Below are 57,671 nucleotides of genomic sequence, written 5' to 3' on the forward strand. Positions count from 1 at the left end.
CCGCCCGGTCCACCGCGGCCAGGTGCACCTCGGGGATCCCCGGCGGCAGCGCCGTGCCGAGCGCATCGCGCAGCAGACCGGCGTCCTCGACCGCCGCGAGATGCTCCGCCCCGGCGATCCGCACCGTGAGCACGCGGCGGGACTGCTCGAGCTCGGCGCGGGCCGCGTCGAGATCGAGGCCGTCCACGGCACGCTCGGCGATTCGCGCGGGGGTGAGCGGGCCCAGACGGCGCAGCGCGTCGGCGATCTGCTCGGGCCCGCGCAGCGCCCGCTCCTCGGTCAGTCCCTGCAGGCGCTGCTCGACCTCGGCGATCACCTCGGCATCCAGCAGCTCGCGCAGGCTCACCGTGCCCAGCAGCTCGGCCAGCAGCGACTGGTCCAACGCGAGGGCGGCGGTGCGGCGCTCGGCCAGCGGCGCATCGGTGTCGTACAGGAACTGCGCCATGTAGCCGAACAGCAGCGAGCGCGCGAAGGGAGAAGGCGAGGGGGTCTCGACCTCGCGCACCTGCAGGCGACGCCGCCTGACCTGCCCCATCAGCTCGACCAGGGCCGGCAGGTCGTAGACGTCCTGCAGGCACTCCCGCGCCGCCTCGAGCATGATCGGGAAGTCCGGATGCGGCCTGGCCACCTCGAGCAGGTGCGCGGCGCGCTGGCGCTGCTGCCACAGCGGCGCCCGCTGGTTCGGGTCGCGCCGCGGCAGCAGCAGCGCCCGGGCCGCGCACTCCCGGAACCTCGCGGCGAACAGAGCGGAGGAGCCGACGAGACGACGCACCTCCTCCTCGATCTCCTCGGGCGTGAACAGGAACAGGTCCGCGCCGGGCGGCTGCTCGCCGTGCGGGATGCGCAGCACGATCCCGTCGTCCCCGGCCATCACCTGGCCGTCCAGGCCGTAGCGCTCCTCGACCCGGGCGCCGACGGCGAGCGCCCACGGCCCCGTGATCCGCTGCCCGGCCGCGCAGTGCAGCACCACCCGCCAGTCCCCGAGTTCGTCGAGGAAGCGCTCGACGACGAGCTGGTCCGGGCCGGGCACCGCGCCGGTTGTCTGCTGCTGCTCGTCGAGCAGGTCGAGCAGCACGGTGCGCGCGTTCTCGTCCAGGCCGAGCCCCGTCAGCTGCTCGTCGGCCTCGGGGCGGGGGAGTGCGGCGAGCTCGGACTGCGCGGCGGAGATCGCCCGGCCGAGGCTCGCGGGCCGCCCGTCCCCGTCGCCATGCCAGAAGGGGATCCGGCCGCTGAGCCCGACGGCGGGGGAGACCAGCACGTGCGCGGCGGTGATCTCTTCGATCCGCCAGGAGCTCGTGCCCAGCGTGATGACGTCTCCGCGGCGAGACTCGTAGACCATCTCCTCATCCAGCTCCCCGACGCGCTTCGGCTGGGAGTCCTCGGATCCCGCGGCGAGGAACACCGGGAACAGGCCCCGGTCGGGGATGGTGCCGCCGCTGGTGACCGCCAGACGCTGCGCTCCGGGCCGGGCGGTGAGGATCCCGGCTTCGCGGTCATGCACCAGGCGCGGACGCAGCTCGGAGAACGCTGTCGAGGGGTAGCGGCCCGCGAGCAGGTCGATCGTCTGGTCGAAGGCGCTGCGTGGCAGCGCCCGGTACGGGTGCGCAGAGCGGACCAGCTCGAACCAGTCCTCGACCTCGAGATCCTCCATCGCGGCGGCAGAGACGGTGTGCTAGGCCAGCACATCCAGGGCGTTCCTCGGCACGACGAGCGGTTCGATCCGTCCCGCGAGCGCCTCCTGCACCGCAACCGTGCTGACGAGCACGTCACCGGCGTGCAGCGGATGCAGGGTGCCGTGGGAGGTCGCGCCCACATCGTGCCCCGCTCGGCCTACGCGCTGCAGCAGGGAGGAGACCGAGAACGGTGCGGCGACCTGCAGCACCAGATCCACCGCCCCCATATCGATGCCCAGCTCGAGCGAGCTGGTGGCCACCACGCACCGCAGCTGTCCTGCCTTCAGCTGCTCCTCGATCCCGGCCCGCACCTCCTTGGACATCGAGCCGTAATGGGCGCGGGCGATATCGGGAACCTCCGGCGGTGCCGTCTCATCAGCGCTGCCACCGTCCCTATCGGCCCCTGCCGCGGCGATGCGCCGGGCGTTCAGGCGGTTCAGCCGCCCGGTCAGCCGCTCCGCCTGCGAGCGGGAGTTCGTGAACACGATCGTGGTGCGGTGGGCGAGGACCTGCTCCAGAATCGACCGCACCACATGCGGCCAGATCGTTCCGGCCACGTCCTCGTCCTCGGCGGCGTCCGCGGGCGGTTCGATCGCTTGCAGATCCGCCACCGGCATGCTCACCCGCAGGTCCCAGGACTTCGCCGACGGCGGGCGGATGATGCTCACTGTGCGTCCGGGACGGTTTCCGGTGAGGAAGTCTGCGACCTCCTGCACCGGCTCCACCGTGGCCGACAGTCCGATGCGCTGCGCCGGCGCCACGAGCATGGCATCCAACCGCGCGAGTGACAGCGCCAGATGCACTCCACGCTTGCTGCCCGCCACCGCGTGGACCTCATCGACGATGACCGTGTCCACCCCGGTGAGGGTCTCGCGCACCTGGGAGGTGAGCATCAGGAACAGCGACTCCGGCGTGGTGATGAGAATGTCCGGAGGATGCGCGGCGAGCCGTCGGCGCTCTGCAGGTGGCGTGTCGCCGGTGCGCACGCCGACGCTGACGGGTGTGTGCGGCTGTTCGAGCCGTTCGGCGGTGCGGGTGGTCCCGACCAGCGGTGAGGTCAGGTTGCGCTCCACATCCACGCCGAGGGCTTTGAGCGGCGAGATGTACAGCACCCGGGTGCCTGCCCGGGATCGACCTGTTGGTCCGCGCCGCCTCGAATCGCTCGCCAGGCGGTCGATCGCTACGAGGAAGGCCGCGAGCGTCTTGCCCGAGCCGGTGGGGGCGACGACGAGGGTGTCCTCGCCGCGGCCGATCGCTTCCCAGGCCGCGGACTGCGCTGGCGTCGGCGCGGCGAAGGACTCCGCGAACCACGTGCGCGTGGCCGGGGAGAACAGGGCGGGCAGGGCCCCATCGGCGGACGTCATCGGATCATCGTCCCACCCGCGGCTGACACGCCACCACCACAGTGCCCCCGGTGTTCGCCGCCAGCACAGGCGGCCCCGCTGCAGAATCTGACATGGCAGGATGGATCACACGGCGCGGTCCACACCCCTGGTCGCGCACCCACCTCATGAAGGGATGATCCACATGGCGGAGTACACGCTTCCCGATCTGGACTACGACTACGGAGCCCTGGATCCCTCGATCTCCGGCAAGATCATGGAGCTGCACCACTCCAAGCATCACGCCACCTACGTCAAGGGCGCCAACACCGCCCTTGAGAAGCTCGCCGCCGCGCGTGAGGCCGGCGACTTCGGCACCGTGAACCAGTTCTCCAAGGACCTGGCTTTCAACCTCGGTGGCCACACCAACCACTCCATCTTCTGGAAGAACCTCTCCCCGGAGGGTGGCGACAAGCCCACCGGTGAGCTGGCCGCCGCGATCGACGAGTACTTCGGTTCCTTCGACAAGTTCCGCGAGCACTTCACCGCCGCCGCCCTGGGCATCCAGGGCTCCGGCTGGGCGATCCTCGCCTACGAGCCCGTCGGCGGGAACCTCGTCATCGAGCAGTTCTACGACCAGCAGAACGGCATCCCGGTCGCTACCGTGCCGCTGTTCCAGCTGGACATGTGGGAGCACGCCTTCTACCTCGACTACCAGAACGTCAAGGCGGACTACGTCAAGGCGATCTGGAACATCGTGAACTGGGCGGATGTGCAGGCTCGCTTCGAGAACGCCCGCAAGAACGCGACCGGCCTGGTGGTCCCCACCGCCTGACCCGCGTTCGCGCACCGCACAGACGGCCGGCCCCGCCACGGGGTCGGCCGTTGTGCTGTGCGGAGACTGCGAGGGTGCGCACGCGGTGCGGATGGTGCACGGGCGCATCGACCTTTCCTCCACAACGGCCCGTTATCCACATTTTCGGCCCCGCGCTGGTCCAGACACTCGGTGATCGCGACGCTGGGAGGCATCGGCACGGAGCCGAGACCGGGATGGACCCGGAACAGAGGAAGGACCAGGACATGAAGGACATCCACACCGTTGTGCGCGGCAATGCCACCGAGGGTGCGAGCAGTCGCAAGAGCGTGGACGGCAAACCGTCCGCCTCGGTGCGCGTGGCTGTGACCAGCTCCTATCGAGACCCCGAGAGCGGTGACTGGGTGGACCGCGACACCGAGTACCTCACCGTCTTCTGCCGTGGGCAGCTGGCCACCAACGTCGCAGGCTGCGTGCGCAAGGGCGATGCGCTGATGATCAGCGGCCGCCTGTACACCTCGCAGTGGACCGACCAGGACGGCAAGGACCGCTTCTCGCTGACCATGCAGGCGGAGGCGATCGGCCACGACCTCAACGCCGGTACCGTCGGCCCCTTCCTGCGGCCGGCCCGTGACCGGGACGTGCCCGATATGCACCCCACCACCCAGCGGCCCATCGATTCCGACGATGAGCCGACAGCCGACCCCGAGACCGGGGAGATCGCGGGCTCTGAGCAGACGGAGAGGGAGCTGGTCGACGCACCGTTCTGATGCCTCACCGCACGGACAGCGCGCGGATCGACGCGGGCGGTGCGCGGATCGCTCCGCACACCGGCCGATGGGCAGCGTCAGCCGCGCTCGCGCAAAGTATGCAGCAGCGCGGACGTGATCTCCGGCAGCAGCGCGGCGCCGAGGACATACCCGTCCTCGTCGCCGCGGTGCAGCGCCGACCAGGTGGTGCCATCGGCCAGGGCCGCGACGACCACCCGCAGCGGTGCGTCAGAGGATCTCAGCGGTGCGTCAGAAGAGCGTGGGGCGCGGCGCCCGGCATCGGTGGGGGAGGTGCTCGCCACGTTCCAGCTCTGCGGCGCCAGATCGCAGGTGATCGCACCGCCCGCAGTGAGGTCTGGCCAATCGGCGCTTTCCAGGACGGCCAGCGGGTCCGCGCCGGCGGGAGCATCGATCTCCAGGTCGATGGGTGTCAGGTGCAGCGCATCGGGTGCGTCGGTGCCCTGCTCGCCGATGCCCAGCAACGCCGCGATCCCCGGGGAGGAGGCCAGCAGCTCTGCGGAGCGGGCCAGCGCGAACAGATGCGGCGCAGCCAGTGGCTGTCCACCCACATGCCGTGCCACCTCGAGCACTGCTGCGGCGAGCGCAGCGGTGGGGGCGTCCAGCGGATCATCGGCGGAAGTCGTCATCGTATCGAGAGGTTCCTTGCAGATTCGCCTGACAGAATGGATAGGCCGTCGCACTGCGCGGTGGCACCACACTGTACCCGGCGCCGAGGCACCGGCCCTGCGCAGACGCAGGGCCAGCGACGGCGCCCACCCCGAGGCACCTGAGGTTTTCCGTGAGTTTCTCCGCCCCCTTCGGCGACATGCCCCGGCCGCGTCCCCGACCGGCATCCTCCCCGAGCTCGAAGGACTCGCGGAAGATCTCGCCGCTGGCGATCACTCTCGGCGTGCTCGCCCTGGCTGTGGTGCTGCTCGTGATCGCCTCCGAGGTGTGGACCAAGTACCTGTGGACCGAGCAGCTGGGCTACACCGATGTGCTGCTCACCCGCTGGATCACCCAGGCGGTGCTGTTCGTGATCGGCGTGGTGCTGTTCGCGGTGCCGCTGTTCATCAGCCTGCGCCTGGCCTATACCAAGCGCCCCATCTACCCTCCGGTGACCCGTGAACAGGAGGCTCTCGAGCAGTTCCGCGCCGCCGTGGATCCGCTGCGCAAAGGCCTGACCTACGGGGCACCCGTCGTGATCGGTGCCTTCGGGGGCCTGGCCCTGTCCCGCGCCTGGGAGCTCGTCCAGCTGTTCCTGCACCCGCAGTCCTTCGGACAGAGCGACCCGATCTTCGGCAACGACATCTCCTTCTACGTCTTCCAGCTGCCGCTGATCGACCTGCTGATCTCCTTCGGGCAGTTCGTGCTGCTGGTCGCGATCGTCGGTGCGCTCGTCGGGCACTTCGTGTACGGCGGTGTCGCCTGGGGGCAGGAGAGCGGACTGCACGTGACCAAGACCGCGCGGCGCCACCTGGGTGTGCTCGCTGCGATCTACGTGCTGCTGCTGGGCGCCGGTCACTGGTTCCAGCGCTACGACCTGCTCACCGCCTCGCACCCGCGCTTCGAGGGCGCCTCGTACACCGACCACAACGCGATCCTGCCCGCCCAGACCATCCTCGCGATCGCCTCGATCTTCGTCGCAGCCCTGTTCGTGGTCTGGATCTTGCAGGACAACTGGAAGATCCCTGCGATCGGTGCGGGCCTGATGATCCTGTCCACCATCGTGGTGGGCACCGCCTACCCGGCGCTGATCCAGCAGTTCAAGGTCCAGCCCAACGAGCGCGCGCTCGAGCAGCCGTACATCCAGAACAACATCGACGCCACCCGCACCGCCTTCAATCTCGATGACGTGAACGTCAGGCCCTACACCGCTTCCACTGAAGCGGAGACCGGGGCGCTGCGCGCCGATGCATCCACCACCGCGCAGATCCGCCTGATGGACCCGAACGTCATCTCGCCCACCTTCGAGCAGCGTGAGGCCAACCGCCGCTATTGGGGCTTCGACGAGCTGCTGAGCGTGGACCGCTACGAGATCGATGGCGAGCTGCAGGACACCGTGATCGGTGTGCGCGAGCTGCGGCCGGACAAATTCGGCCTGGCCGACCGCTCCTGGGTGGATCAGCACATCATCTACACGCACGGCTACGGCACCGCCGCCTCCTACGGCAACCGTCGCAACGCCGACGGCGAACCCGCCTTCCTGCAGTCCGGCGTGCCCGGCAGTGGAGCGCTGGGCGAGTACGAGGAGCGCATCTACTTCGGCCGCCACTCCCCGGACTACTCGATCGTCGGCGCCCCCGCGGGTGCGGAGCCCGAAGAATTCGACTACCAGCGCGGCAGCACCGAAGACGAAGAGGGCGGCGACCAGGTCTACAACACCTTCCAGGGTGACGGCGGGCCGTCCGTCGGCAGCTTCTTCAACAAGCTGCTGTTCGCCATCAAGTTCCGTGACCCCAACATCGTGATCTCCAACTACCTCAACGAGGAGTCGCAGATCCTGTACGACCGCGACCCGCAGCGTCGCGTGCGGGAGGTCGCGCCGTTCCTGTCGCTGGACTCCCAGATGTACCCGGCCGTCGTGGACGGGGAGCTGGTGTGGGTGGTGGACGGCTACACGACCACGACCGAATATCCCTACGCCCAGTCCGTGGACCTGGACCAGACGGTCAACGACTCCCAGACCAACCCCAACGAGACCGCCGCCAACCGCGTGCGCTCCGCCAACTACATGCGCAACTCCGTCAAGGCCACGGTGAACGCCTTTGACGGCTCGGTGACGCTGTACACCTGGGATACCGAGGATCCGATCCTCAAGGCCTGGGGCGAGGTGTTCCCCGGTGCGCTGCGTCCGGCGGAGGACATCAGCAGCGAGCTCATGAGCCATCTGCGCTACCCGGCCGATTACTTCAAGGCGCAGCGGCAAATCCTGTCGACCTACCACGTCACCGGCGCGGATGACTTCTTCACCCAGCAGGACTTCTGGCAGGTCTCCCCGGATCCGACGGTGCCGGCGCCCACCAACTCCGATGGCACGGCCGGTCAGCAGCCGCCCCAGCCGCCGATGTACCTGACCATGCAGATGCCTGATGCGGACTCCCCGCGGTTCATGCTGTCGTCGAGCTTCATCCCCTCCGAGGGGCAGAACGTGCTCACCGGCTATCTGGCCGTGGACTCCGAGACCGGCAGCACCGAGGGCAACCCGGCGGACAGCTACGGCGAGATGACGCTGCTGGTGCTGCCGACCTCGAACCCGGTCAACGGGCCTGGCCAGGTGCAGGCGACCTTCAACGCCGAGCCCAACGTGTCCAAGGCGCTGAACCTGCTGAAGTCCGGCAACTCCGAGGTCATCAACGGCAACCTGCTGACCCTGCCCGTGGGCGGTGGGCTGCTGTACGTCCAGCCTGTCTACCTGCAGTCCTCGCAGACCGGCGGCGGTACGCAGTACCCGCTGCTACAGATGGTGCTGGTCTCCTTCGGCGAGAAGATCGGCTTCGCCCCGACCCTGGATGAGGCACTCGACCTCGTCTTCGGCGGCGACTCCGGCGCAGCCGCGGGTGATGCCGAGGTCTCCGATTCCACCGCTCCCTCCGGCACTGCCGGCACCCAGACGGGTGACGGTGACGTCGAGGAGGGGAGTGAGAAGCCGGCCGATGAGGGCGGTGAGAGTGAGAAGCCTGCCCCGGCCCCCGGCGGTGACGCGAACGAGCGGCTCAACCAGGCTCTCGTCGATATGGACCAGGCCGTCGAAGACTCCGAGAAGGCCATGCAGGAGAACGACTGGCAGAAGTACGGCGAGGCGCAGGAGCGTCTACAGGACGCTCTGCAGCGTGCCATCGAGGCCCATGAGGAGCTGGGCGGCACCGGGACCCCCGAGCCCTCCGACGGCGGCGACGGCTGACGCGGGCGTCGACCCGTTGATGCGCGGCGTGCGGATGCGGCCGACACTCCATGCAGGTGAACGGGCCGTGAACGTGCGATGGCACACGTTCGGCGGGGTTCGCCTGGACTCTTCGCTGAGCCCGTGCCTACAGTGGTCGATGTCGCCGCGGGGTGGAGCAGTTCGGTAGCTCGCCGGGCTCATAACCCGGAGGTCGTAGGTTCAAATCCTGCCCCCGCTACGAGAAAGGGCCCCTCGCCAGCAGAAACGCTGGGGAGGGGCCCTTAGTTTTACCCCGACGCGTCGGACCTATCCTCAGAACTATCCGCAGTTCCCGTGGAAGCCAGGGCTGCCGCCGTGGTCTCCATCGGCTTGGGCTGAGTGCTTCGGACCGTCTATCCCCGTCTCGAGGGGGCTGTAGGCCCTACGGTCTGCACCGAGACCGAGGCGGATCCGACCGCTGAGGGAGGGGAGTTCGCCTGTCGCACACTGATGCCAACCTCGACTTCGTGACAACAGAAATCTCGATACCCGCTCCTCGCGACCCCTGGCTTGTCCACGGACCTGACGGCTGGGCCGAAGCGATGCTGGTTCCGTGCTCGTGCGCCGGAGCCCACCACATGGTTGGCTGGTACACCTGCCCCTGCGGTGGCGGCCCACTCGAAGGCGGGCCCCACACCTGGGAGTGTCTCTCTTGCGGCGTCAGCCGCCACATCGGATGCAGACTCCTGTCTGGCGGAGTTGTGGACAGGGACCGCCGCTGGGAGGTGGACATCAGCGCGTCCACCACGGCGATCTCGCGGCCCCTGCAGCTGCTGGCACCCATCGGCGCGGACAGCCAGGAACCGGTCTCCTTTCCGCTATTCATCCTGCGTGACTTCGAGTTCCTGCGGCTGAACGGCACCGAGTTCCACGTCGTCGTGGACTCTCAGAGCATCGAGCTGGCGCCGTTCCCGGTGCCGCTGCCGATGCAGGGCCAGCGGCGGTCCTTCTCGAAATACAGCGAGCACGCGGACCTCATGGTGGTCTTCCCCGCAGGAATCGACCAGCTCCCGCGCATCGCCATTGCCGAGGGCACGGATGTCCATCGCGAAGGCCCGACCACGTAACTCTTCGCCGGTGACGCCCTCGAACGCATCGCCGTGGGAAAGACCGAAGTGGTCTTCGACCCGCCATCGGATGTGGCGCGCAGCAGCGAGGGCAGGGCCTGGATCACCACGTACCCCGAGCACGGCCAGCTCAGCCTCACCTACCGGGTGCAGGCCGATGAGCAGCGCTCGCTGCTCGAGATCGATATCGCTGATGTGGAGGTCCCGCAGCAGTACGGACTGATCTATCACCTGGTGGTCAATCGCTTCACGACGTTCGGCACCTGGCCGGAGAAGTACAGCTACCGCGCCGAGATCGACCTTCAGACCGGCGCGAACGCGGCTGCCTGGCACAATGCCTCCGCCGATGCCACCGGATCGGACGCCACCGAGTGAACGCGCTGTGCCACCGAGTGAACGCGCTGCGGCGGCGCATCACAGCGCGTTCAGGAACTCCTCAATGCTGCGCCGGTACAGCTCCGCATCGTCCCGGTGGATCTGCGCATGCTCAGCCTCCTCAGAGGTCACCAGCTGCTTATCCGCATGGGGCACAGCATCGTAGAGCGTCTGCCCCATCGGCGGGGGAGTGACCTCATCGGCCATCGTGCGCAGCACCAGCGTCGGCCGCGACGTCTTCGTGAGCCACGGCGCGACCTCCGCCTCGCCCAGCCACCAGCCGTGCTCAATCCGGTTCATGACCGTGCCGACGGCCATCATGTAGCCCACCGGGATCCCCTGCTCGGCCTGGACCTCCTGCAGCACCTGCTCGATGAACACGCGCCCGTCGGCGACCGGGCAGTCCAGGATCAGCGCATCGATCCGCGACTCATCCCGCCCCAGGGCGATCCCGGCAGATGCCCCGCCGTAGGACTCGCCCCACAGCACCAGCAGCTGCCCCTCCTCCAGCCCCTCATCCACCTGCGTGACCACGTAGAGGATGTCGTAGGACTCGAGCACCCCGAAGGAGTTGGTGGGCGCCGTGTTGTCCCCGGAGTTGCGCTGGTCCAGGGCTGCCACATCGAAACCAGCCTCGAGGAACATCTGGGCCGGGCGCATCACCGTCTCCTTCGTACCGCCCATGCCGTGGACCATCACCACCGTCCCGCGCGCGGGCTGGTCGGTGCGCAGCTCGAGCACCGAGATCGTGTGGTCGAACCGGGTGGAGGAAACCTCGCTGCGGGTGAGCTCATAGGTCTGTGCCAGGCGGTCCACCTCCGGCAGGAACGGTTCACGGTTCGCGAGCGTCTCCTCCCGCGTCATGTTCTGCGCGGCGCCCTGGGCCACCAGGTGACCCATATACCCCGAGAAACCGACCACGGCGAGCAGCACCAGGATCGCCGTCCCCACGCCGATGCGGGCCAGCACCCGGCGCCATCGCCGCAGGGGCCGGCCAGTGGATCTCGCCCTCGCCGTCATGACCGCAGCGTACTGGACGATCACCCGTCTGAGCAGGGCTGACGTCCCGACAGCGCCCCGCCAGTGACCCTCTGGCGCCCAGTGGGGACCGTGAGCCGGAGCGGTTTACCGCAGCGGTGCGCTGACGTCCACCGAGAGAAAACCCCGCCGGAACCTCACCGCATCCAGCACCAGCACATCCCCGGGCCGGCCCGGATTGCGCAGATGCACATGCCCGGACCGCGGATCCGCTCCCACCACGGCGAACACATGATTGCGGGGGAGCGGGCCGACGGGGCTCGCCACCGAGGGGCTGAACGGATGCGTAGAGGCGAGGATCGCTCGATGCTCGCCGCGCCAGCTGATGATCTCCTGCGCCGAGGGCAGGCGCAGCATGGAGCGCACCCGCTGCCCGGTCAGCACCTCCAGCCCGAACCGGCCGAAGCCGGACTGCAGGAAGCGGTAGCCGCCGGCCACATGCTGCGCGATGGCCTTCTCGAGCGCTCCCACCCAGCCGGGGTTCGCGCCATCCCGTCGGCCGTGCAGCCAGCGTCCCTGCTCATCGACCGGATACCGGCGTTCAACCCGGATCGGTTCCGCGACGGTCGGCAGCTGCACGAGCACGCCCCCATCGGCGTCCTCCTCGAGCATCGCCCGCAGACGCTCCGGGGCGGTCTCATGGATCGCAAGCATCGCGGCCATCACCCAGCAGTCCCCGACCTGCCCCTGACGGGGCCGACGCAGCACCGCGGGCGCGAGCGGTCCGGTATCCGCCCGCAGACGCACGGCACGCGCCCGCCCGATGGGGGCGAGCGCGTGCAGGGTGCGGCGCCAGGTCCGCACGCGGGGACGGTCCACGCTCATCGCGCTGGGCTCCTCACAGCCATCGCCCCCGGTGCGTGCAGTCGGTCAGTGCTGCTCGGCCGGGACGATCTTCTGGCCGGTGCGCTCCATGACCTTCGCGAACCAGTCCTGGGTGACGTCGAAGGACTTGTGACCGGCGATGCGCTCGAACTCGATCGCGCGCAGCACATTGCCATTGCCCTCGTCGTGGCCGATCACGCCGGAACCACCCTCGAGGGACACCTGCACCGCCAGGTCCGTCATGGACTTGATGAGTCGCAGATCCTCCGGGTTCGCCTTCGCGGAGCGGGAGAAGTATCCGGACTTCTGCACCATGACCTTCTCTGCGCCAAGCTTCTCAGCGAACTGCCCCGCGAACCACTGTCCGGGGTTGATGGTGTCGATCTTGACGTGGCCGAAGGGATCCTTGGGGACCTCCTCACCGCGGGCTTCCATCTCGGCGACGATCTCCGGGATCCCCGCGCCCTCGGACAGGAAGATGTTCACGCAGCCGACCTCGTCCATGACCTTCTTCAGACGCTCGGCCTCGGCATCGATATCGAGCTTCAGCTCCGGCAGGAACACGGCGTGGAGGTCCCACCGCTCGGCGCGGTGGCCGATCCCCGGCAGCCACTCCTGCTGAGCGTGCCACTGCTGGTAGTACTCGGCCGCCTGCGCGGTGAGGTAGCCGCACGCCCGGCCCATGACTTCGTGGACGATCAGCATCCGCGGGTTCGAGCCGTGCTCAGCGATGATGTTTTGCGCGAAGACGCTCGTCTGCTCCGCGGCGGACATCGCCCCCAGGGACTGGCGGATCGGCACGATGTCGTTGTCGATCGTCTTGGGCAGACCCACCACATGCAGGTCGTAGTCGTTCTCGTGCAGGTACTTCGCCAGATCCGCGGCGGTGGTGTTGGTGTCATCGCCACCGATAGTGTGCAGCACGTCCACGCCGTCGGCCTTGAGGCGGTCCGCGGCGACCTCCAGGGCGTTCTGCCCCTCCTGGATCAGGCCGCGCTCGACGAGGTCCTTGGTGTTGGTGAGCTTCACGCGCGAATTGCCGATGGGGGAGCCGCCGTAGTTGTGCAGCAGGCCCGCCTTGGCGCGCACCTCGTCATCCACCACGATCTTCTCGCCGGACAGCAGGCCCCAGTAGCCGTGCCTGTAGGCGATGATCTCCACGTCCGGCACCAGCTCGGTGTAGCGCTCGATGAGGCCGCCGACGGCGGAGGACAGGCACGGGGCATAGCCACCGGCGGTCAGCAGGGCGACGCGCTTGACGGTCATCAGGATGGGATCCCTTCACGATGGGGTTTCGGTCGCGTCGAGTCTAGCGATCCCCACCTGGGCGTCGCCGAGGCGCTCAGTCCCGACCGCGCAGTGCCTCCAGCACGTCCTCATGCAGCAGGGAGTTGGTGGCCAGCGCATTGCCGCCGAACGGGCCGTCCTCGCCCTCGAGCGAGGTGAAACGCCCTCCGGCCTCGGTGACGATTGGGGCCAGCGCCGCCATGTCGTGGAGGTTGAGCTCCGGCTCGCAGGCCACATCCACGGCGCCCTCCGCCACGAGCATGTAGGACCAGAAGTCGCCGTAGGCGCGGGTGCGCCAGAACCGCTGCATGAGGTTCAGCATCTGCGGCAGCTGCTCGCGGTCCGCCCAGCCGTGCAGGGAGGAGTAGGACAGCGAGGCCTCCTCGAGGGTGGAGACCTGGGAGACGTGCAGTCGGGTCGCGCTGCTCAGTCGCGAGCCGGTCCAGGCGCCGCCCTCTTCCGCCGCCCACCAGCGCCGGTTCAGCGCTGGCGCGGAGACCAGCCCCACGACGGTTCGCCCCTCCTCGACAAGGCCGATGAGTGTGGCCCACACCGGCACGCCCCGCACGAAGTTGGCGGTCCCGTCGATGGGGTCGATGATCCACTGGCGGGCTGCGCTGCCGGTGGTGCCGAACTCCTCGCCGATCACCTGGTCCCGTGAGCGGGAGCGCTGCAGCTGGGAGCGGATCATCTGCTCGGCGGCACGGTCGGCATCGGTGACCTCGGTCAGGTCCGGTTTGGTGGAGACCTCGAGATCCTGGGCCTTGAAGCGGCTCATGGTGTGCTGATCCACAGCATCGGCGAGCACATGGGCAAGGCGCAGGTCATCGGCGAAACGAGAGGGCATGACCCCTACAGTAGGCGCTCGCGGGTCGTGTCGGCGGGTACCACGCCCGGCGCGCCTGCGCCGCATAGGTCGACATGCTCTGCAGCCCCCGACGGCTCGCAGCCCCGTCACCCCGCAGGCTCGCACAGCTCGCAGGTTCACGCGTCCTAGAGGCTCACACGTCCCAGGGGTCGTTCGCGCGCAGCACCGTGGCCAGGCGCCGATACGACTCCAGCCGCGCGGACCCCGCGCTGCCGGCCTCCCCGGCGGCCACCAGCTCATCCAGCGCGCAATCCGGGCCATCCGCCAGATGCGTGCAGCCGCGCGGACACTGCTCCGCCAGCGGCGCCAGATCCGCGAAGGCTTCCAGCAGATCCTCGGGATCCACATGCCCCAGCCCGAAGGAGCGCACCCCCGGGGTGTCGATCACCCAGCCGCCGCCGGGCAGCTGCATCGCCAGAGCCGATGAGGAGGTGTGCCGTCCCCGGCCCGTGACGTCGTTGACCTGACCCGTGGCGCGATCCGCGCCGGGCACCAGGGCGTTCAGCAGCGTGGACTTGCCCACCCCGGAATGGCCGATGAGCACGCTCACCCGCCCGGTCAGGTGCTCGCGCAGCTGATCGAGGCCCGCGATCTGCTCCGTGCCATCGGCGGTGATCACGCGGCGGGTCTGCACGTGCTCCAATCCCATGGGGGCATAGGAGGACAGGAACGGCTCAGGGTCGCGCAGATCCGTCTTGGTCAGCACCAGCAGCGCCTCGATGCCCGAGACGGATGCTGCCACCAGGCAGCGGTCGATCATGCCGCCGCGCGGCTCGGGGGCGGCCACGGCCGTCACCAGGACCATGAGGTCCACATTCGCGACCAGCGGCCGTTCCGTCGCATCGTCGTCATCGGCGCTGCGACGCAGGAAGGAGGAGCGCTCTGCGATCCGCACGATCCGTGCCAGGCTGCCGTCGCGCCCCGAGGTGTCGCCCACCAGGCCCACGAGGTCGCCGGGGACGATGGGGGAGCGGCCCAGCTCACGGGCGCGCATCGCGGTGACCGCCCGCTCCTGCTCGGTGCCGGCGTCCACGATCGTGCGCCAGCGGCCCCGGTCCACGGAGATCACCCGCGCAGTGATCGCATCCTCATGCCGAGGGCGGTCCTTGGTGCGCGGACGGGAACCGCGACGATTCGGGCGGATGCGCACATCCGATTCGTCGTAGTCCCGCAGCGGACGCCTCACGCCGACTCCACCCCATCATCGGGGGCCGCTTCGGGATGCAGCATCGACAGCCACATCCCCACGAAGTCCGGGAGGGTCTTCTGCGTGGTGCCCACATCGACGATCTGCATCCCGGGCACGCGCAGACCGATGATCGCCCCGGCGGTGGCCATGCGGTGATCCTCATAGGTCTCGAACACGCTGCCGCGCAGCGGACCGGGCACGATCTCCAGCCCGTCGGGAAGCTCCCGGGTCTGCGCCCCCACCTTCGTCAGCTCGGTGGCCAGGGCCTTCAGACGATCCGTCTCGTGTCCGCGCAGATGCGCCACCCCCGTCAGGCGGGAGGGGGAGTCCGCCAGGGCGCACAGCGCCGCGATGGTGGGGACCAGCTCGCCGACGGCCGACATGTCGGCGTCGATCCCGCGGATCGTGCCGGTGCCGCGCACGCACAGCTCGTCATCTTCTCGCAACACCTCGGCGCCCATCCGCGTGAGCAGCTCGCGGTAGGAGTCCCCGGGCTGGGTGGTGGATTCGGGCCAGTCGGCGATTGCGATGGTCCCGCCGGTGACCACGGCCGCGGCGAGGAACGCCCCCGCATTGGACAGGTCCGGTTCGATCGTCACCTGCCCGCCGCTGATCGGCCCGCGGGCCACGCGCCAGGTGTGTCGGCCCTGGTCATCGCGGCCGTGCTCGACCTGCACGCCCGCGGTGCGCAGCGTCTCCACGGTCATCTCCACATGCGGCAGCGAGGGCAGGGTCTCACCCACGTGCACGAGCTCCACATCCTGCTCCGCCCGCGCCGCGACCAGCAGCACATTGGAGAGGAACTGGCTGGACTCGGAGGCGTCCACCTCGATCCGGCCCCCGGGCAGCCGCCCGGTGCCGTGCACCGTGATCGGGAGATGACCGGCCTCACCGTGCTCGGTGACCTGGGTGCCCTGCTGCCGCAGCACCGAGATCACCGCGTGCATGGGGCGTACGAGCGCGGCATCATCCCCGGTGATGTGCACCTGCCCGCGATGCAACGCCGCCAGCAGCGACACGAAACGCATCACCGTGCCGGCGAGGCCCGTATGGATCTCCACCGGCGCGGCATCCTCGCCCGACCCCGGCTCGGGCATCGGCTCGACGTGCAGCGCACCGTCGCGGACGGACAGATGCACTCCCAGCCGCTCCAGGGCATCCCGCATCAACCGGGTGTCGCGGGAGGCCAGGGCACCCCGCAGACAGCTGGGCCCATCGGCCACGGCCGCCAACAGCATCCAGCGGGCCGTGAGCGACTTCGACCCCGGAACCCGCACCAGGGCGTCGACCGGCTGGTCGGCGACCGGTGCGTTCCACAGCACCTCCGACGGCACGGCGCTCAGCCGCGCTGGGCGGCCAGCTGCTTCTGGGCGTTGCCGACGGCGCCCTTGGCCTTCTTCTCGAGGTCGCGCTGGGTCTTGGCGGCCTTCTTCTGGGACCGCTCGATGAACTGTTCCGCGCGGTAGCCCAGCGACGGCTTGCCGTCGTGATCCACCGCCGCGAGCAGCACGCCGCCCAGCAGGCCGGCGTCGGTGAGGATCGACTGGATCTCCCCGGTCAGATCCTCGCCCCGCAGCTCCCACACGCGCTTGCGGCCGGCCCAACCCACCGACGTGGTGGCCAGCAGCGTGACCGCCGCCAGGCGCGGGCAGCGGTTCGTGGCGTACATCAGGCCAGCACCCGCGGCGACCACCCCGGTCGCCCGCACGATGGTGCGCATATCCAGGAACGACGGCACCTGCGAGACCCCGGCGAGAGACTTGTCCGCGGCCTCGAAGGCCTGCGGGAACACGTCGATCTGCCGCTCGGGATGCAGGGCGGTGCGCACGCCCTCGAAGACGAAGGGGGCGGCGAGCAGGGGACGGGCGATGCGTCGGACCAGAGCCATGATGTCCTCACGTTCTTGATGATGGGGGCACTGCCGGTGACCGGGAGCGATCCTGGTCACCGCGCACCAGACTACCGCCCAGGGAATGATCCGCGCCCCCGGCACGTTGAACTGGTCGGCGGAGCACGCGATACACGCGATACGAGCCTCGACGCGAGCTGCCGTATCGAGGCGCGCATCGCGCGGGCCCGCCCGGATCATCCCGCCCGGGACCGATCCGTCTCGAGCTCCTCAGGAGTCGCCCATGGCCGCAGCCGTGCTGGAGCGTGAGCCGTCCTGTCCGGATGCCCCGATGAGCCGCGGTGCCGTAGATTCATCGGTGATGAGCACCGATCACACCACCCTCGCCACCGAGGATCCGCTGCGGGCCGACGCAGCAGCGGAGCGCGACGTCGCCGATTTCGACTTCGAGGCCGAGGCCCTCAGCCACCTCGATTCCCTCTACGGCGGCGCCCTGCGGATGACCCGCAATCCGCACGATGCCGAGGACCTCGTGCAGGAGACCTTCGTGAAGGCCTTCCGCGCCCAGGACCGCTTCACGCCGGGGACGAACATGCGCGCCTGGCTGTACCGCATCATGACCAACACCTACATCTCCGCGTACCGCAAGAAGGAGCGCCGCCCCAAGGAGTCCTGGACGGACACGGTGGAGGATTGGCAGCTCGCGGAGGTCGCCGGGCACACCAGTCGGGGGCTGCGCTCGGCGGAGAATGAGGCGCTGGACCACCTGCCGGACACCGCCGTCAAGGAGGCGCTGGGCGAGCTGCGCGAGGACTACCGGATGACGGTGTACCTCGCCGATGTGGAGGGCTTCGCCTACAAGGAGATCGCGGAGATCATGGACACTCCCATCGGGACCGTCATGTCCCGCCTCCACCGCGGCAGGCGCCAGCTGCGCGAGAAGCTCGCCGACTACGCGCGCTCGAGCGGCTTCCTGCGCGAAGCCCCCGATGGGGCAGGGACCGTTGAGACCGACGCGACAGCAGCGACCACCACGACCACCACGGACGCAACGGAGGAGGAGCGATGAGCACGAACCAGGATGCCCCCGCCGGCGACGCCGGGCGTGACCTCCGCTTCGGTCTCCATGAAGCACTGGATGGCGAGCTGCCCCACGAGACCGTGGAGCGCATGCGCCGCCACACCGCGGACTGCCCCGAATGCGCCGAGGAATGGGAGCAGCTGCAGCTGCTCAAGGAGCTGGTGCGACGCAGCTGCGCAGACCGAGCTCCCTCCGGGCTGCGCGACCGCATCGTCCTGCAGTGCCGCAGTGTCACCGTCACGCGCACCGGGGCCGATGGCACCTCCGTGACCGTCACCCGCACCACCACGCGCCGCAGCGGCCCCGCCCGCTGACCGTGCACGCATGACAAGCGGCCCCTCCCAGATGGGAGGGGCCGCTTGTCATGGGCCGGTGCGTCGCACGCGGCGACCACGGTCAGCTGTTGGGGCGCTTACCGCGGTTCGCGCTGTTCTTGCGACGTGCCTTGCGCTTGCGGCCTCGCTTGCTCATCACGCTCTCCTTCCTTCGCCCGGGTAACCCGGCAATTGTGCCACAGGAGCATGCCCGCATCATGGTCCGCAGCAGGGCCGACGGTCTGCTCGTCACCGAGCTCACACAGCAGTGGGGCGGGTGGTGTGCTGCTCAGGCGGAGGTCCCCAGCCACGCCCCGAAACCACCGTGCAGCACCAGCCAGGCCATCAGCCCGTAGCCGGTCTGCCCCGGATGGTCCCCGGCAGAGCGCGCCAGGTCGCCCTCCCACTGCTCATGGCCGGTCAGCCCGCCGACGGTGTCCACATAGGGGATGCGGCGCCGCGAGCACACATCCTCGAAGGCCCCGGACAGATCTTGGATCCCGGCGCTCAGCCCCGGATCCCGGCTCGGTGCAGGGCCCACCACGAAGGCGGGGATGCGCAGCCGCTCCAGGCCGTCGAGGACCTTGGCGAGGTTCAGGCGCGAGCGGGCCAGGGATACCCCGGCGGCGACATCGGCGCGCCCCATCCCGAGCACCACCCGGTGCTCGATGCTGCCATCGGCCTGTCCGTCCCGGGAGAAGCGGCGCTCCACATCGGCGCTCCACCGCTCGGCGAGTTCCGCGGAGGTCTCCTCCGGCAGCGCCGCGGAGAACACGTCGATGCGGCTGCTGGTGCCCTGCTCACTGGCCACGGCACGGCCCAACCAGCCAAGGGCCCGGGCATCGCCCACACCCGCGAGCAGCTCATCGCCCAGGGCGATGACGCGGATGCGGGATTCCTGGGCCGGGGTGGACGACGTGGGCTGTGACTGCACCGGAACCTCCTGGGCCGGGGATGGGAAGGGCCAACTCTAGACGCGCACGCGGCCCCGGGGCGAACCGGGGCCGCGGCCAGGTCAGTCCGCGAAGGCCTCCTCGAGCAGCGCCTCCTGCTCCTGCTTGTGCGCCTGGTTCGAGCCGGTCGCCGGTGAGGCGGAGGCCGGACGGGCCACCACGTGCAGGGTGCGGCCGACCTGCAGGATGAAGTTCATCGCCATGAAGCTCCAGGCGCCCTGGTTGCGCGGCTCCTCCTGGACCCAGGTCAGCGGCACGTCGCCGTAGGTCTCGAGCACCTGCTGCAGTTGCTCGGTGGGCAGCGGGTACAGCTGCTCGACGCGCACGATCGCGGTATCGGTGATGCCGAGCTTCTCGCGGCGCGCCACCAGATCCCAATACACCTTCCCGGAGGTCAGCAGCACGCGGCGGACATCCTTCGGATCCACCGTGGTATCGGGCAGCACCGGCTCGAAGTGACCGCTCGTGAAGTCCTCGACGGAGCTGACCGCCGCCTTGTTGCGCAGCATCGACTTCGGGGTGAAGACGATCAGCGGCTTGCGCGGCTCGGACAGTGCCTGCCGGCGCAGCAGGTGGAAGTAGCTCGCCGGGGTGGAGGGCATCGCGACGCGCATGTTGTCTTCCGCGCACAGCTGCAGGAAGCGCTCGATGCGGGCGGAGGAGTGGTCCGGCCCCTGGCCCTCGTAGCCGTGCGGCAGCAGCAGCACCACACCGGAGCGCTGGCCCCACTTCTGCTCCGAGGCGGAGATGAACTCGTCGATGATGGTCTGCGCGCCGTTGACGAAGTCGCCGAACTGCGCCTCCCACAGCACGAGCGAGTCGGTGCTCTCCACCGAGTAGCCGTACTCGAAGCCGAGCGCCCCGAACTCCGAGAGTGAGGAGTCGTAGACGTTGAACCGTGCCTGGCCCTCACTGAGGTAGGACAGCGGCGTCCACGTATCGCCGTTCTCGTGGTCGATCAGCACGCTGTGACGCTGCACGAAGGTGCCGCGGCGCGAGTCCTGACCGGCCAGGCGCACGCGCCTGCCCTCCATGAGCAGCGAACCGAAGGCCAGCAGCTCGCCGAAGGCCCAGTCGATATTGCCCTCGGTGGCCATCTGCTCACGGCGCGCCAGAACCTGGGCGAGCTTCGGATGGACGGAGAAGCCCTCGGGAGCCTCGCCGTGCGCGGCGCCGATGCGCTGCAGCACCGCGGCATCCACAGCCGTGGAGACCTCGCGCTGACCGCCCTCGCCCTGCTGGGACTCGGGCAGCTCGAGACCCTGCACGCTCTGCCGCGAGTCCTGCTCGCCCGCCCCCTCGCGAGTGGAGGCGAAGGCCTCATCCAGGTGCTCCTGGAAGTTACGCACCAGCCCCTCGGTCTCCTCCTCGGTGAGGTCGCCGCGCTCGATCAGCGCCTCCATGTACAGCTTGCGGGTGGAGGGCTTGTCGTTGATCAGGCGGTACATCTCCGGCTGGGTCATCGACGGGTCATCGCCCTCGTTGTGGCCGCGGCGGCGGTAGCAGACCATGTCGATCACGACGTCGCGGTGGAACTTCTGGCGGAACCTGAAGGCGATCTCCGCCACCCGCACGCAGGCCTCGGGATCATCGCCGTTGACGTGGAAGATCGGCAGCTGCGTCGACTTCGCGACGTCCGTGGAGTAGAAGGACGAGCGCGAGGAATCCGGCAACGTGGTGAAGCCGATCTGGTTGTTGATGATCACGTGGATCGTGCCGCCGGTGCGGTAGCCGCGCAGCTCCGAGAGGTTCAACGTCTCGGTGACCACACCCTGGCCGGCGAAAGCGGCATCGCCGTGCAGCAGCACCGGCAGCACCGGGAACTCCTCCGGCCGCTCCAGGCGATCCTGCTTGGCGCGGGTAATGCCCTCAAGCACCGGGTTCACAGCCTCCAGGTGCGAGGGGTTCGCCGCCAGGTACACCTTCGTGCTCGCGCCGTCGCGCGAGGTGTAGGTGCCCTCGGTGCCCAGGTGGTACTTCACATCCCCCGAGCCGAGCTTCTGACCGTAATTGCCCTCGAACTCCTGGAAGATCTGGCCGTAGCTCTTCCCGGCCAGGTTCGACAGCACGTTCAGACGCCCGCGATGGGACATCCCGATCGCGACCTCGTCCAAGCCCTCCCGGGCGGCTCCGGCGAGCACCGCATCGAGCATCGGGATCACGGACTCGCCGCCCTCGAGGGAGAAGCGCTTCTGGCCCACGAACTTCGTCTGCAGGAAGGTCTCGAAAGCCTCCGCGGCGTTGAGCCGATCCATGATGTGGGTCAGCTCGTCCTTGGAGAACGCGGTGCGCGGCGTCTCCATCTGCTCCTGGATCCAGGCGCGCTCCTCCGGATCGGAGATGTGCATGTACTCCACGCCGATGGTGCGGCAGTACGCATCGCGCAGATGCCCGAGGATCTCCCGCAGGGTCAGCTCCTCGTGACCGCCCAGGCCCCGCGTGGGAAAGGAGCGGTCCAGGTCCCACAGGGTCAGCCCGTAGGTCTCCACATCCAGGTCCGGGTGCGTGCGCACCCGGTACTGCAGCGGATCGGTGTCGGCCATCAGATGCCCGCGCACGCGGAAGGCGTGCATCAGGTCCATCACGCGGGCCAGACGCTCGGATTCGGTGTGCTCGAAGGGGTTGTCCGGCACCCAGCGCACCGGCTGGTACGGCAGGCGCAGGGAGGCGAAGACCCGGTCGTAGAACCCGTCCTTGCCCAGCAGCTTGTCACCCATCGCCTTGAGGAACTCGCCGGAGGCGGCGCCCTGGATGATGCGGTGGTCGTAGGTAGAGGTCAGGGTCATGACCTTGGAGACCGCGAGCTCGGCGAGGGTGGCGGGGCTCGCGCCCTGGAACTGCGCGGGGTAGTCCATCGCACCCACACCCACGATCACGCCCTGGCCCTTCATGAGGCGGGGAATGGAGTGGACGGTGCCGATACCGCCGGGGTTGGTCAGCGACACGGTGGTGTGCGCGAAATCGTCCATCGTCAGCTTGCCGGCCCGGGCCTTCTTGACGACCTCCTCATAGGCGCGCCAGAAGCCGTGGAAGTCAAAGCGCTGCGCCGCCTTGATGTTCGGCACCACCAGCCCGCGCGAGCCGTCCGGGCGAGGCATGTCGATCGCGAGACCGAAGTTGATGTCCTCGCGCTCCAGGAGCAGGGGCTTGCCCTTCTCATCGACGTCGAAGCCGTTGTTCATGTCCCGGATCTCGGTGATCGCCTCGATCATCGCCCAACCGATCAGGTGGGTGAAGGAGACCTTGCCCAGGCGCTTGCGCTTGAGGTGGTTGTTGATGACCATCCGGTTGTCGAACAGCAGCTTCACCGGCACGTCGCGCACCGAGGTGGCGGTGGGCACGGTGAGGGACTCATCCATGTTGCGCACCACGGCGGCGGCGGGGCCGCGCAGCTTCTGCGGCGTGGGCTCACGCAGCTCCACGGCGGGGATCTGCGCCGTGGTGGTGGGCACCTTCGCCGGGCGGTCCGAGGTGGTGGACACCGACGGCTCCGCCTTAGGGGTCGGCTTCGCGGCGGGCTTCTGCGCCGTCGCAGACTTCTGCGGTGCCGGTGCCGACTTCTCCTTTCGCGGCTCCTCCTGGGAGGCCGAGGCCTTCTGCGGCGTCTGCTCCGGCTTAGCCTGCGGGGCGTCCTCGTTCACGGCAGCGTCTTCCTTCGCGGGATCGGGGGTGCCGGCACTCTTGCCGGAGGAGTTATCGACGGCGGGGGTCGCATCATCGCTCGGCCCACTGTCGGCGAAGTACTCCGCCCAGCTCGGATCGACGCTCGAGGGATCCTGTCGCCACTGGTCGCGGAGCGCGTCCACGAGCCACTGATTCGGGCCGAACTCCGCGTGCTCGGAGTCCTGTGTCTGCTGTGACACTCTGAGATCGCCAGCCTTCTCACGGTCGGGTGATACGGATGAGGTCAGCCTATCCCCACTGCAGGCCCGGCGGGCGCTCCGTGAACGGGACCAAAGGCCCGCAGATTCGTGGGAGACATCACGTCAGGCGGTCACCCTCGCGTCCCTGCCGCATCGGAAGGACAACGCGGATGAGGGAGGAGCGTCCATCGTGGGCGGCCTCGGCCCGCGGGTCATCGGCGACGTCGATCGTCCCGCCATGCAGACCCACTGCCCAGCGCGCGATCGCCAGGCCCAGACCCGTGCCGCCCGAGGAATCCGGGGAGCCGCCCCGCTGGAAACGTTCGAACACCCGCGCGCGATCCTCCCGCGCGATCCCCGGGCCTTCGTCATGCACGTCGATGCGCACCCCGGCGCCCTCCTGCGCGGACGCGGCGCAGACGTGGATGCGGCCGCCGACGGGGGAGTGGCGGGCGGCGTTCTCCAGCAGGTTGTGGATCACCTGGTGGAGTCGCGCAGCATCGGCCTCGACCGTGAGGTCCGGCGGCTCCACCTCGACGATCCAGCGCACATCCCGTCCGCCAGCGGCGAGAGAGGCTGCGTCCACGACTTCGTGCAGGAACGGGGTCAGCTCCACGATCTCCAGATCCAGCTCGATCACCCCCGCATCCAAGCGGGAGAGGTCCAGCAGGTGGTCCACGAGCTGGGAGAGACGCTCCGTTTCGGTCAGGGCCACTTCGAGCGCTGCCGGATCCGGCTCGGTCACCCCGTCCACCAGGTTCTCCAGCTGCGCGCGCAGCCCCGCGACCGGGGTGCGCAGCTCATGGGACACATTGGCCACCAGCTCCCGACGGGTGCGGTCGGTCTGCTCCAGCTCCGCGGCCATGGTGGAGAACGCCGCGGCCAGCTGGCCCACTTCGTCACGGCTGGTGGCACGAACATCGCGGCTGTAGTCCCCGCGGGCCATGGCCCGGGCCGCTGAGGTCATCTCCCGCAGCGGGGAGGTCATCCCGCGCGCCAGCACCTGGGTGGAGACCAGTGCGAGGACCACCACCAGGGGCAGAGCCAGAAGGGGGGCGACTCCGGCGCGGATCGAGATCTGGGTCAGCAGGGCGGCGACCGTCACGCTCACAGCCACGAGCACCCCGAGCTTGACCTTGAAGGAGCGCAGGCGGTCCAGCGGTCGCAGATCCAGCCGATCGGGAACGCGACTGCGCGGTGCGGGCACGGAGCCGCTCACGAGTCCTCGGGCTCGTCCGCGGGCACCTCAAGTGCGTAGCCCACACCGTGGACGGTGCGCACCAGATCGGCGCCGAGCTTGCGGCGCAGCGCCTTGACGTGGGAGTCCACGGTGCGGGTGCCGGTGGCATCCACCCAGTCCCAGACATCGGCCAGCAGCTGCTCCCGGGTCAGGACCGTACCGGGGGTGCTCGCCAGGCACAGCAGCAGATCGAACTCGGTGGGCGTCAGATGCGCCGGGACGCCCCCGCGCATCACCCGTCGGCCCGCCCGGTCGATCACCAGGTCGCCGATCTGCAGCGCCATCTGCGGTTCCGGCCCGGGAGCGGCCGGGGCGCTCGTGCGACGCACCCGGCGCAGCAGCGCCTTGAGCCGGGCGACGAGCTCGCGCATCGAGAAGGGCTTGGTCATGTAGTCATCGGCCCCCACGCCGAGGCCCACGAGCATGTCGGTCTCATCGTCCCGGGCGGTCAGCATGAGCACCGGGACTGGGTCCTCGGCCTGGATCCGACGGCATACCTCAAGCCCGTCGAAACCGGGGAGCATGACATCCAGGACCACGACGTCGGGCCGATGCTCGGACACGGTGCGCACACCCGAGGGGCCATCGAGCGCGGTGGCCACATCCCAGCCCTCGGCTGTCAGGCGATCGGCGATGGCCCGGGTGATTGTGGGCTCATCCTCGATGACCACTACGCGCACGGGGGCCGGGGACGAGGAGCTGTGCTGCTCTGTGCTCGACATGGCGCCACTGTAATGCGGACCCTGCGGGACCGCCTGTGAGAGGCGGCGCGAGCGGGGATGCGAGTGCGTCCGATGTGACCCAGTCCCCATCTGGACGCGTCGTTCGTCAAGTCTCGGCCAGTGCCGGGCCCGGTCGGCAAAAACTTGGCAATGAGCGGGTTGACCAGGACGTTGTTCATGAATTTCCGGCGTACGTTGGATCGCGTTGTTCGGCGACGCGTCCTTCCCTGTCCGGCGTCGCGACCGGACGAACGTCATTGCAAGGAAACCGCCGTCGAAGCAGGAAGAGGTTGCCCCGTGGCCAATCACCGCGCCGAAGGTCGCGCCGCCGTGCGCAAGCCCCGCTCCGTGGGGGGCACCCACCGTGATTCCTGCGTCCCCGGTGGCGCCGTGAAGGTCGGTGTCGTCGGCGTTCTGGCCACCGCGACCATCGCCGCGCCGTTGGCTGCCGCTGCCGCCGGCATCGAGGACTCCGCCCCGCTTCCCGCGCCGATGGCCCAGCAGGCCCCGCAGGTCGCCCCGCAGGACGCCGCGCCCGTCTCCATTCCGACCGCCGCCAAGGCTGACGCTGAGGTGCGCGATACGGACTCCGCTGCCAGCCGCTCCGAGGAGCGCACCTCCCCGGCGGAGGAGAAGGAGACGTCCGAGGACGCCGCGCAGGAGCAGGAGGCTGAAAACACCGGCATCACCGTCGAGGTCGAGGAGCCCGAGCCCGTCGTCGAGCCCGCGGCCGAAGCCGCCGAGAACGGCGAGGGCACCGCTGACGCCAGCACCGCTCCGGCCGCCACCTCCGGGACCGTCCGCCCCGTGCCCGGCCCCATCACCTCCGGCTACGGCTACCGCATCCACCCCATCCTCGGCTACTCCAAGATGCACGAGGGCGTGGACTTCTCCGCCGGGTGCGGCACCCCCGTGCGCTCCGTCCGGGCCGGCACAGTCGTGGCCGTCGAGTACAACGGCGCCTCCGGCAACCGTGTGAAGGTCGACCACGGCAATGGTGAGATCTCCGGCTACTACCATCTCTCCGGCTTCGCCACCTCGGTGGGCGCGACCGTGCAGGCCGGGGACGTCGTCGGCTACGTCGGCTCCACCGGGCGCTCCACCGGCTGCCACCTGCACTTCGCGAAGATGGACGCCAACGGAAACTACTCCAACCCGATGTCCTTCCTGCAGTGACCGCTCCCATCGTCCTGGGAGTCGAATCCTCCTGCGACGAGACCGGCTTCGGGATCGTCTCCGAGGGCCGACTGCTGGGCCAGGGTCTCGCCTCGAGCGCTGCCCGGCACGCTGAGTTCGGCGGTGTCGTCCCCGAGATCGCTGCTCGCGCGCACCTCGATGTGGCGGTGCCCACCCTGCAGGTCGCCCTGGCCGATGCGGGCGTCGAGCTGCGCGACATCACCCACGTCGCCGCGACCTCCGGGCCGGGCCTGGCGACCGCCGTGCACGTCGGCCTCGCGGCGGCGAAGTCCATCGCCTGGTCGCTGGACGTCCCGCTGTACGGGGTGCACCATCTGGCGGGCCATGCCGCTGCCGATGTCCTCGAGCACGGTCCGTTGCCTGAACGCAGCATCGTTCTCATCGTCTCCGGCGGTCACACCTCGATCCTCGCCGTCGGTGACCTCGTGCGTGATCCCATCGAGCACCTGGGCGACACCCTTGATGACGCTGCGGGGGAGGCCTTCGACAAGGTGGCGCGTCTGCTGGGGCTCGGCTATCCGGGCGGCCCGGTGATCTCCCGCGCCGCCGCCGACGGAGATCCCACCTCCTTCAGCTTCCCGCGGGCGATGCTGCGCCCCCAGGATGCCCCGTACACCTTCTCCTTCTCCGGGCTCAAGACCGCGGTGGCCCGCACCGTGGAGACCCTTGAGCGGGCCGGCGAGAGCGTGCCGGTCGCGGACATCGCCGCCTCCTTCGAACAGGCGGTCGTCGATGTGCTGGTCACCAAGGCGCTGCGGGCCGTGCAGGACCAGGGCCTGGACACCCTGATCATCGTCGGCGGGGTGGCCGCGAATGCGCGGCTGCGCGCGCAGGCCCAGGAGCACTGCGACGCCCTGGGGATCGACCTGCGCATTCCGCCGCCGCGCCTGTGCACCGACAACGGCGCGATGATCGCGGCCGTCGGGGACCTGCTGGTCCATGCGGGCGCTGAGCCCAGCGGCTTGGGGATCGCCGCGGATCCCTCCGCGCTGCTGCACGGCGCGCAGCTGCCGCTGCCGCGGTGAGGTCGCTTACATCCCGCGCCGCACCCGGGCCAGGACCGGCCAGGGCGGCGCGGTGTTGCTAGTCTTATCCGGTCAGCCCCTGTAGCTCAGTGGATAGAGCGTCTGCCTCCGGAGCAGAAGGTCGTAGGTTCGAATCCTGTCGGGGGCGCTGATGGAACAACAGGTCAGCCCCGGTTTTTGCCGGAGCTGACCTGTTTCAGGTTCTGTGCGGGGGTGCCGCGACGCGCTCAGCCGCGCTCGCTGCGCAGGGTCAGCAGACGCTCGAGCACATCGCGTGCCGCCTCGGTGTCCGCCACGCGCAGCGCGGCCGCGGTATCGCCCTCGCCCACCTTGATGCCCAGGTCCTGCTCGCCCAGGCGTGCGAAGACGCTCTCATCGGTGACGTCGTCACCCAGGTAGAGCCATGCATCGGCCGCGCTGGCCCGCGCGAGGGTCTCCACGGCGGCGCCCTTGGAGGTGTGCACCACGGCGAACTCCACGACCTCCTTGCCCGGTGTCACCGTGACCTCCGGCAGGCTGAAGCCGTATTCGAGCGCGGCGTCAGTGGCGTTCAGCCCGCCGCGGCCCTTCGCATTGCGGGTGTGCAGCACCGCGGCGGTGGGCTTGCGCTCCACCTCGGTGCCCGGATGCGCCCGCGCGATCCGCTCCAGATGCGCGGTGACCTGCTCCAGCAGCTCCGCCTTCGCGTCATTCATCGCCAGCGCGGACTGGTCCAGCACCTCTGCCTGCATCCACGGCGGCAGCGCCCCCACCTCCGCCCCATGGGATCCGACGAGCACCACGGAGCTGGGCATGTGGGTGTGCGAGTCCAGATCGGCGAGGGCCCGACCGGACACCAACGCCACCGCGACCGAGGGCAGTCCCGCGAGCTCCCGCAGAGCGGTGAGGCTGCGCTGCTCGGGCTGGACCGCATCGCGGTCGGACACGATCGGGGCGATCACCCCGTCGAAGTCCGAGGCGATCAGCAGGCGCGGAATCCGCGCGAATGCCGCGAGAGACTGCTCGATCTGCTCCGGGCTGCTCAGCTCATCGCCGCTCAGGCGGATCACGGCGGGCCCCTGCTCCTCGGGCCGGCCCGCCTCCTCCAGACGGGACAGGAAGTCATGCGCCCAGGACTGCACATCGTGCTCCATCACCTGGTGGCGCAGGGAGCGCATCGCCCCCTCCTGCTCATCCTCGGGCATCGCCAGCGCCTTGAGGATCGCCGCCTTGAGCTCATCGATGTCATGCGGGTTCACAAGCACCGCGGCCCGCAGCTCATCGGCCGCACCGGCGAACTCGGACAGCACCAGCACGCCCCGCAGATCCGGGCGGGAGGCCACGTACTCCTTCGCCACGAGGTTCATGCCGTCCCGCAGCGCGGTCACGAGCACCACATCGGCGGCCATGAACAGAGCGGTCATATCCCGCCGGTCGAAGGAATGATGCTGATAGGACACGGCCGGGCGCCCGATCGGCGCATGTTCGCCGTTGATGCGCCCCACCGTCAGCTCCACCTCATCGCGCAGCTGCCGGTAGGCCTCCACCCGCTCCCGAGAGGGCGTCGCCACCTGGATCATCACGGTGTCCTGCGGGTCGATCGAGCCGTCGTTGAGTAGCTCGCCCCAGGCCTTGAGGCGATGCCGGATGCCCTTGGTGTAGTCCAGACGATCCACGCCCAGCACCACCTTCTTCGGATCGCCCATGTCGCGGCGCAGCTGAGCGGCGCGCTCGCGGATCTGGGGATCCTCGGTGAGGGCGGAGACCGCGGCGGAGTCGATCGAGATCGGGAAGGTCTGCACGAGCACCTCCCGCATCGGCGCTGCGCCCAGCCCCGGCACCGAGATCGTCATTCCATCCACGTGGTAGCCCAGCAGACGCCGCACCGCAGCCACGAAGTTCAGCGAATCGCTCTCGCGCTGGAAGCCGATGAGGTCCGCCCCCAGCAGGCCGCGCAGAATCGCATTGCGCTTGGGCAGCTGGCTGAACAGCTCCACCGGGGGGAAGGGGATGTGGTTGAAGAAGCCGATGCGCACATCGGAGCGCTCATCCCGGATCATCCGCGGCACCAGCTGCAGCTGGTAGTCGTGCACCCAGATGGTCCCGCCCTGCGCGGTGACCGCCGCGGCCGAGCGGGCGAAGCGCTGATTGGCGCTCAGATAGGCGTCCCACCAGGTGCGATGGAACTCCGGATCCACGATGACATCGTGGTAGAGCGGCCACAGGGTCGCATTGGAGAAACCCTCGTAGTAGCGCTCCACCTCCTCCTGCTCGAGGCGCACCGGGAACAGGCTCATCCCATCGGCCTCGAAGGGCTCGGGGGCGTCGCCGGGCGACCCGGCCCAGCCCACCCAGGCACCGGAGTCCACGGTGCGCATGACCGACTCCATCGCGGTGACCAGACCGCCGGGGCTGGTGACCCATTCGGTGGCGCCATCGGGCAGGGTGCGGGCATCCACCGGCAGCCGGTTGGCGACGACGACGAGCTCGTGATGAGGGGCGCGGGCGGGCTGGTCTGACACCGGGGTCTCCTTCGCAAGACAGTGGGGAGGGCGGAGGTGACCGGCGCCGACGGGGATCTGCCGGGCGGCACCCACGCCGTGGTATCGACCCTACCAAGTGGGATCCCTCACGCTCGCGCGCGCAGGGTGCGAAAAGCCGCGCATGCTGCAGGTTCGCCTCATGGACCGAGCGGACGTCCAGCGCGGGTGACGCCTAGGCTTTCAGGGCGCCGCGCCGCCGCGCGGTGCTGCCCGCACATCCAGGAGTGAGAATGCGCGCCCACGAGGCCGGAGCCCTGCACGGCAACGATGCCGCCCCCACCTGGCTGCCCTATCCCGCCGATGTCAACGCGCTGCTGGACGGACTGTGGTCGACCACGTGCCGCCGCCGCGCGGACGGTGCGCTGGAGGTCGGCGGGGTGGATGTTCACCGCATCGCCGAGGAGGTGGGCACCCCCGCCTTCGTGCTCGACGAGGAGGACTTCCGCGCCCGCGCCCGGCGCTTCCGGGACGCATTCGCGGATGCCTTCGCGCCGCTCGCCGGAGCGGACACCTATTACGCGGGCAAGGCGTTTTTGTGCACCGAGGTGGCGCGCTGGGTCCACGCCGACGGGCTGGGCCTGGACGTGTGCACCGGCGGAGAACTCGCCGTGGCGCTGCGCGGCGGAATGCCCGCCGAACGCATCGCCCTGCACGGCAACAACAAGTCCGATGTCGAGATCCGTCGGGCCCTCGAAGCGGGCGTGGGCCGCATCGTCATCGACTCCCTCCCGGAGATCGAGCAGGTGAACTCCCTGGCCGCGGAGCTCGGGTGCCGCGCCCCCGTGATGCTGCGCGTCACCACCGGCGTGGAGGCGCATACCCATGCCTTCATCGCCACCGCCCACGAGGACCAGAAGTTCGGCCTCTCCGTCACCGGAGGCATCGCGTTCGAGGCCGTGCGGCGCACCCTCGCCGCACAGCACCTGGACCTGGTGGGCCTGCACTCCCATATCGGCTCGCAGATCTTCGACGTCGGCGGCTTCGAGATCGCCGCCCGCCGGGTCCTCCAGCTCACCGCCCAGGTGCGCGATGAGCTGGGGCATGAGGTGACGAGCCTGGACCTCGGCGGCGGCTTCGGCGTCATGTACAACACCCAGCACACCCCCGCCACCCCGGAGGTGCTCGCCACCGGCATCGCCCGGATCATCGGCACCCAGTGCGCCGCGCTCGGGCTCACCGTCCCGCACCTGTCCTTCGAGCCGGGACGGGCGATCGCCGGTCCGTCCACGCAGACGCTGTACACCGTCGGCACCGTCAAGGACGTGCGCCTGGGCGGTCCGCATCACCGCGTCTACGTCTCCGTGGACGGCGGCATGAGCGACAACATCCGCACCGCCCTGTACGACGCCGACTACTCGGTGCTGCTGACCTCCCGGGTCTCCGACGTCGAACCGGAGGTGGTGCGGGTGGTGGGCAAGCACTGCGAGAGCGGCGACATCGTCGTCAAGGACGAGTACCTGCCCGGCGATATCCAGCGCGGTGACCTCATCTCCGTGCCCGTCACCGGCGCGTACTGCTACTCCCTGTCCTCCACCTACAACCATGTCCCGCGCCCGCCCGTCATCGCCGTCAAGGACGGCACCATCCGCACCCTGATCCGCCGCGAGACCGAGGAGGACCTGCTGGGCCTGGACATGGGCTGAGCATCCCGCCGCTGCGCACCCGTGCCCGGCGTCACGCACGTTCACGCAGGGACACGATGCGGCGAGCGGCTCGGTTAGAGTGCCAGAGCCCGCCCATCGGCCCTGGGGAAGGACCTTTTCACCGATGACATCGCATGCCCCGATGACCCCCCGCGACTCCAGCGACCCCGCGCCCACCGCGGACGCGGCGACCCCGCCTCTGGAGCAGCTGCCGACCCTGCGCGTGGCCGTGCTCGGTGCCGGCACCGTCGGCAGCGAAGTGCTGCGCCTGATCCAGCAGCAGGGCGAGGACCTCGCCCAGCGCATCGGCGGCCGCCTCGAGGTGATCGGCGTGGCCGTGCGCGATCTCGAGCGCGACCGCGGCGAGCACGTGCCCACCGAGCTGCTGACCGCCGATGCCTCCTCCCTGGTGCGCGAGGCGGACCTCGTGGTGGAGCTGATGGGCGGGATCGAGCCCGCCCGCAGCCTGCTGCTGGAGGCTATGGCCCACGGCGCCTCCGTGGTCACCGCGAATAAGGCCCTGCTGGCGCAGGACGGCGCTGAGCTGTACGAGGCAGCCGATGAGCACGGCGTGGACCTCTACTTCGAGGCCGCCGTGGCCGGGGCGATCCCGCTCGTGCGCCCGGTGCGTGAGTCCCTCGCGGGCGACCGCATCCAGCGCGTGCTCGGCATCGTCAACGGCACCACGAACTACATCCTCGACGCCATGACCCGCACTGGCGCGAGTTTCGAGGATGCCCTCGCAACCGCCCAGGAGCTGGGGTACGCCGAAGCGGATCCCACCGCCGATGTGCAGGGCCACGACGCGGCCGCCAAAGCCTCGATCCTCGCCTCCCTCGCCTTCCACACCCGGGTGCGGGCGGCCGATGTGCACTGCGAGGGCATCACCGCGGTGACCGCGCAGGACATCATTGCCGCCGAGCGCATGGGCCGGGTCATCAAGCTGCTGTCCATCGTGGAGCGCATCGAGGAGGAGGCGGGTGAGCGGGTCTCCGCGCGCGTCTACCCGGCGCTGATCCCCGAGAACCACCCGCTGGCCTCCGTCTCCGAGGCCTTCAATGCGGTGTTCATCGAGGCCGATGCGGCCGGCTCCCTCATGTTCTACGGGCAGGGCGCGGGCGGCTCGCCCACCGCCTCCGCTGTGCTCGGGGACCTCGTCTCTGTCGCCCGTGCCCGCGTGCGCGGGGGTGTGGGGCCGCGCGAGTCCCGCTACGCCGGGCTGGACGTGGTGCCGCTGACGGAGCTGAGGAGCGCCTTCTACCTGTCCCTGACCGTGGAGGATCGTCCCGGCGTGCTCGCCGAGATCGCCGGTACGCTCTCCGAGTACGGCATCTCCATCTCCACCATCCACCAGGAGCCGCTGGGGGCGCAGGAGGAAGGACGCGGGGCCAGCGCCCACATCGGCATCAGCACCCATCGGGCGCTCGAATTGGCGATGGACGCGGCCCTGGACCGCTTCTCCACCTCCGCCGCCGTGCTCTCGATCGACTCCATCCTCCGCATCGAAGGAGACTGACCCGATGGCCCACCCGTGGCGCGGCGTCCTCGCCGAGTACCGCGATCACCTGCCCTTCGCCTCGGATGTCGAGCTGCTGACCCTGGGGGAGGGCGGGACGCCGCTGGTGCACGCCCGCGCCCTGTCCGAGGCCGTCGGCGCCGAGGTGCACGTGAAGGTCGAGGGGATGAACCCCACCGGCTCCTTCAAGGACCGCGGCATGGTCTCGGCGATGACGCAGGCCAAGGCCGACGGTGCGACCGCCGTCGTGTGCGCCTCCACCGGCAACACCTCTGCCTCTGCCGCCGCCTACGCCACCGCGGCGGGGCTGACCTGCGCGGTGCTGCTGCCGCAGGGCAAGATCGCGGCCGGGAAGCTCGCCCAGGCTGTGGTGCACGGTGCCACGCTGATCCAGGTGGACGGCAATTTCGATGACTGCCTGGAGATCGCCCGCAAGCTCGATGCGGAGCATCCCATCGAGCTGGTCAATTCCGTGAACCCCTACCGACTGCAGGGTCAGAAGACCGCGGCTTTCGAGGTGTGCGACGCCCTGGGGGCGGCCCCGGACATCCACGTGCTGCCGGTGGGCAACGCCGGGAACATCTCCGCCTACTGGATGGGCTACCGCGAGTACCGCGAGGCCGGTGTGACGCAGGCTCTGCCGCGCATGTGGGGTTTTCAGGCCGCCGGTGCCGCGCCGTTCGTGGCCGGGCATTCCATCACCGACCCGGAGACCGTCGCCACCGCGATCCGCATCGGCGCCCCCGCCTCCTGGAACCTCGCCGTCGCCGCCCGTGATGACTCCGGCGGCCTGATCGACGCGGTCAGCGATGAGCAGATCCTCGCCGCGCAGAAGCGGCTCGCCGCGGAGGATGGCATCTTCGTAGAGCCCGCCTCCGCGGCCGGCGTGGCCGGGCTGCTGCAGCAGGCCGAGCGGGGCCTGGTTCCCGCCGGCGCCCGGATCGCCGTGACCGTGACCGGCAACGGGCTGAAGGACATCGACACCGCGCTGACCCAGCACGACCTCACCCCGGTGGTGATCGAGCCGGATATCGCCGCGGCAGCGGAGGCCATCGGGCTGTGAGGATCCAGCGCACCACAGCGGCAGTTCGCGTCCCCGCCACGTCCGCGAACCTCGGCCCCGGCTACGACGCCCTGGGCCTGGCCCTGGATCTGTGCGATGAGCTGCAGCTGGAGGCCACCACCGGCGGTGTCGAGATCACTGTCAGCGGGGAGGGTGCGGACTCTGTCCCGACAGGGGAGGAGCACCTGGTGGTGCGCGCCCTGCGGCGCGGCCTCGACCACGCCGGCGCTCCCCAGGTGGGGCTGCGCCTGCGCGCGGTGAACCGCATCCCTCACGGACGGGGCCTCGGCTCGAGCGCCGCTGCGACGGTGGCCGGGCTGCTGTTGGCCCGCGGCCTGATCGCCGACCCCGAGGCGCTCGATGACCAGACCGTGCTGCAGCTGGCCACCGAGTTCGAGGGGCATCCTGACAATGCCGCCCCGGCCCTGCTGGGCGGGGTGGTGCTGTCCTGGATGCACGGCGAGCTGGCTCGGGCGGCTGCGCTGCAGGTGGCCGATGGCGCGGTGAATCCCGTGGTCCTGCTGCCGCGAACCACCCTGTCCACGCAGGCGGCACGCAGCCTGCTGCCCGAGACGGTGCCGCATGCCGATGCAGCGTTCACCGCGGCGCGCGCAGCGCTGCTGGTGCATGCGCTCGCCGGTGCTCCTCAGCTGCTGCTCGAGGCCACAGAAGAGCGGCTGCATCAGGAGCAGCGCGCCCCGGGTATGCCCGAGAGCGTGGACCTGATGCGGATCCTGCGGCAGGAAGGGCATGCAGCGGTCATCTCCGGGGCAGGCCCCTCGGTGCTGGTCCTGACCGGCCAGCGGGCCGAGGTGGCCGCACTGGTGCGACGCGCGGTGGCCGATCCCGCCGTGTGGCGGATCGCCCAGGTGCCGCTGCGTCGGCAGGCCGCAGGTCCTGTGGTAGGTTGAGCCTGCGTCTCGGTGGTATCGCCCTGACGGCGACCCCCACAGCTCCCTCGCAGGGAAGTTCTGTGCGCGGTTCGTCCCGAGCGATGTGATCGCCCACCAGCGCCCCGCGTGATCCGACGCCCGCCCTCGTGGCGGCCCTCCGATCCCGCGCCGCCGCCGACGCACCCCGAAGCATTCCGGCAGAGCCGTCGCCCGTGCCCCGCACTGTGCGGCACGACGAGGGGGCGACCTGCCCGGCCGTGGCCGCTGCGGACCAGGAGGTCCCAGCAGGTTCCGGCCCCCAGACCGATACGGAACCGGCCAGACCGGTCCGACAGGAAGGAACCCTGGTGAACGACACCACCTCCGGCGCGGATCTCGCGGCGAAGAAGCTTCCCGAGCTGCAGGCCATGGCTGTTGAGCGAGGGATCAAGGGCGCCCGTCGGCTCCGCAAGGGCGAGCTGATCGAGGTGCTGAGCGGCGGGAGCGCCCCGTCCGCGGCCCCGCGCCAGAAGGCCGCTGCGGCGCAGGAGTCCCCCTCGCAGAGCGATGCCGCGCCGCGGACGTCTGCTCCGAAGCAGGATTCGTCGGCCCCGTCTGCGGAGGCGGCGCCCTCGCTCGGCATCGAGCTGCCCGAGCGCAGCGGCGGCGGGCAGCAGGAGCAGACCCGCAGCCGCCGTGAGCGCACCCCGCGCGAGGATGGCCAGGAGCGACAGGGCCGCGGGCAGGACGATGAGCGCGAGAGCACGGACCGCCAGAACGGCGGCGGCCAGGATCGTCAGGACCGTGGTGGCCAGGTTCGCGGCAGCCAGGATGATCGTCGGGACCGGGGGGACCGCTCCGGCCGTGGCCGGGGCGATCAGGGCGAGGGCCGCCAGGCCGGCGCCCCGCGTCGTCGCCTGGAGGACATCGAGCTGCCCGACCGTTCCGGCGGTGACCAGTCCTCCTCCCAGCGCGGTCAGGGCGGCGGTTCCGGCCAGGGCTCCGACGGTGATGATGAGGAGCGCCGTGGCCGCTCCCGCAATCGCAATCGCTCGCGCGACCGCAAGCGGCGCGGGCGCGGCGGCCAGGGCGGTGACCAGCACCAGGGCGGCCAGAACCAGGGCGGCGACGATGAGGTCCGCGAGGGCGATGAGCTGATGGCCATCGCCGGGATCCTCGACATCCGCGACAACAACGCCTACGTGCGCACCACCGGTTACCTGCCGGGCCCGAGCGACGTGTTCGTGACCATGAACCAGGTCAAGCGGCACGGCCTGCGCAAGGGCGATGCGATCACCGGCCAGGTCAAGGCCCCCGGGGAGGGGGAGGAGCGCCACGTCGAGCAGCACCACTCCGGCGGCGGCCGCGGCCGCAACCGCCGCGGCAAGGGCGGCAACCAGAACAAGTATGCGGCCCTGGTCCAGGTGGACACCGTCAACGGCATGACTCCCGAGCGGGCCCGCCAGCGCGTGGACTTCGGCAAGCTCACCCCGCTGTACCCCGAGGAGCGCCTGCGTCTGGAGCACTCCGGCTCGCCGTTCGCGCCGCGCGTGATCGACCTCGTCTCGCCGATCGGCAAGGGCCAGCGCGGCCTGATCGTCGCCCCGCCCAAGGCGGGCAAGACGATCATCATGCAGCAGATCGCCAACGCCATCACCACGAACAACCCCGAGGTCCACCTCATGGTCGTGCTCGTCGACGAGCGCCCCGAGGAGGTCACGGACATGCAGCGCACGGTCAAGGGGGAGGTCATCGCCTCGACTTTCGACCGCCCTGCGAGCGATCACACGATCGTCGCGGAGCTCGCGATCGAGCGCGCCAAGCGCCTGGTCGAGATGGGCCGGGACGTGGTGGTCCTGCTGGACTCCCTGACCCGTCTCTCGCGCGCCTACAACCTTGCCGCCCCCGCCAGCGGCCGCATTCTCTCCGGCGGTGTGGACGCCTCGGCGCTGTACCCGCCCAAGCGGTTCTTCGGCGCCGCGCGCAACATCGAGCACGGCGGCTCCCTGACCATCCTCGCCTCCGCCCTGGTGGAGACCGGCTCGAAGATGGACGAGGTGATCTTCGAGGAGTTCAAGGGCACCGGCAACATGGAGCTGCGCCTCTCGCGCAACCTCGCCGACAAGCGCATCTTCCCGGCCGTGGACGTCAATGCTTCCGGCACCCGCCGCGAGGAGGTCCTCATGGGCAAGGAGGAGCTGGCGATCATGTGGAAGCTGCGCCGTGTGCTCGGCTCGCTCGAGCAGCAGCAGGCCCTCGAGCTGCTGCTGGAGCGGATCAAGAAGACGCAGTCCAACTCCGAGTTCCTCATGATGGTCGCGAAGAACACGCCCAGCGTCGGCTCGCATTCGCGCAGCAACGACTGAGACCTCGCGTTGTCAACGCGCTGATCAGCATGGATCGCCCCACCATCATCGATGTCGCCCGCCGGGCCGGCGTCTCCCGCCAGACCGTCTCGCGGGCGATGAACGATCAGCCGGGCATCAGCGCGGCCACCCGGGAGAAGGTCCTGGCTGTCGCCCAGGAGCTGCGATACCGGCCCAGCCGTTTCGGCCGCGGACTGGTGGAGAAGGGCCCGGTCACCGTCGGGCTCGTGCTCTCAGACCTGTCCAACGCCTACTTCGCGGATCTCGGCGCCGCGGTGGTGCGCGCCTGCGCCCCACGCGGCTGGAGCGTCGTGATGGTCGAGGCGGATCAGTCGCCGCACCCTGAGCGGGTGGCCTCCGAGCTCGCTCGGCGCGTCGATGCCCTGGTGGGCTACGGCCTGGTGGACGGTGATATCAGCGGCGGGACCGGTATGCCCGTGGTGCAGCTGGATGACAGCGGCCGTGCGCCCGAGCGCTACGCCCTGGTGCGGCTGGACATCGCCGGAGCCGCCGAGGGTCTGGCCGCGCACCTGCGTGCAGTAGGGGTGCGACGGCCCGCGGTGGTGGATCTCGACGGGCCGGATATGAGCCCCCGGGCGCAGGCTTTCAGCGCCGCCCTCGCCTCGCTGCACAGCGAGGGCGAGGTGCCGGTGCACGCCGCGCCGCTCCGCGGGGATCACGATTCACTGATCAGCACGCTGCTGGCCGATGGGACCGATGCGATCATCGCCTTCAACGATGACCTGGGGGTGCACCTGCTGCGCTCACTGCGCCTGCGCGATGTTCCGGTGCCGCACAGCATGCGCCTGGTGGGCATGGACGGCCTGGAGGTCGGCAGCCTGGTGAGCCCGGAGCTGACCACCCTCGCCGTGGACCGCGAGGAGGTGGCCCGGCAGTGCGTCGACCTCGTGGCCGGAATGCTCGAGGGCACGATTCCGTTGACCGGTCCGGCGGCGATCCGCACCGTTCCCTACACCCTGCAGGTGCGCGAGAGCGCCTGAGGGCCGCACCACCCCCCCCGTCAGCACCGTCAGCAGGTCATGAACCTGCCCGGGGTGGCGCATACCGCATCGCAGAGGTCTCGCCCCGGCCGGATCGTCGTGGCAGACTGGGACGTCGGTTCTGGTTCACGGCGCCCGCCGGGCGCCGACCCAGCGACCGAGAGCTAGGAGACATCATGAAGGCCGAGATCCACCCCGCATACGTCGAGACCCAGGTGACCTGCACCTGCGGCAACTCGTTCACCACCCGCAGCACCAAGACCGACGGCGCCATCAACACCGAGGTCTGCTCCGAGTGCCACCCCTTCTACACCGGCAAGCAGAAGATCCTGGACACCGGCGGCCGCGTGGCCCGTTTCCAGGCCCGCTACGGCAAGAAGAAGAACTGACCCACGGCCTCCGACGCCGGTGCGCGCCCTTTCACGGCGGGCACCGGCGTTGTCGTATGTGGATGGGGTCGTGTGTGGATGAGTGAGGATCAGGTGCAGGCTGTCCCTGGCCGACGGGGACGGTGCGGCGGCGGAAGGAATCGGGTGCGGTGAGCAGGACCAGCAGCAGTGAGGCGGATCTCGCGCCGCTGCGGGCGGAGCATGCGCACCTTCAGGAGCAGATGGCCGATCCGGCGTTGCACTCCGACCCCGCCCGTGCCCGCCGCACCGGCCGCCGCTACGCCGAGCTGCAGACCATCCTCGGTGCCGCAGACGCCCTCGAGTCCACGCGCGCGGATCTGGTGACCGCCGCGGAGCTCGCCGAGCTCGATCCCGCTGACCCCGAACTCACCGCCGAGACCGCTCAGCTGCGCGAGCGCGAGCAGGCCCAGCGCGACCGGCTCGAGGACCTGCTGGCCCCGCGTGATGCCGACGATGCCCGTGATGTGCTCCTGGAGATCCGGGCCGGCGCCGGCGGGGAGGAATCCGCACTGTTCGCCGCCGAGATGCTGCGCATGTATCGGACCTTCGCAGAAACGCGGGGCTGGCGAGTGGAGGTGCTGACCAGCTCCCCGTCGGACCTGGGCGGCCTGAAGGACGTCACCGTTGCGATCAGCGCGAAGAACCCCGCCGATCCCGGGCAGGGCGTGTACGCCCACCTCAAGCATGAGGCCGGGGTGCATCGCGTCCAGCGGGTGCCCGTCACTGAATCCGCCGGGCGCATCCACACCTCCGCCGTGGGCGTGCTGGTGCTGCCGGAAGCCGATGAGACCGATGAGGCCGAGCTGCTCGCCGCGGAGCTCGCCCCACAGAACCTGCGCATCGACGTGTTCCGCTCGTCCGGGCCCGGCGGACAGAGCGTGAACACCACCGACTCCGCCGTGCGCATCACCCATCTGCCCACCGGACTGGTGGTCTCCTGCCAGGACCAGAAGAGCCAGCTGCAGAACCGTGAACAGGCGCTGCGGATCCTGCGAAGTCGTCTGCTGGACGCCCGCCGCGCCGCCCAGGAGGCGGAGTCCTCGGCCACCCGCCGTTCCCAGGTGCGCACCGTGGACCGCTCCGAGCGGATCCGCACCTACAACTTCCCCGAGTCCCGGGTGGCCGATCACCGCACCGGCTTCAAAGCCTCGAACCTGCCGCAGGTCCTCGCCGGGGATCTCACGGACCTGATCGACTCCTGCCGCAGCGCCGAGCGCGAGGAGCGCCTGCGCCAGGCAGCCCAGGATGTGGGAGGCGAGGGGGCATGAGCTCGCACTCGGTCCGTGAGTGTCTGCGTCATGCCCTCGCCGATGCCACGCAGCGTCTCGGCGCCGCCGGCGTGCCCTCGCCGAGCACCGACGCGCGAGCGCTGCTGCAGGCCGCCGCCGGGACAGAGCGACCGCTCGTGCTGCTCGACGCCCTGCCGGAAGACTTCACGGTGCGCTGTGAGGAGCTGCTGGCGCGCCGCGCGGCGCGCGAGCCGCTGCAGCTGGTGCTGGGCTCCGCCCCGTTCCGCCGTCTGCGGCTGGAGATCCGCCCCGGCGTCTTCATCCCCCGGCCGGAGACAGAACTGGCCCTGGACCTGCTGTCCCAGCACTGTGAGGGGGAATGCCGAAGCGTGGTGGATCTGTGCGCGGGCAGCGGCGCGCTCGGTGCGGCCGTTCTCGATGAGCTGCCCGAGGCGCAGGTCCGCGCCGTCGAGATCGACCCAGCGGCCGCCGACCTCGCACAGCGGAACCTCGAGGCCGCAGGACCCGGACGCGGGCAGGTGCTCACCGCCGATATCGCCGCGCCGCCGACGCAGCTGCTCGCCGCAGCGCCCGTGGACGCGGTGCTCGCCAACCCCCCGTACATCCCCGCCGCGGCGGTGCCGCGCGACCCCGAGGTGCTCGCGCATGATCCGCATCGCGCCCTGTTCGGCGGGGGAGAGGACGGGCTCGAGGTACCCGGGGCCGTGATCGACCTGGCCGCGCGCCTGCTGCGCCCGGGAGGTCTGCTGATCATGGAGCACGCCGATGTGCAGGGCGCCGCAACCCGCGAGCTCGCCACCGCTCACGGCGGCTTCACCGCGGTGCGCACCGCACAGGACCTCACCGGGCGCGACCGCTTCCTGCTCGCGCGCCGCGCCGAGATAGAGAGCACCAGCGAGGATGAGAGACTGAACCTGTGAGCGTGCACGACACCCAGAATCCCGAGACCCGTGAGGACTCTCTGAACGCCGCCGTGGACGCGGTGCGCGCGGGAGACCTCATCGTCCTGCCCACCGACACGGTGTACGGCATCGGCGCCGATGCCTTCTCGCCACGCGCCGTCGAGGACCTGCTCGATGCCAAGGGGCGCGGTCGCCAGAACCCGCCGCCAGTGCTGATCGGCGACCACGCCGTGCTCATGGCGCTGGCCACCGACCTACCGGACTACGTCGAGGACCTCGCCGAGGCCCTCTGGCCCGGCGCCCTGACCCTCATCCTCACCGCGCAACCGTCCCTCACCTGGGATCTGGGGGAAACCCGCGGCACGGTCGCTCTGCGCATGCCCGATGACGAGACCGCCCTGGAGCTGCTGCGCCGCACCGGGCCGCTGGCCGTCTCGAGCGCCAACCGCCACGGCAAGCCCGCCGCGCAGTCCGTGCTCGATGCCGCCACGCAGCTGGGCGACACGGTGGCCGTGTATCTCGACGGCGGCACGGTCCCCCTTGGCGGGAGCTCCACCATCCTGGATACGACCGTCACTCCGGCCGAGATCGTCCGGGAGGGCGCGGTCAGCAAGGAGCAGATCATCGAGGCGGTGGGCGATATCTTCACCGCACCGCCGAGCTCCGAGGAGCAGAGCGACGCCACAGAGCACAGCGACGCCGCGGAGGAGAGTGACACCGCAGAGGAGTCCTCTCAGGCGCGGACGGATGCCGAGGCGGCGGACGGCACGGATTCTGCGGACACTGCTGACACTGCGGACGGCGCCGACACCGCTGACGCAGCCGATACCGCGGACATCGCTGACACCGCGGACACCGCGGAGGCGGCGCCCGCTGCCGATGTCGCTGATCCGGCCCAGAACGCCGACCCCGTCCAAAACGCCGACCCTGCCCAGGTCGCCGACCCTGCCCAGGACGCCGACCCTGCCCAGGACGCCGAAGCGTCGGGGAGCACCGCGGAGGCACCGAACGTCGCGGAGCACCCCGCGACCAAGGACACCGCGCCTGCGGCCGGAGCCCTGGAGCTCCCCTCCGAGGCAGAGACCCAGGACACCCGACCCGAGGGGTCGGGGAGCACAGCCGGGTGAGGGTCTACCTCTTCATCCTCCTGGTCGCCGCGGCCGTCACCTACCTGCTGACCCCGGCCGTGCGCCTGGTGGCACGGCGTGCCGGAGCGATGACGGCGGTGCGGGAGCGGGATGTCCACGACACGGTGACCCCACGGCTGGGCGGGGTGGCGATGTTCGTCGGGATCGTCGCGGCCCTGCTCGTCGCGGGCAACGTCCCGTTTCTCGAAGGTCTGTTCCGAGACAGTCGCCAGCCCTGGGCGGTGCTCGCCGCCGCCGGAGTGGTCTGCCTGCTCGGAGCGGCCGATGACAAATGGGACCTGGACTGGGTGACCAAGCTGGCCGGCCAGGTGCTCGCCGCCCTGCTGCTGGCCTGGCAGGGCGTGAGCCTGGTGACCCTGCCGATCGGCGGGGTCACCGTGCTCTCCGGCCGCAGCGCACTGATCCTCACAGTCCTGGTCGTGGTGGTCGCGATGAACGCCGTGAACTTCGTGGACGGACTGGACGGACTGGCCGCCGGGGTCATGGCCATCGGCGGCACCGCTTTCTTCCTCTACGCCTATACCCTCACCCGCTCGGCCTCCACCACCGACTACTCCTCCCTGGCCGCGCTGCTGACCGCCGTCATGATCGGGGCGTGTGTGGGATTCCTGCCCCATAACCTCACGCGTGCCCGCATCTTCATGGGCGACTCCGGCTCGATGCTGCTGGGTCTGCTGCTGGCCGCCAGCACCATCGCTGTGACCGGCCAGGTGGACCCCGCGCGTCTGTCCGGCGCGGACATGCTCGGACAGTTCCTGCCGATCCTGTTGCCCATCGGCGTGATGATCGTTCCGTTCCTCGACTTCGGCCTGGCGGTCATACGCCGCATCGGCTCCGGACGCTCACCCTTCCACGCCGACAAAGCCCACCTGCACCACCGGCTGCTGCGCCTCGGGCACTCCAAGCGCGGTGCGGTGATCATCATGTACGTCTGGACCGTCGTGATCTCCGTCGGCCTGCTGCTGCCCCTTGTGCTGCCGATGCGCACCGTCCTCGTGCTGTGGACCGGCAGCCTGCTGCTGGCGGTGCTCATGACCCTCGATCCAATGCGGTGGCGCAGACCACATCACCAGAAGGAGCCCGCTGATGACCGCCTCTGACCCCGCCCCGGCCCACACGCTGACCGCCGGGGACCGCGGCATGCGCCGCGCCACCCTGCTGGGCCTCGTCGTCGCCGTCGTCCTGGCGCTCGCGATGGTGGTGCTCGCCGCCGCGATCGCCGAACGACCGGCAGTGCTCGGCGCCCTCATCGGCGCCGCCCTGACCGTCGTGGTCGTCGCCCCCACCGCGGTCACCGGCTATCTCGCGCCACGGCTCAGCCCCGTGACAATGGCCGTGACGGTTCTCGCATCCTGGATCCTCAAGATGGTCATCGTGGTGGTCGTGCTGCTCATGCTGCGCGACGTCGAAAGCGTCTCCATCGTCTGGGTGGGGCTCACCCTGCTGGTGGGAGCGCTGATGGGCGTGGTCATCGAGACGGTGCTGCTGGCCCGCGTGCGGAGGCCCCTGGACGTGGAGCCGGACCCACGGCCGGAGTGATGCACCTCGCAGCCCTGGTGAGGACCTTCGGAGGCCCGGAAGAAGGGGCGCACTCTGTTATGGTTATCCGGGCGTCAGGCGCAGTCACCACTGCCTCTCCGGAGGGGTGGAGCGCAGGCGCCGACCACCGGATCCCACCGCCGGGAGACCGCCTGACATCAGGTGGTGCACCAGTCCCCGCGGCGCGGTGGCCACGATGTGAAGGACAGGCCCTGCCACGATGGCAGACAGATTGAGCACGGGAGATCGACCTGAACACCGCCGACCTTGCCGCTCCGCTCCGCGCCGATGACGGAGCGCCCTTTCACATCCCCACCATCGACGAGTTCTTCCCGGACGCGATCCTCTTCGCCGGCACCCCCTTCGAGTTCAACCGCATCCAGCTGGTGCGGCTGATCATCCTGGCGGCCACGCTCATCTTCCTGTGCATCGTCGCCTCGCGGGCGCGCCTGGTCCCCGGTCGCACCCAGAGCATCGTCGAGCTGCTGTTCGACTTCGTGAACACCAACATCGTGGTGGCGGTGCTGGGGGAGCGGGACGGCAAGCGCTTCGCTCCCTGGCTGATCTCCACCTTCGTGCTGATCCTGGTGATGAACCTCGGGTTCATGGTGCCCGGGCTGAACATGTCCGGCACCGCCGTGATCGGCTTCCCCCTGCTGCTGGCCCTGGCGACGTTCGTGATCTACATGGTCGCGGGCATCAAGGCGCATGGTCTGGGGGGCTACCTCAAGCACGCCACCGCCCCGCCCGGCGTGCCGAAGATCGTGTACCTGCTGCTGGTGCCGATCGAGGCGATCCAGGTCTTCGTGGTCCGCTGGGCCTCGCTGACCATCCGTCTGCTGGCCAACATGGTGGGCGGCCACATGATCATCGTGGTGCTCATCGGACTGACTCACTTCCTGGTGGTCTCCCTGAGCCTGCTGACCATCGCCTCGCCCTTCGCCGCGGGCCTCAGCCTGCTGGTGTTCGCCTTCAAGATCTTCGTGGCGGGCCTGCAGGCATTCATCTTCACCATCCTGTCGGCCGTCTACATCCAGATGGCCGTCTCCGACGAGCACTGACCCGCACGACCTCCAGCTCGCTGGACCCCTGAACTGCCGTCCGCCCGGTCGGCCCAACGAAAGGAAACCCCCGTGGACCCGATGCTCCTGACCGCCATCGAGGGCAACATCGCCTCCGTCGGCTTCGGCCTCGCCGCCCTCGGCCCCGGTATCGGCCTGGGCATCCTCGTCGGCAAGACCGCCGAGGCGCAGGCCCGCCAGCCCGAGATGCGCTCGCAGCTGCAGACCACGATGCTGATCGGCGCCGGCTTCGTCGAGTTCCTCGCCCTGCTGGCGATCGTCTTCGGCTTCGTCCTCGCGTTCATCTGAGGGTCAGCCCATGATCCTCAGCGAAGGAGCCACCCCCGGCTGGCAGCTGTTCGTTCCGCTGCCGGCGGAGATCATCTGGTCGGCGATCTTCATCGCCATCTTCGCCGCGGTCTTCATCCGTTTCGTCCTGCCCCGCATGAATGCGGTGCTCGATGAGCGCTCCGAGAAGATCGAGGGCGGGATCCGGCGTGCCGAAGAGGCACAGGCCCAGGCCGACCAGCTCAAGGCGGATCAGGAGCAGCAGCTCTCCGACGCCCGTCGCGAGGCCGCAGCGATCCGTGACCAGGCCCGGCAGGACGCCGAGCGCATCGTGGAGGAGGCGCGGGGACGCGCCGCCCAGGAGGCCGAGCGCGTCCTGGCCACCGGTCGCCAGCAGCTGGAGGCCGAGCGCATCGCCGCGTCCACCCAGCTGCGCGGTGAGGTCGGTTCGCTCGCGAGCGACCTGGCCTCCCGGATCGTCGGGGAGTCCCTCACCGACGACGAGCGTTCGCGCCGTGTGATCGACCGCTTCCTGGACGACCTCGAGTCGTCCCAGGCCGCCACCCGATAAGGAATCGAGATGCGAGGAACCTCCTCCACCTCCTTCGGTGAGGTGCTTCAGCACGCCCAGGGCGCGTTCGCGTCCGAGGGCGTTCAGCTGGGTGCCATCGCCGAGGAGCTGTTCGCGGTGGCTGATGCCATCGACTCCAGCAACCAGCTGGTCCGCCTGCTGTCCGACGCCGGCCGCCCCGGCGAGGTCAAGGAGCAGGCGGTCCGAACCCTCCTGGGCAGCAAGGTCAGCGCACTCGCGCTCGACCTGACAGTGCAGGTGGTGCGTCGGCGCTGGTCCGAGCAGGAGGACATCCTCGACGCTCTCGAGCTGCTGGGGGTTGCCGCGTACCTCGAGCAGGCACGCCGCGAGGACCGCTTGAGCGCCGTGGAGAGCCAGCTGGTCCAGGTTTCGCGGATGATCGATTCCACGCCGGAGTTGACCACCGCGCTGGACGGGTTGCGTGAGCGGCCTGCCGAGCGCAGCGCCCTGGTGACGGACCTGCTGCGCTCCCGCACCCAGGAGCTGACGGCGGCGATCGCGGCCCGTGCCGTGGGGCGTCGCAGCGACACCAAGCCCGCCCGTCGGGTTGAGGAGTTCGCGCGCTTCGCCGCCGAGCAGCGTCGCCGCTCGGTGGCCCAGGTTGCCAGCGCGGTGCCCCTGACCGACACCCAGCAGGCTCGGCTGGCGAGCCTGCTGGCCGGCATCTACGGCCGCGAGATCCAGATCGACCTGCAGGTGGATCCCACCGTCGTGGGCGGTATGCGGATCCAGGTCGGAGACGATCTCTACGACGCCACCGTCCTGGCGCGCCTGGCCAAGGCCCGCCAGCAGCTGGTGGCCTGACCCGCCCGACGCCACGGCGTCCCCCGAACCCGCACAGCGCCCCCACCACGGGGAGACCGAGAGGAACAACGAGCAGCGATGGCCGAGCTCACGATCAGCCCGGAGGAGATCCGGAACGCCCTGGACACCGCGGTGTCCACCTACCAGGCAGGCAGCACCGAGCGCGAGGAGGTGGGTCGCGTCGTCACCGCGGCCGACGGCATCGCGCACGTCGAGGGCCTGCCCAATGTGATGGCCAATGAGCTGGTCAGCTTCGAGGACGGCACCCTGGGCCTGGCACTGAACCTCGACCTGCGGGAGATCGGTGTCGTGGTCCTCGGGGAGTTCTCCGGCATCGAGGAGGGCCAGCAGGTGCGGCGCACCGGGCAGGTGCTCTCCGTGCCCGTGGGCGATGGCTACCTGGGCCGCGTGGTGGACCCCACCGGCAAGCCCATCGACGGCCTGGGCGACATCGCCACCGTGGGCCGCCGGGCGCTCGAGCTGCAGGCACCCACCGTGATGCAGCGCAAGTCCGTCAAGGAGCCGATGCAGACCGGCCTGAAGGCCATCGACTCGATGACCCCGATCGGCCGTGGCCAGCGCCAGCTGATCATCGGCGACCGCCAGACCGGCAAGACTGCCATCGGCATTGACACCATCCTGAACCAGAAGGACAACTGGGACAGCGGTGATCCCGACAAGCAGGTGCGCTGCATCTATGTGGCGGTGGGCCAGAAGGGCTCCACCATCGCCGGTGTGCGCGCGACCCTCGAGCGCGCGGGCGCGCTGGAGTACACCACCATCGTGGCTGCTCCGGCCTCTGACCCGGCGGGCTTCAAGTACATCGCCCCCTACACCGGCTCCGCGATCGGCCAGCACTGGATGTACGAGGGCAAGCATGTCCTGATCGTCTTCGACGACCTGTCCAAGCAGGCCGAGGCCTACCGCGCCGTGTCCCTGCTGCTGCGTCGTCCCCCGGGCCGCGAGGCCTACCCCGGTGACGTCTTCTACCTGCACTCCCGCCTGCTGGAGCGCTGCGCGAAGCTGTCCGATGACATGGGTGGCGGCTCGATGACCGGCCTGCCGATCATCGAGACCAAGGCCAATGACGTCTCGGCGTACATCCCCACCAACGTCATCTCCATCACTGACGGCCAGTGCTTCCTGCAGTCGGACCTGTTCAACGCCGACCAGCGCCCCGCCGTGGACGTGGGCATCTCGGTGTCCCGCGTGGGCGGTTCCGCGCAGACCAAGGCGATGAAGTCCGTCTCCGGCACGCTGAAGATCAGCCTGGCCCAGTACCGCGACCTCGAGGCCTTCGCGATGTTCGCCTCGGACCTGGACGCCGCCTCGAAGCAGCAGCTGCACCGCGGTGCCCGCCTGATGGAGCTGCTCAAGCAGGCCCAGTACTCGCCGTTCCCGATGGAGGAGCAGGTCGTCTCCATCTGGGCCGGCACCAAGGGGAAGTTCGACGACATCGAGGTCGATGAGGTCCGCGAGTTCGAGGCCGCGCTGCTGGAGCACCTGCGCCACAACGGCACGATCCTGGATACCATCCGCACCTCCGGCAAGTTCTCGGATGAGACCGAGGAGGAGCTGAGCCAGGTCCTGGACCAGGTCAAGACCGACTTCCTCGCCGCCAAGGCCAATGACCGCGCGGTCAACGATGAAGATGGCCGGGCCACCGAGGATCAGATCGACCAGGAGAACATCGTCCGCGGCTGAGGTCCGGAGCGCCGCCCCACGGCGGTGCCCCTGACGGAGGCATTCGGCGCGAACGAGGAGAGACATGGGAGCCCAGCAGAGGGTCTACAAGCAGAAGATCAAGTCCGCCCAGGGCATGAAGAAGATCTTCAAGGCCAAGGAGATGGTCGCGGCATCGCGCATCGCCAAGGCCCATGCCCGGGTCACGGCGACGACTCCGTACGCCGAAGCGCTCACGCAGGCGATCGGTTCGGTGGCCACCCACTCCGAGGAGCTCAAGCATCCGTTCCTGGAGCAGCATCGCGAGCAGACCGGGCGGGCCGGCATCCTCATGATCACCGCCGACCGCGGTATGACCGGCCCCTACTCCCATAACGTCATCCGTGCTGCCGAACAGCTGGCCAACAAGCTGCTCGACGAGGGCAAGACCCCGGTGATGTATGTGGTGGGCCGCAAGGGCGACTCGTACTACCGCTTCCGCAACCGGCCCCCGCACCGGTCCTGGACCCCGTACGCGGAGAGCGAGCTGCCGGACCTGGGCCGGGAGATCTCCCACGTGCTCACCGAGGATCTGCTCAGCGAGGACGAGCAGGTTCACCTCGATGAGCTGTACGTGGTGGGCACGAAGTTCATCTCCCGCTTCCAGCAGCAGACCCGTGCCATCCGCATGGTGCCGATGGGCGTGGTCGATGCGGAGGAGGGCCAGCGCCCCACCTACCCGCTGTATGCCTTCACCCCGGATCCCGATTCGGTCATCGAAGAGCTGATGCCGCGGTACATCGAGTCGCGGATCATCAACATCCTGCTGCAGGCCATGGCCTCGGAGCACGCCTCCACGCAGCGTGCGATGAAGACCGCCACCGACAACGCGGAGACCCAGATCCACAAGTTCACCCGCCTCGCCAACTCCGCGCGTCAGGCGGAGATCACCCAGGAGATCACCGAGATCGTCGGCGGCGCCGACGCCCTGGCAGGAACTGGCCGCACCGACCGCTGAGACCCGGCCGACCGCGTCCCCGCGCGGCGGCCCGACATGGAGAGAACGCACATGAGCACCACCTTTGAACCGCAGGCCCCCGCCGAGGCCCCGGCCGCGACCGGTCGCGTCGCCCGTGTCACCGGCGCCGTCGTCGACGTGGAGTTCCCCCCGGGGAACATCCCGGACCTCTACAACGCGCTGACCATCGACATCGCCGCGAGCGACTCCGGCCTCGAAGCCTCCACCCTGACGCTCGAGACCGCGCAGCACCTCGGTGACGGCATGGTGCGTGCGATCGCGCTGAAGCCCACCGACGGTCTCGTGCGTGGCCAGGCTGTCAACGACACCGGCGCCCCGATCTCCGTCCCGGTGGGCGATACGACCCTGGGCACAGTCTTCGACGTGGTGGGCACCCCGCTGAACAAGCCCGCGGAGCAGCTGCAGGTCACCGAGCGCTGGCCCATCCACCGCCAGGCGCCGAACTTCGACCAGCTCGAGTCGGCCACCACCATGTTCGAGACCGGCATCAAGTCGATCGACCTGCTGACCCCGTACGTCAAGGGCGGCAAGATCGGCCTGTTCGGCGGTGCCGGCGTGGGCAAGACGGTGCTCATCCAGGAGATGATCTACCGCGTGGCCAACAACCACGACGGCGTGTCCGTGTTCGCCGGCGTGGGCGAGCGCACCCGTGAGGGCTGGGACCTCATCGAGGAGATGACCGAGTCCGGCGTCATCGACAAGACCGCGCTGGTCTTCGGCCAGATGGACGAGCCCCCGGGGACGCGTCTGCGCGTGGCTTTGTCCGCCCTGACCATGGCGGAGTACTTCCGCGATGTGCAGAACCAGGACGTGCTCCTGTTCATCGACAACATCTTCCGCTTCACCCAGGCCGGCTCTGAGGTCTCCACGCTGCTGGGCCGTATGCCCTCGGCGGTGGGCTACCAGCCGAACCTCGCCGATGAGATGGGTGTGCTGCAGGAGCGCATCACCTCCACCCGCGGCCACTCGATCACCTCGATGCAGGCGATCTACGTCCCGGCCGACGACTACACCGACCCGGCCCCGGCGACGACCTTCGCCCACCTGGATGCGACCACCGAGCTCTCCCGTGAGATCGCCTCGCGCGGTCTGTACCCGGCGATCGACCCGCTGGCCTCCACCTCGCGGATCCTGGACCCGCGGTACGTGGGCCAGGACCACTACGACACCGCGGTGCGCGTGAAGCAGGTGCTGCAGCGCAACAAGGAACTGCAGGACATCATCGCGATGCTGGGTGTGGACGAGCTGTCCGAGGAGGACAAGGTCATCGTCTCGCGCGCCCGCCGCATCCAGCAGTTCCTGTCCCAGAACACCCACCTGGCCAAGCAGTTCACCGGTGTGGACGGCTCGGACGTGCCGCTGAGCGACACGATCGAGGGCTTCAAGGGCATCTGCGACGGCGAGTTCGACCACATCACCGAGTCGGCGTTCTTCAACGTGGGCGGCATCGACATGGTGCTGGAGAACCAGCACCGCATCGACAAGGAGCTCGGCAAGTGAGCTCGCTCGAGGTCACGTTCGTCACCGCCGACCGCACCGTCTGGACCGGTCGGGCCCGGCAGGTCGTGGTCCCCGCGGTCGACGGATCGATGGGCATCCTGCCGCAGATGCAGCCCACCCTGGCCATCCTCGGCGATGGCCTGGTGCGCATCATCTGCGAGGAGGAGGGCGTGCGCGAGCTGTCCGTGCGCGGTGGATTCGTCTCCGTGGACTCCGACGTCGTGGTCATCGGCGTGGATGATGCCGATCATGACGATGAGGTCGCCAAGGAATCCCTGACCGGCAGTGCCATCTGAGCCGGGCACGACCTCACGATGAGCGCTTCGAACATCCCGATCCTCCTGCTGGGGGTCGGGATGTTCGTCGTCGTGACCGCAGCCCTCGTGATCATCCGCCAGTTGGTGATCGCCCGCGGTCGTGGCGCTTTCGAATGCACGCTGTATCGGCGCGGCCTGGTGGGGGAGGCGGGCTGGCAGCACGGCATGATGCGCTTCGGGACCGACCGCCTGCGCTGGCACCGCGCCTTCTCGCTGCGCTGGCGCCCCTCGGAGGTGATCCGCCGCGCGGAGATCCAGGAGCTCACCCGGGAGCGGCTGGCCGCGGGGAGCGATGGCGGTGCAGACATGTGTCTGGTGATCTTCCAGCTCACGCGTGGCCGGGAGCAGCGCGCCCTCGTGGACATGACCGCCGGGGCGGCTCTGAACGCCTGGGTGGAAGCGGCGCCAACGGGCCAGTTCCGCGGCGACGTGGACTGACAGCAGCTGACCGCCACCCCGGCCCCATCACCGGACGTTTGCGGCATCCATGGCAGATGGCTCAGTCCGAGAGCACCTCGCCGCGCCGGATCACCCGACGCACCTGCAGCTGCTCATCGACGAGCACGGCATCGGCGCGAGCGCCCGCCCCGAGGTGTCCGATGCGGTCGGCGGCGCCGAGCACCCGCGCAGGCACCACGGTGGCCGCCCGCACGGCCGGCACCAGATCCACGCCGGCCTCGAGCACGGTGAAACGCAGCACGTCCAGCAGATGCGCGGTGCCACCGGCGATCGCGCCGCCCTCGGTGAGGGTCGCGGTGCCCTCAGCGACCGTGACGTCCAGGGCGCCCAGGCGATACTGTCCATCGGCCATCCCGGCGGCGGCCATCGCATCGGTCACGAGCACCACATGATCGGGGGCGGCGAGCGCGAAGACATGCGCGACGGTGCGGGCATCCAGATGCACGCCGTCGGCGATGACCTCCACCACCATCTCTCCGCGCGCGGCGGCATCCAGCGAGGCGAGCGCGGGACCGGGATCGCGGTGGTGGATGGGGCGCATCCCATTGAACAGATGCGTGGCCGTGGGCAGCGGTGAGCGGCCCTTCTCGCGGCGCAGCTCCTGGATGCTGAGAGCGATCGCCCGGGTCATCTGGGTGCTCGAGCCATCCGTGTGGCCCAGCGACGGCACCGCCCCCACCTCGGCGAGTGCCGTGATCACCGCATCGGCATCCCCGGTCTCCGGCGCGAGGGTCATCGTGGCGAGCGCCCCGCCTGCGATCTGAGCAAGCTCGCGCACCAGGTCAGCATCACCATCGATGATGTGCTCGGGGTTTTGGGCGCCGCGCCGGGCCACGGAGACGAAGGGGCCTTCGAGGTGGATCCCGGCGATCTCCTCCGCGGCGGCGAGCTCGGCGAGATCCGACACGCGCTCGCGCAGCGTCGCGGCATCGGCCGTCACCAGGGAGGCGACGAGCGAGGTCGTGCCGTGCCGACGGTGCTCGTGCACGGCGGTCAGCATCGTCTGTGCATCCGCCGCATCGGGGAAGGACGCCCCGCCGCCGCCGTGGCAGTGCACATCCACCAGGCCCGGCAGGATCAGGTCGTCATGTTCCACAGTGCTCTGCGCAGTGTGCGCCGGAGCCTGCGCGGCGGGGCCGGACCAGATGATGTCCTGCCCGCTGATGAGCACAAGCGCGCCGGGCATGAGGCCGCCGGGCAGCACGGCGGTGCCGTGAAGGGCGAGGTCGCAGGTGAGAGGGGTGGCGGATGCGGGGGCGGTCATCGGCTCTCCAGTCAGATGAGATGGGAACGAGTCAGCGGGGATCGTGCTGCCCCGCAGAGGAAGCGGGCGGCGTTGGGTGGGACAGGGCTGGTCGCGGCGTGTGGGGCGTGGCGCTGGCACACGAGAGCACGAGGCGGGACGGCCGGCTCAGAACAGGCGCGACTCGGCATCGTCGATGCCGCGCAGGGCGTCGTAGTCCAGGGTCACGCAGTCGATACCGCGGTCCCCGGCCAGCACGCGGGCCTGCGGCTTGATGGCCTGGGCGGCGAAGATGCCGCGCACGGGTGCGAGCAAGGGGTCGCGGTTCAGCAGCTCGAGGTAGCGCGTCAGCTGCTCCACGCCGTCGATCTCCCCGCGGCGCTTGATCTCGATCGCCACGGTGCCGCCGGCGCCGTCGCGGGCCAGGATGTCCACCGGGCCGATCGCGGTGGAGTACTCCCGGCGCACGAGCGTCCAGCCATCGCCGAGTGTCTCGATGTTCTGGGCCAGCAGCGCCTGCAGATGCGCCTCCACGCCGTCCTTCTGCAGCCCGGGATCCACGCCGAGCTCGTGGGAGGAGTCCTCGAAGACCTCGAACAGCCGCACCCGCAGGCGGTCCCCGGACTTGTCATGCACCACGTCCCACTGCTCGATCCAGGGGCCTTCGAGGTCGTCCTCATCCTGCTGGGCCGCGGCGATCTCGGCATCCCCGCGTCGGGTGGTGCTCAGGGTGCACGGCGGGCTCATCCAGTTCAGCGGCTTGTAGCTGCCGCCGTCGGAGTGGACCAGGACGCTGCCATCGGCCTTGAGGATCAGCAGGCGGGGCGCCTGGGGGAGATGGGCGGTGAGCCGACCGGTGTAGTCGACAGAACAGCTGGCAACGACGAGACGCACCCGGCCAGGGTACGTCACCGCCGCCATCGCCGGTCGGGACCGTCCGTGCATCCCCTCACGTGCGTGTGGCGGGCACGGGCCCGGAACCGTATCGTGGGCAGGTCACTGCCTCGGCCCGTCCCGGGCCGCCCCGAAGGAGCGTCACCGTGCAACGAATCCTGGCCGCCCTGCTGATCCTGATCGGCGTCGCGGGCCTCGTGCTGGGCCGCCTCGGCGAGACCACCTGGGCGCCCGAGACCCAGACCACCGCGACCGTCGAGCTCGATGATCCCGGCCCCGCCGTGGTGATCGATCCCGGTGTGCTGTACATCGGCGGCCAAGAAGGCCGCGTGACCATCGAGGGTGAGGGCGAGGTCAGCCTGATCACCGCCGGTGGCGGCGATATCGATGCCTACCTCGAGGGCGTGCATCACACCCGGATCACCGGGGCGAGCGACTGGCAGACCCTGAGCGTCGAAGAGGTCGAGCCCGAGGGGGAGGCGGAGATCGCAGATCCCACCTCCTCGGACCTGTGGCGCACCATCGATACCTCGCAGAGCCCCGCCACGATCGATGTGGCGGAGTTCTGGGCCCAAGAGAATGACGACAACCTCAAGCCGTATCGGCAGATCCTGATCGTCACCGACGGCACCGCCCCGGGCGCTTCGAAGGTGTCGATCACCTGGCCGGTCGACGCTGAGAACGAGTGGGTGCCCTACGCCTACGCCGGTGGCGCCGCGATCGCCGTGGTGGGCCTGGTGCTGCTCGTGGTGTCCGTCGGCCGCGGGTCCTCCCGCCCCAGCGGGCGCCGTCGCCGCGTGGATGATGCCGCGCCGCCCCGCTCCGAGCCGGCGGAGTCTGTCGCCGGTGGGTCCGAGGCTGCGGACCTCGCTGCGCCCAGCGATGATGATCCCACGGATGATCCCACGACCGAACAGCTGCCCACCATCGATGATGAGGAGCCCCGCCGATGACCCGCCCTGATCACCGCACCGGCTCCCTGCGGGCCACCCGCAGGATCCGTCCGGGCCGTCGTGAGCTCCTGCTCGGCAGCGGACTGCTCGCCGCCGGCGCGCTGAGCGCCTGTGCGAGCGAGGTCGAGCCCCCCGCCGCCCCGGTGACGGGTCCCGAGCTCGAGGCCCCCACGCCGGTACAGACCGAGGAGCAGCTGTCCACCGCCATCAGCGAGATCCATGAGGCCGTGGCCGCCGCCGATGAGAAGCGGTCTGCGAAGCCGCTGGACCCTCGCGTGGTCGGCTCCGCCCAGGAGTTCCGCTCCAAGCTCTACAAGCTGATCAAGAAGTCCAAGGGCTTCGCAAAGGACCTCGAGCGCCCCGGCGCCTCGATGGTGATGCCGCTGACCAGCGTGGACGCCGAGTTCCCCCGGACGGCGATCGCCCTGGTGGAGGACGCCGGGGACTCCGGGGTGCCGTTCTTCATGGCGCTGCGGCAGGAGTCGGCGAAGGACCCGTACACGACCTGGGGCTGGGCGCAGCAGGCGGTGGGCGTGGAGATGCCCGATGTGGCCAATGCGCTCGTGGGCTCCCAGCAGGTGGGGCCGGACGCGGATGATCTGCTGATGACCCCCATGGCCGCGCTGAAGCTGTATGCCAAGGTGCTCTCGGACGGTGATGAGGCGGATCCGGACGACAAGCTGGCCGATGACCCCTTCAAGGTCCAGACCCACAAGAATATCGCCCAGGAGCGCAAGGAGCTCAACACCGGGGTGGACTACGACGAGGCGGCGACCATCAAGGAGGTGTGGACCGTGCGCGAGGAGGACTTCGTGGGTCTGCGCACCGACGAGGGCGGTGCCCTGGTGATGTCCACCATCACCTCCAAGCGGACCGTGCGCATCAAGGAGCGCGGCACCATGCGCTACGAAGAGGAGAACCCGTACACCAAGGCGGCGGGGACGCGGGAGTTCAACGAGAACTTCATCCGCACGTTCGGCACTCACGTTGCCGTGCATATCCCGCCCAAGGGCGCGAAGGGCAAGATTCAGCCGGTGGGTGCCACACAGACCGTGCTCGGCGTCACGGGGGAATGAACGACCCCGAGGCAGCAGTGCGGTGGCGCCGCGCGGGTGCTCTCACCGGCTGAGCTCGTTGCCGCCCCGCGGGATCGCCACTGCCTAGACTGGTCAGGTCCCGACCACGTCGAAGGAGTCCCTGTGACCGATCCGTACGGCATCATCGATCTGTCCACGCTCAAGCAGCCCGCCGGCTCGGAAGAGTCCGGCAGCAGCACCCCGGCCCAGCATGAGGTGGCCGTGACCGAGCAGGGTCTCGAGCAGATCATTGCCGACTCCCAGCGCATCCCCACCCTGCTGCTGGTCACCAGTGCACGGGTGCCCGATGGGGAGTCCTTCCTCGCCGCGCTGCGCAGCGCTGTGGATGCCAAGGGCGGAGCGGTGCGCCTGGCGACCGTGGATGCCGATGCGCAGCAGCGGGTCGCAGCGGCCCTGCGTGTTCAGCAGCTGCCCACGCTGCTGCTGCTCCTGCTGGGTCAGGTGCAGCCGATCGTGCAGTCCGTGCTGCCCGCAGAGGAGATCTCCGCACTGCTGGATCAGGTGGTGCAGGTGGCGCGGCAGCAGGGCATGGAGCTGCCGGAGGGTGCCGGAGAGCAGGCGCCCCCCGAGGAGCCGCTGCCGGAGCTGATCGCCCAGGCCTACGCCGCGATCGACCAGGGGGATCTGGAGGGCGCACAGTCTGCGTTCTCCAAGCACCTCACCGAGAACCCGGCCGATGCCGAGGCGAAGGCGGGACTGGCTACGGTCTCGCTCATGCAGCGCACGCAGGGCCAGGACCTCAACGGCGCGCGCGAGCAGGCGGCGCAGCACCCGGAGAATCTGGACGCGCAGCTGCTCGTGGCGGACCTTGACATGCTGGGTGGGCACGTCGATGACGCGTTCGCGCGCCTGCTGGACCTGCTGCGCGGCGCCGATGCGGAGACCAAGGACACCGTGCGCGCCCGCCTGTTGGACCTGTTCGAGGTGGCCGGGCCCAATGATCCTCGCGTAGCCCCCGCCCGCAAACGCCTGGCGAACCTCCTGTTCTGAGGCCTGGGGTCAAGAGCCCTAGCCCCCAGCCCAAGCCCCGCGCCGAGCCCAAGACCCCGCGCCCACCCCCCAGCACGCCACAGGCCCCAGCACGCCACAGCCCCGCGCCCCACTCTCACGATTTCGGGTGCTGCGACCAGTTCTGGTACGCAGCACCCGAAAACATGGAGGAAAGAGTGCGAGGGGCCGACGGGGGAGCGTGCGCCCTGGCCCGACGGGGGAGCCCCTCAGCCCTGGCGCAGGCGCTCGGGCACGAGCACCACGGCACCCAGCGGCGGCACCGTCAGGCGCACGGAGTGCTCGCGCCCATGCTGCGGCAGCGGCTCGGCGTGCACGGCCCCGAGGTTCCCCACCCCGCTGCCGCCGTACACGGGGGCGTCGGAGTTCAGCACCTCGAGCCAGCTCCCGCCTTCGGGCAGCGGCACGCGGTAGTCATGCCAGGCGCTGGGGGAGAAGTTCACCACCACCGCCACGGGATCGCCCGCGGCATCGCGCCGCAGGAACGCCAGCACGTTGTGTCCGGCATCGTCCCCGATCAGCCATTCGAAACCGGCCGGGTCCTGATCGCGCTGGTACAGCGCCGGGAACTCGGCCTGCAGCGCGTTGAGGTCCCGCACCAGCTGCTGCGCCCCGCGGTGCAGCGGGTACTCCAGCAGCCACCACGGCAGGCCCGCCTGCTCGGACCATTCCGTGCCCTGCGCGAACTCAATGCCCATGAAGATGAGCTGCTTGCCCGGATGGGTCCACTGGAAGGCGAGGTAGGAGCGCAGCGTCGCCGCCTGCTGCCAGTCATCACCGGGCGCCTTGCGCAGCAGGGAGCCCTTGCCGTGCACCACCTCATCATGCGAAAGCGGCAGCACGAAGTTCTCCGAGTACTGGTACACCATCGAGAACGTCAGCTCGCCGTGGTGGTACTGGCGGTGCACCGGATCCTCGGAGAGGTACTCGAGGGTGTCGTGCATCCAGCCCATGTTCCACTTGAAGCCGAAGCCCAGGCCCCCCACATCGGTGGGGCGCGTGACACCGGGGAACGACGTGGACTCCTCGGCGATCATCACGATGCCCGGCACCCGCTTGTACGCGGTCGCCGTCGCCTCCTGCAGGAACGCGATGTTCTCGAGGTCCTCGCGGCCGCCATGGCGG

50 protein-coding genes, 2 tRNA genes and 1 pseudogene (2 of these 53 running past the window's edge) are annotated in these 57,671 nt (G+C 69.7%); 35 read left to right on the forward strand and 18 right to left on the reverse strand.

The window, feature by feature from the left end; all coding sequences use genetic code 11:
• Positions 1–3,037: pseudogene (locus CJ197_RS02330) on the reverse strand (ATP-dependent helicase) (it extends 1,667 nt beyond the left edge of the window).
• A gap of 163 nt (positions 3,038–3,200) precedes the next feature.
• Between CJ197_RS02330 and CJ197_RS02335 the strand changes: the two are divergent.
• Together CJ197_RS02335 and CJ197_RS02340 are read left to right on the forward strand one after the other, a co-directional pair.
• Positions 3,201–3,830, forward strand: a complete 630-nt coding sequence (locus tag CJ197_RS02335) for a superoxide dismutase (protein ID WP_102235268.1) — start codon at positions 3,201–3,203, stop codon at positions 3,828–3,830.
• A gap of 245 nt (positions 3,831–4,075) precedes the next feature.
• Positions 4,076–4,579: a single-stranded DNA-binding protein gene (locus tag CJ197_RS02340; protein ID WP_158239345.1), complete on the forward strand. Its 504-nt coding sequence runs from the start codon at positions 4,076–4,078 to the stop codon at positions 4,577–4,579.
• A 77-nt stretch (positions 4,580–4,656) separates the two neighbouring features.
• On the opposite strand, the gene CJ197_RS02345 is transcribed toward CJ197_RS02340, so the two are convergent.
• Positions 4,657–5,226: a PPA1309 family protein gene (locus CJ197_RS02345; RefSeq protein WP_102235146.1), complete on the reverse strand. Its 570-nt coding sequence runs from the start codon at positions 5,224–5,226 to the stop codon at positions 4,657–4,659.
• Between the two features lie 152 nt (positions 5,227–5,378).
• On the opposite strand from CJ197_RS02345, the gene CJ197_RS02350 reads away from it, so the two are divergent.
• From CJ197_RS02350 to CJ197_RS02365, 4 genes are all read left to right on the forward strand, one after another.
• Positions 5,379–8,483, forward strand: a complete 3,105-nt coding sequence (locus tag CJ197_RS02350) for a UPF0182 family protein (protein ID WP_233190601.1) — start codon at positions 5,379–5,381, stop codon at positions 8,481–8,483.
• A gap of 146 nt (positions 8,484–8,629) precedes the next feature.
• Positions 8,630–8,703: transfer RNA gene (locus CJ197_RS02355), tRNA-Met, on the forward strand.
• Positions 8,704–9,205: 502 nt separating this feature from the next.
• Entirely contained in the window at positions 9,206–9,571 is a 366-nt protein-coding gene (locus tag CJ197_RS02360; protein WP_102235147.1) for a hypothetical protein, read from the forward strand.
• A 33-nt stretch (positions 9,572–9,604) separates the two neighbouring features.
• Positions 9,605–9,946, forward strand: a complete 342-nt coding sequence (locus CJ197_RS02365; protein ID WP_146007687.1) for a hypothetical protein — start codon at positions 9,605–9,607, stop codon at positions 9,944–9,946.
• A gap of 39 nt (positions 9,947–9,985) precedes the next feature.
• Here the strand turns inward: CJ197_RS02365 and CJ197_RS02370 are convergent, their stop codons facing one another.
• The 7 genes from CJ197_RS02370 to CJ197_RS02400 all read right to left on the reverse strand — a co-directional run bounded on the left by CJ197_RS02370 (position 9,986) and on the right by CJ197_RS02400 (position 17,041).
• Positions 9,986–10,966: an alpha/beta hydrolase gene (locus tag CJ197_RS02370; protein WP_146007688.1), complete on the reverse strand. Its 981-nt coding sequence runs from the start codon at positions 10,964–10,966 to the stop codon at positions 9,986–9,988.
• A gap of 105 nt (positions 10,967–11,071) precedes the next feature.
• A complete protein-coding gene (locus CJ197_RS02375; RefSeq protein ID WP_199173853.1) occupies positions 11,072–11,809 on the reverse strand; it encodes a C2 family cysteine protease in 738 nt (245 codons plus the stop codon).
• A gap of 45 nt (positions 11,810–11,854) precedes the next feature.
• Positions 11,855–13,075, reverse strand: coding sequence for a pyrophosphate--fructose-6-phosphate 1-phosphotransferase (locus CJ197_RS02380; RefSeq protein WP_102235150.1), 1,221 nt, complete (start codon positions 13,073–13,075; stop codon positions 11,855–11,857).
• Between the two features lie 76 nt (positions 13,076–13,151).
• Entirely contained in the window at positions 13,152–13,943 is a 792-nt protein-coding gene (gene hisN, locus CJ197_RS02385; protein WP_102235151.1) for a histidinol-phosphatase, read from the reverse strand.
• A gap of 154 nt (positions 13,944–14,097) precedes the next feature.
• Positions 14,098–15,150 carry a ribosome small subunit-dependent GTPase A gene (gene rsgA / locus CJ197_RS02390; RefSeq protein WP_102235152.1) on the reverse strand — a complete coding sequence of 351 codons (1,053 nt, stop codon included), beginning with the start codon at positions 15,148–15,150 and terminating at the stop codon, positions 14,098–14,100.
• A complete protein-coding gene (gene aroA / locus CJ197_RS02395; protein ID WP_102235153.1) occupies positions 15,147–16,487 on the reverse strand; it encodes a 3-phosphoshikimate 1-carboxyvinyltransferase in 1,341 nt (446 codons plus the stop codon). The genes rsgA and aroA overlap by 4 nt, the downstream gene beginning before the upstream one ends.
• A gap of 5 nt (positions 16,488–16,492) precedes the next feature.
• Positions 16,493–17,041 carry a hypothetical protein gene (locus tag CJ197_RS02400; protein WP_102235154.1) on the reverse strand — a complete coding sequence of 183 codons (549 nt, stop codon included), beginning with the start codon at positions 17,039–17,041 and terminating at the stop codon, positions 16,493–16,495.
• A gap of 322 nt (positions 17,042–17,363) precedes the next feature.
• Here CJ197_RS02400 and CJ197_RS02405 point away from each other — a divergent pair, with 322 nt between their 5' ends.
• Both CJ197_RS02405 and rsrA read left to right on the forward strand, forming a co-directional pair.
• Positions 17,364–18,071, forward strand: a complete 708-nt coding sequence (locus tag CJ197_RS02405; RefSeq protein ID WP_369801461.1) for a sigma-70 family RNA polymerase sigma factor — start codon at positions 17,364–17,366, stop codon at positions 18,069–18,071.
• Positions 18,068–18,397, forward strand: a complete 330-nt coding sequence (gene rsrA, locus CJ197_RS02410) for a mycothiol system anti-sigma-R factor (RefSeq protein ID WP_102235155.1) — start codon at positions 18,068–18,070, stop codon at positions 18,395–18,397. Before CJ197_RS02405 ends, rsrA begins: the two co-directional genes overlap by 4 nt.
• 82 nt (positions 18,398–18,479) lie before the next feature.
• On the opposite strand, the gene CJ197_RS15835 is transcribed toward rsrA, so the two are convergent.
• The 5 genes from CJ197_RS15835 to CJ197_RS02430 all read right to left on the reverse strand — a co-directional run bounded on the left by CJ197_RS15835 (position 18,480) and on the right by CJ197_RS02430 (position 25,175).
• A complete protein-coding gene (locus CJ197_RS15835) occupies positions 18,480–18,554 on the reverse strand; it encodes a 50S ribosomal protein bL37 (protein ID WP_369801468.1) in 75 nt (24 codons plus the stop codon).
• Between the two features lie 132 nt (positions 18,555–18,686).
• Entirely contained in the window at positions 18,687–19,331 is a 645-nt protein-coding gene (locus CJ197_RS02415; RefSeq protein WP_102235156.1) for a GDSL-type esterase/lipase family protein, read from the reverse strand.
• Positions 19,332–19,412: 81 nt separating this feature from the next.
• Entirely contained in the window at positions 19,413–23,213 is a 3,801-nt protein-coding gene (locus tag CJ197_RS02420) for a multifunctional oxoglutarate decarboxylase/oxoglutarate dehydrogenase thiamine pyrophosphate-binding subunit/dihydrolipoyllysine-residue succinyltransferase subunit (protein WP_102235157.1), read from the reverse strand.
• A gap of 118 nt (positions 23,214–23,331) precedes the next feature.
• A complete protein-coding gene (locus tag CJ197_RS02425; protein WP_102235158.1) occupies positions 23,332–24,432 on the reverse strand; it encodes an ATP-binding protein in 1,101 nt (366 codons plus the stop codon).
• Complete coding sequence (locus CJ197_RS02430; RefSeq protein ID WP_102235159.1) at positions 24,429–25,175, reverse strand: response regulator transcription factor; 747 nt, start codon at positions 25,173–25,175, stop codon at positions 24,429–24,431. Before CJ197_RS02430 ends, CJ197_RS02425 begins: the two co-directional genes overlap by 4 nt.
• Before the next feature lie 297 nt (positions 25,176–25,472).
• Between CJ197_RS02430 and CJ197_RS02435 the strand changes: the two genes are divergently transcribed.
• From CJ197_RS02435 to CJ197_RS02445, 3 genes are all read left to right on the forward strand, one after another.
• Positions 25,473–26,351, forward strand: coding sequence for a M23 family metallopeptidase (locus CJ197_RS02435; protein WP_233190602.1), 879 nt, complete (start codon positions 25,473–25,475; stop codon positions 26,349–26,351).
• Positions 26,348–27,397 carry a tRNA (adenosine(37)-N6)-threonylcarbamoyltransferase complex transferase subunit TsaD gene (tsaD, locus tag CJ197_RS02440; RefSeq protein WP_102235160.1) on the forward strand — a complete coding sequence of 350 codons (1,050 nt, stop codon included), beginning with the start codon at positions 26,348–26,350 and terminating at the stop codon, positions 27,395–27,397. Before CJ197_RS02435 ends, tsaD begins: the two co-directional genes overlap by 4 nt.
• Positions 27,398–27,472: 75 nt before the next feature.
• A tRNA-Arg gene (locus CJ197_RS02445) sits at positions 27,473–27,545 on the forward strand.
• A gap of 79 nt (positions 27,546–27,624) precedes the next feature.
• Here CJ197_RS02445 and CJ197_RS02450 read toward each other — a convergent pair.
• Positions 27,625–29,898 (reverse strand): bifunctional alpha,alpha-trehalose-phosphate synthase (UDP-forming)/trehalose-phosphatase, encoded by a 2,274-nt coding sequence (locus CJ197_RS02450; RefSeq protein ID WP_102235161.1) that lies wholly within the window; start codon positions 29,896–29,898, stop codon positions 27,625–27,627.
• Between the two features lie 251 nt (positions 29,899–30,149).
• Between CJ197_RS02450 and lysA the strand changes: the two genes are divergently transcribed.
• The 21 genes from lysA to CJ197_RS02555 all read left to right on the forward strand — a co-directional run bounded on the left by lysA (position 30,150) and on the right by CJ197_RS02555 (position 51,330).
• Positions 30,150–31,562, forward strand: a complete 1,413-nt coding sequence (lysA, locus tag CJ197_RS02455) for a diaminopimelate decarboxylase (RefSeq protein WP_102235162.1) — start codon at positions 30,150–30,152, stop codon at positions 31,560–31,562.
• A gap of 142 nt (positions 31,563–31,704) precedes the next feature.
• Entirely contained in the window at positions 31,705–33,078 is a 1,374-nt protein-coding gene (locus CJ197_RS02460) for a homoserine dehydrogenase (protein WP_102235272.1), read from the forward strand.
• 4 nt (positions 33,079–33,082) lie between these two features.
• The gene (gene thrC, locus CJ197_RS02465; RefSeq protein ID WP_102235163.1) at positions 33,083–34,141 is read left to right on the forward strand and encodes a threonine synthase; all 1,059 of its coding nucleotides are present in this window, start codon (positions 33,083–33,085) and stop codon (positions 34,139–34,141) included.
• On the forward strand, positions 34,138–35,052 hold the full coding sequence (gene thrB, locus CJ197_RS02470; protein ID WP_102235164.1) for a homoserine kinase: 915 nt from the start codon (positions 34,138–34,140) through the stop codon (positions 35,050–35,052). The genes thrC and thrB overlap by 4 nt, the downstream gene beginning before the upstream one ends.
• A 329-nt stretch (positions 35,053–35,381) precedes the next feature.
• Positions 35,382–37,379 (forward strand): transcription termination factor Rho, encoded by a 1,998-nt coding sequence (gene rho / locus CJ197_RS02475; protein ID WP_102235165.1) that lies wholly within the window; start codon positions 35,382–35,384, stop codon positions 37,377–37,379.
• Positions 37,380–37,408: 29 nt separating this feature from the next.
• Entirely contained in the window at positions 37,409–38,380 is a 972-nt protein-coding gene (locus CJ197_RS02480; protein WP_102235166.1) for a LacI family DNA-binding transcriptional regulator, read from the forward strand.
• Positions 38,381–38,556: 176 nt separating this feature from the next.
• A complete protein-coding gene (rpmE, locus tag CJ197_RS02485; RefSeq protein ID WP_102235167.1) occupies positions 38,557–38,769 on the forward strand; it encodes a 50S ribosomal protein L31 in 213 nt (70 codons plus the stop codon).
• 149 nt (positions 38,770–38,918) lie between these two features.
• A complete protein-coding gene (prfA, locus tag CJ197_RS02490) occupies positions 38,919–40,058 on the forward strand; it encodes a peptide chain release factor 1 (RefSeq protein ID WP_102235168.1) in 1,140 nt (379 codons plus the stop codon).
• Positions 40,055–40,960, forward strand: a complete 906-nt coding sequence (gene prmC, locus CJ197_RS02495; protein ID WP_102235169.1) for a peptide chain release factor N(5)-glutamine methyltransferase — start codon at positions 40,055–40,057, stop codon at positions 40,958–40,960. The genes prfA and prmC overlap by 4 nt, the downstream gene beginning before the upstream one ends.
• Positions 40,957–42,069 (forward strand): L-threonylcarbamoyladenylate synthase, encoded by a 1,113-nt coding sequence (locus tag CJ197_RS02500; protein ID WP_102235170.1) that lies wholly within the window; start codon positions 40,957–40,959, stop codon positions 42,067–42,069. Before prmC ends, CJ197_RS02500 begins: the two co-directional genes overlap by 4 nt.
• The gene (locus CJ197_RS02505) at positions 42,066–43,190 is read left to right on the forward strand and encodes a glycosyltransferase family 4 protein (protein WP_102235171.1); all 1,125 of its coding nucleotides are present in this window, start codon (positions 42,066–42,068) and stop codon (positions 43,188–43,190) included. Before CJ197_RS02500 ends, CJ197_RS02505 begins: the two co-directional genes overlap by 4 nt.
• On the forward strand, positions 43,177–43,629 hold the full coding sequence (locus CJ197_RS02510; protein ID WP_102235172.1) for a hypothetical protein: 453 nt from the start codon (positions 43,177–43,179) through the stop codon (positions 43,627–43,629). The genes CJ197_RS02505 and CJ197_RS02510 overlap by 14 nt, the downstream gene beginning before the upstream one ends.
• A 341-nt stretch (positions 43,630–43,970) precedes the next feature.
• Positions 43,971–44,690 (forward strand): F0F1 ATP synthase subunit A, encoded by a 720-nt coding sequence (atpB, locus tag CJ197_RS02515; protein ID WP_255407867.1) that lies wholly within the window; start codon positions 43,971–43,973, stop codon positions 44,688–44,690.
• A 72-nt stretch (positions 44,691–44,762) separates the two neighbouring features.
• On the forward strand, positions 44,763–44,999 hold the full coding sequence (gene atpE / locus CJ197_RS02520) for an ATP synthase F0 subunit C (protein ID WP_102235174.1): 237 nt from the start codon (positions 44,763–44,765) through the stop codon (positions 44,997–44,999).
• Between the two features lie 10 nt (positions 45,000–45,009).
• A complete protein-coding gene (locus tag CJ197_RS02525) occupies positions 45,010–45,549 on the forward strand; it encodes a F0F1 ATP synthase subunit B (protein ID WP_102235175.1) in 540 nt (179 codons plus the stop codon).
• Between the two features lie 9 nt (positions 45,550–45,558).
• Positions 45,559–46,374 (forward strand): F0F1 ATP synthase subunit delta, encoded by an 816-nt coding sequence (locus CJ197_RS02530; RefSeq protein WP_102235176.1) that lies wholly within the window; start codon positions 45,559–45,561, stop codon positions 46,372–46,374.
• Positions 46,375–46,452: 78 nt separating this feature from the next.
• Positions 46,453–48,078 carry a F0F1 ATP synthase subunit alpha gene (gene atpA / locus CJ197_RS02535; protein WP_102235177.1) on the forward strand — a complete coding sequence of 542 codons (1,626 nt, stop codon included), beginning with the start codon at positions 46,453–46,455 and terminating at the stop codon, positions 48,076–48,078.
• Between the two features lie 64 nt (positions 48,079–48,142).
• Positions 48,143–49,054 (forward strand): F0F1 ATP synthase subunit gamma, encoded by a 912-nt coding sequence (locus CJ197_RS02540; protein WP_102235178.1) that lies wholly within the window; start codon positions 48,143–48,145, stop codon positions 49,052–49,054.
• Positions 49,055–49,105: 51 nt separating this feature from the next.
• Complete coding sequence (gene atpD, locus CJ197_RS02545; protein ID WP_158239348.1) at positions 49,106–50,575, forward strand: F0F1 ATP synthase subunit beta; 1,470 nt, start codon at positions 49,106–49,108, stop codon at positions 50,573–50,575.
• Positions 50,572–50,871, forward strand: coding sequence for a F0F1 ATP synthase subunit epsilon (locus CJ197_RS02550; RefSeq protein WP_102235180.1), 300 nt, complete (start codon positions 50,572–50,574; stop codon positions 50,869–50,871). The genes atpD and CJ197_RS02550 overlap by 4 nt, the downstream gene beginning before the upstream one ends.
• A gap of 18 nt (positions 50,872–50,889) precedes the next feature.
• Positions 50,890–51,330 carry a DUF2550 family protein gene (locus tag CJ197_RS02555; protein WP_102235181.1) on the forward strand — a complete coding sequence of 147 codons (441 nt, stop codon included), beginning with the start codon at positions 50,890–50,892 and terminating at the stop codon, positions 51,328–51,330.
• Positions 51,331–51,391: 61 nt separating this feature from the next.
• Here the strand turns inward: CJ197_RS02555 and CJ197_RS02560 are convergent, their stop codons facing one another.
• Together CJ197_RS02560 and nucS are read right to left on the reverse strand one after the other, a co-directional pair.
• A complete protein-coding gene (locus tag CJ197_RS02560; protein ID WP_102235182.1) occupies positions 51,392–52,615 on the reverse strand; it encodes an N-acetylglucosamine-6-phosphate deacetylase in 1,224 nt (407 codons plus the stop codon).
• Between the two features lie 147 nt (positions 52,616–52,762).
• Positions 52,763–53,488 (reverse strand): endonuclease NucS, encoded by a 726-nt coding sequence (nucS, locus tag CJ197_RS02565; RefSeq protein WP_102235273.1) that lies wholly within the window; start codon positions 53,486–53,488, stop codon positions 52,763–52,765.
• 146 nt (positions 53,489–53,634) lie between these two features.
• Here nucS and CJ197_RS02570 point away from each other — a divergent pair, with 146 nt between their 5' ends.
• From CJ197_RS02570 to CJ197_RS02580, 3 genes are all read left to right on the forward strand, one after another.
• Positions 53,635–54,441: a hypothetical protein gene (locus CJ197_RS02570; protein ID WP_233190604.1), complete on the forward strand. Its 807-nt coding sequence runs from the start codon at positions 53,635–53,637 to the stop codon at positions 54,439–54,441.
• On the forward strand, positions 54,438–55,517 hold the full coding sequence (locus CJ197_RS02575; protein WP_102235183.1) for a hypothetical protein: 1,080 nt from the start codon (positions 54,438–54,440) through the stop codon (positions 55,515–55,517). Before CJ197_RS02570 ends, CJ197_RS02575 begins: the two co-directional genes overlap by 4 nt.
• Positions 55,518–55,640: 123 nt before the next feature.
• Complete coding sequence (locus tag CJ197_RS02580) at positions 55,641–56,528, forward strand: co-chaperone YbbN (protein ID WP_102235184.1); 888 nt, start codon at positions 55,641–55,643, stop codon at positions 56,526–56,528.
• Positions 56,529–56,755: 227 nt separating this feature from the next.
• On the opposite strand, the gene glgB is transcribed toward CJ197_RS02580, so the two are convergent.
• Positions 56,756–57,671, reverse strand: the end of a protein-coding gene (glgB, locus tag CJ197_RS02585) for a 1,4-alpha-glucan branching protein GlgB (protein ID WP_102235274.1). 1,325 nt of this gene lie beyond the right edge of the window; the window shows 916 of its 2,241 coding nt (coding positions 1,326–2,241); its start codon lies beyond the right edge, outside the window — the gene reads right to left on this strand; its stop codon occupies positions 56,756–56,758.

The organism is Brachybacterium sp. UMB0905 (assembly GCF_002871795.1).
GTDB lineage: Bacteria > Actinomycetota > Actinomycetes > Actinomycetales > Dermabacteraceae > Brachybacterium.

What these genes read in the sequence shown, in the direction of transcription:
- CJ197_RS02335 (WP_102235268.1), top strand. Translation starts at nt 3,201, where the DNA reads ATGGCGGAGTACACGCTTCCCGATCTGGACTACGACTACGGAGCCCTG.
- CJ197_RS02340 (WP_158239345.1), top strand. Translation starts at nt 4,076, where the DNA reads ATGAAGGACATCCACACCGTTGTGCGCGGCAATGCCACCGAGGGTGCG.
- CJ197_RS02345 (WP_102235146.1), bottom strand. Translation starts at nt 5,226, where the DNA reads ATGACGACTTCCGCCGATGATCCGCTGGACGCCCCCACCGCTGCGCTC.
- CJ197_RS02370 (WP_146007688.1), bottom strand. Translation starts at nt 10,966, where the DNA reads ATGACGGCGAGGGCGAGATCCACTGGCCGGCCCCTGCGGCGATGGCGC.
- CJ197_RS02375 (WP_199173853.1), bottom strand. Translation starts at nt 11,809, where the DNA reads ATGAGCGTGGACCGTCCCCGCGTGCGGACCTGGCGCCGCACCCTGCAC.
- CJ197_RS02380 (WP_102235150.1), bottom strand. Translation starts at nt 13,075, where the DNA reads ATGACCGTCAAGCGCGTCGCCCTGCTGACCGCCGGTGGCTATGCCCCG.
- hisN (WP_102235151.1), bottom strand. Translation starts at nt 13,943, where the DNA reads ATGCCCTCTCGTTTCGCCGATGACCTGCGCCTTGCCCATGTGCTCGCC.
- CJ197_RS02400 (WP_102235154.1), bottom strand. Translation starts at nt 17,041, where the DNA reads ATGGCTCTGGTCCGACGCATCGCCCGTCCCCTGCTCGCCGCCCCCTTC.
- CJ197_RS02405 (WP_369801461.1), top strand. Translation starts at nt 17,364, where the DNA reads ATGAGCACCGATCACACCACCCTCGCCACCGAGGATCCGCTGCGGGCC.
- rsrA (WP_102235155.1), top strand. Translation starts at nt 18,068, where the DNA reads ATGAGCACGAACCAGGATGCCCCCGCCGGCGACGCCGGGCGTGACCTC.
- CJ197_RS02430 (WP_102235159.1), bottom strand. Translation starts at nt 25,175, where the DNA reads ATGTCGAGCACAGAGCAGCACAGCTCCTCGTCCCCGGCCCCCGTGCGC.
- lysA (WP_102235162.1), top strand. Translation starts at nt 30,150, where the DNA reads ATGCGCGCCCACGAGGCCGGAGCCCTGCACGGCAACGATGCCGCCCCC.
- CJ197_RS02460 (WP_102235272.1), top strand. Translation starts at nt 31,705, where the DNA reads ATGACCCCCCGCGACTCCAGCGACCCCGCGCCCACCGCGGACGCGGCG.
- thrC (WP_102235163.1), top strand. Translation starts at nt 33,083, where the DNA reads ATGGCCCACCCGTGGCGCGGCGTCCTCGCCGAGTACCGCGATCACCTG.
- CJ197_RS02480 (WP_102235166.1), top strand. Translation starts at nt 37,409, where the DNA reads ATGGATCGCCCCACCATCATCGATGTCGCCCGCCGGGCCGGCGTCTCC.
- rpmE (WP_102235167.1), top strand. Translation starts at nt 38,557, where the DNA reads ATGAAGGCCGAGATCCACCCCGCATACGTCGAGACCCAGGTGACCTGC.
- prmC (WP_102235169.1), top strand. Translation starts at nt 40,055, where the DNA reads ATGAGCTCGCACTCGGTCCGTGAGTGTCTGCGTCATGCCCTCGCCGAT.
- CJ197_RS02510 (WP_102235172.1), top strand. Translation starts at nt 43,177, where the DNA reads ATGACCGCCTCTGACCCCGCCCCGGCCCACACGCTGACCGCCGGGGAC.
- CJ197_RS02525 (WP_102235175.1), top strand. Translation starts at nt 45,010, where the DNA reads ATGATCCTCAGCGAAGGAGCCACCCCCGGCTGGCAGCTGTTCGTTCCG.
- CJ197_RS02530 (WP_102235176.1), top strand. Translation starts at nt 45,559, where the DNA reads ATGCGAGGAACCTCCTCCACCTCCTTCGGTGAGGTGCTTCAGCACGCC.
- atpA (WP_102235177.1), top strand. Translation starts at nt 46,453, where the DNA reads ATGGCCGAGCTCACGATCAGCCCGGAGGAGATCCGGAACGCCCTGGAC.
- CJ197_RS02540 (WP_102235178.1), top strand. Translation starts at nt 48,143, where the DNA reads ATGGGAGCCCAGCAGAGGGTCTACAAGCAGAAGATCAAGTCCGCCCAG.
- atpD (WP_158239348.1), top strand. Translation starts at nt 49,106, where the DNA reads ATGAGCACCACCTTTGAACCGCAGGCCCCCGCCGAGGCCCCGGCCGCG.
- CJ197_RS02555 (WP_102235181.1), top strand. Translation starts at nt 50,890, where the DNA reads ATGAGCGCTTCGAACATCCCGATCCTCCTGCTGGGGGTCGGGATGTTC.
- CJ197_RS02560 (WP_102235182.1), bottom strand. Translation starts at nt 52,615, where the DNA reads ATGACCGCCCCCGCATCCGCCACCCCTCTCACCTGCGACCTCGCCCTT.
- CJ197_RS02575 (WP_102235183.1), top strand. Translation starts at nt 54,438, where the DNA reads ATGACCCGCCCTGATCACCGCACCGGCTCCCTGCGGGCCACCCGCAGG.